Origin of the sequence: Pontibacter fetidus, assembly GCF_010119545.1 — a bacterium.
GTDB lineage: Bacteria > Bacteroidota > Bacteroidia > Cytophagales > Hymenobacteraceae > Pontibacter > Pontibacter fetidus.
Genome location: NZ_JAAEAA010000022.1, coordinates 1 through 57,671, shown reverse-complemented (window position 1 = coordinate 57,671; position 57,671 = coordinate 1). Strand labels below are relative to the sequence as shown.

At 46.2% G+C, this 57,671-nt stretch carries 47 protein-coding genes and 1 tRNA gene (1 of these 48 running past the window's edge); 19 read left to right on the top strand and 29 right to left on the bottom strand.

Annotated features, from left to right (window positions below; genetic code table 11):
* From GWO68_RS15155 to GWO68_RS15130, 6 genes are all read right to left on the bottom strand, one after another.
* Positions 1-733, bottom strand: partial view of a bifunctional riboflavin kinase/FAD synthetase gene (locus tag GWO68_RS15155; RefSeq protein ID WP_162347313.1) — the 5' portion only. Its footprint begins 197 nt before the window's first position; 733 of the gene's 930 nt are visible here — the first part of the coding sequence; the start codon lies at positions 731-733; the stop codon falls past the left edge of the window.
* Positions 717-1,412: a tRNA pseudouridine(55) synthase TruB gene (truB, locus tag GWO68_RS15150; RefSeq protein ID WP_162347312.1), complete on the bottom strand. Its 696-nt coding sequence runs from the start codon at positions 1,410-1,412 to the stop codon at positions 717-719. Before truB ends, GWO68_RS15155 begins: the two co-directional genes overlap by 17 nt.
* 1 nt (position 1,413) lies before the next feature.
* Entirely contained in the window at positions 1,414-2,247 is an 834-nt protein-coding gene (locus GWO68_RS15145) for an undecaprenyl-diphosphate phosphatase (RefSeq protein ID WP_162347311.1), read from the bottom strand.
* Positions 2,248-2,463 (bottom strand): DUF3098 domain-containing protein, encoded by a 216-nt coding sequence (locus GWO68_RS15140; RefSeq protein WP_162347310.1) that lies wholly within the window; start codon positions 2,461-2,463, stop codon positions 2,248-2,250.
* Between the two features lie 2 nt (positions 2,464-2,465).
* Positions 2,466-3,362, bottom strand: a complete 897-nt coding sequence (locus tag GWO68_RS15135) for a cell division protein FtsX (protein ID WP_162347309.1) — start codon at positions 3,360-3,362, stop codon at positions 2,466-2,468.
* Between the two features lie 102 nt (positions 3,363-3,464).
* Positions 3,465-7,910: a translocation/assembly module TamB domain-containing protein gene (locus GWO68_RS15130; protein WP_162347308.1), complete on the bottom strand. Its 4,446-nt coding sequence runs from the start codon at positions 7,908-7,910 to the stop codon at positions 3,465-3,467.
* 87 nt (positions 7,911-7,997) lie between these two features.
* On the opposite strand from GWO68_RS15130, the gene tsaD reads away from it, so the two are divergent.
* The 9 genes from tsaD (at position 7,998) to cphA (ending at position 17,957) form a co-directional block, all read left to right on the top strand.
* Complete coding sequence (gene tsaD / locus GWO68_RS15125) at positions 7,998-9,005, top strand: tRNA (adenosine(37)-N6)-threonylcarbamoyltransferase complex transferase subunit TsaD (RefSeq protein WP_162347307.1); 1,008 nt, start codon at positions 7,998-8,000, stop codon at positions 9,003-9,005.
* A gap of 53 nt (positions 9,006-9,058) precedes the next feature.
* On the top strand, positions 9,059-9,454 hold the full coding sequence (locus GWO68_RS15120; RefSeq protein WP_162347306.1) for a thioesterase family protein: 396 nt from the start codon (positions 9,059-9,061) through the stop codon (positions 9,452-9,454).
* Positions 9,454-9,921 carry an SsrA-binding protein SmpB gene (gene smpB / locus GWO68_RS15115; RefSeq protein ID WP_162347305.1) on the top strand — a complete coding sequence of 156 codons (468 nt, stop codon included), beginning with the start codon at positions 9,454-9,456 and terminating at the stop codon, positions 9,919-9,921. The genes GWO68_RS15120 and smpB overlap by 1 nt, the downstream gene beginning before the upstream one ends.
* A gap of 95 nt (positions 9,922-10,016) precedes the next feature.
* Positions 10,017-10,778: a C40 family peptidase gene (locus GWO68_RS15110; RefSeq protein ID WP_162347318.1), complete on the top strand. Its 762-nt coding sequence runs from the start codon at positions 10,017-10,019 to the stop codon at positions 10,776-10,778.
* A 78-nt stretch (positions 10,779-10,856) separates the two neighbouring features.
* A complete protein-coding gene (locus GWO68_RS15105) occupies positions 10,857-11,357 on the top strand; it encodes an HNH endonuclease (RefSeq protein ID WP_162347304.1) in 501 nt (166 codons plus the stop codon).
* Between the two features lie 837 nt (positions 11,358-12,194).
* On the top strand, positions 12,195-14,078 hold the full coding sequence (gene rpsA, locus GWO68_RS15100; RefSeq protein WP_162347303.1) for a 30S ribosomal protein S1: 1,884 nt from the start codon (positions 12,195-12,197) through the stop codon (positions 14,076-14,078).
* Positions 14,079-14,289: 211 nt separating this feature from the next.
* Positions 14,290-14,823, top strand: a complete 534-nt coding sequence (locus GWO68_RS15095) for a cupin domain-containing protein (RefSeq protein ID WP_162347302.1) — start codon at positions 14,290-14,292, stop codon at positions 14,821-14,823.
* Positions 14,824-14,911: 88 nt separating this feature from the next.
* Positions 14,912-14,982 (top strand) — tRNA-Cys (locus GWO68_RS15090).
* Between the two features lie 347 nt (positions 14,983-15,329).
* Positions 15,330-17,957 (top strand): cyanophycin synthetase, encoded by a 2,628-nt coding sequence (gene cphA / locus GWO68_RS15085; RefSeq protein WP_162347301.1) that lies wholly within the window; start codon positions 15,330-15,332, stop codon positions 17,955-17,957.
* A gap of 1,125 nt (positions 17,958-19,082) precedes the next feature.
* Here the strand turns inward: cphA and GWO68_RS15080 are convergent.
* Positions 19,083-20,024, bottom strand: a complete 942-nt coding sequence (locus GWO68_RS15080; RefSeq protein ID WP_162347300.1) for a hypothetical protein — start codon at positions 20,022-20,024, stop codon at positions 19,083-19,085.
* 96 nt (positions 20,025-20,120) lie between these two features.
* On the opposite strand from GWO68_RS15080, the gene GWO68_RS15075 reads away from it, so the two are divergent.
* Positions 20,121-20,708 (top strand): methyltransferase, encoded by a 588-nt coding sequence (locus GWO68_RS15075; RefSeq protein ID WP_162347299.1) that lies wholly within the window; start codon positions 20,121-20,123, stop codon positions 20,706-20,708.
* A 46-nt stretch (positions 20,709-20,754) separates the two neighbouring features.
* The gene (gene kdsA / locus GWO68_RS15070; RefSeq protein ID WP_162347298.1) at positions 20,755-21,564 is read left to right on the top strand and encodes a 3-deoxy-8-phosphooctulonate synthase; all 810 of its coding nucleotides are present in this window, start codon (positions 20,755-20,757) and stop codon (positions 21,562-21,564) included.
* A 137-nt stretch (positions 21,565-21,701) separates the two neighbouring features.
* Here kdsA and GWO68_RS15065 read toward each other — a convergent pair whose 3' ends face one another.
* Both GWO68_RS15065 and apaG read right to left on the bottom strand, forming a co-directional pair.
* On the bottom strand, positions 21,702-22,487 hold the full coding sequence (locus GWO68_RS15065; protein ID WP_317164532.1) for an O-methyltransferase: 786 nt from the start codon (positions 22,485-22,487) through the stop codon (positions 21,702-21,704).
* A gap of 129 nt (positions 22,488-22,616) precedes the next feature.
* Positions 22,617-23,003, bottom strand: coding sequence for a Co2+/Mg2+ efflux protein ApaG (gene apaG, locus GWO68_RS15060; protein ID WP_162347297.1), 387 nt, complete (start codon positions 23,001-23,003; stop codon positions 22,617-22,619).
* A gap of 100 nt (positions 23,004-23,103) precedes the next feature.
* On the opposite strand from apaG, the gene ung reads away from it, so the two are divergent.
* A complete protein-coding gene (ung, locus tag GWO68_RS15055) occupies positions 23,104-23,766 on the top strand; it encodes a uracil-DNA glycosylase (RefSeq protein WP_162347296.1) in 663 nt (220 codons plus the stop codon).
* A gap of 76 nt (positions 23,767-23,842) precedes the next feature.
* Here ung and GWO68_RS15050 read toward each other — a convergent pair whose 3' ends face one another.
* From GWO68_RS15050 to GWO68_RS15015, 8 genes are all read right to left on the bottom strand, one after another.
* A complete protein-coding gene (locus tag GWO68_RS15050) occupies positions 23,843-24,625 on the bottom strand; it encodes a LolA-like protein (RefSeq protein ID WP_162347295.1) in 783 nt (260 codons plus the stop codon).
* 35 nt (positions 24,626-24,660) lie between these two features.
* Positions 24,661-25,734, bottom strand: coding sequence for a hypothetical protein (locus GWO68_RS15045; protein WP_162347294.1), 1,074 nt, complete (start codon positions 25,732-25,734; stop codon positions 24,661-24,663).
* 147 nt (positions 25,735-25,881) lie between these two features.
* Positions 25,882-26,982 (bottom strand): signal peptidase I, encoded by a 1,101-nt coding sequence (lepB, locus tag GWO68_RS15040; RefSeq protein ID WP_162347293.1) that lies wholly within the window; start codon positions 26,980-26,982, stop codon positions 25,882-25,884.
* An 18-nt stretch (positions 26,983-27,000) separates the two neighbouring features.
* Positions 27,001-27,714, bottom strand: coding sequence for a 4-hydroxy-tetrahydrodipicolinate reductase (gene dapB / locus GWO68_RS15035; protein WP_162347292.1), 714 nt, complete (start codon positions 27,712-27,714; stop codon positions 27,001-27,003).
* A complete protein-coding gene (locus GWO68_RS15030) occupies positions 27,711-28,349 on the bottom strand; it encodes a DUF5683 domain-containing protein (protein WP_162347291.1) in 639 nt (212 codons plus the stop codon). The genes dapB and GWO68_RS15030 overlap by 4 nt, the downstream gene beginning before the upstream one ends.
* A 10-nt stretch (positions 28,350-28,359) precedes the next feature.
* Positions 28,360-29,274 carry a ParB/RepB/Spo0J family partition protein gene (locus GWO68_RS15025; protein ID WP_162347290.1) on the bottom strand — a complete coding sequence of 305 codons (915 nt, stop codon included), beginning with the start codon at positions 29,272-29,274 and terminating at the stop codon, positions 28,360-28,362.
* A 12-nt stretch (positions 29,275-29,286) separates the two neighbouring features.
* Positions 29,287-30,069, bottom strand: a complete 783-nt coding sequence (locus tag GWO68_RS15020; protein ID WP_162347289.1) for a ParA family protein — start codon at positions 30,067-30,069, stop codon at positions 29,287-29,289.
* A 7-nt stretch (positions 30,070-30,076) separates the two neighbouring features.
* Positions 30,077-30,757, bottom strand: a complete 681-nt coding sequence (locus tag GWO68_RS15015) for a metal-dependent hydrolase (protein ID WP_162347288.1) — start codon at positions 30,755-30,757, stop codon at positions 30,077-30,079.
* An 81-nt stretch (positions 30,758-30,838) separates the two neighbouring features.
* Between GWO68_RS15015 and GWO68_RS15010 the strand changes: the two genes are divergently transcribed.
* Positions 30,839-32,515, top strand: coding sequence for an ABC transporter substrate-binding protein (locus tag GWO68_RS15010; protein ID WP_162347287.1), 1,677 nt, complete (start codon positions 30,839-30,841; stop codon positions 32,513-32,515).
* Between the two features lie 297 nt (positions 32,516-32,812).
* Here GWO68_RS15010 and GWO68_RS15005 read toward each other — a convergent pair whose 3' ends face one another.
* From GWO68_RS15005 to dinB, 11 genes are all read right to left on the bottom strand, one after another.
* Positions 32,813-33,538, bottom strand: coding sequence for a VIT1/CCC1 transporter family protein (locus GWO68_RS15005; protein ID WP_162347286.1), 726 nt, complete (start codon positions 33,536-33,538; stop codon positions 32,813-32,815).
* A 125-nt stretch (positions 33,539-33,663) separates the two neighbouring features.
* Positions 33,664-34,005 (bottom strand): zinc ribbon domain-containing protein YjdM, encoded by a 342-nt coding sequence (locus GWO68_RS15000; protein WP_162347285.1) that lies wholly within the window; start codon positions 34,003-34,005, stop codon positions 33,664-33,666.
* Positions 34,006-34,104: 99 nt separating this feature from the next.
* Positions 34,105-34,470, bottom strand: a complete 366-nt coding sequence (locus GWO68_RS14995; protein ID WP_162347284.1) for a DUF2200 domain-containing protein — start codon at positions 34,468-34,470, stop codon at positions 34,105-34,107.
* Between the two features lie 94 nt (positions 34,471-34,564).
* Positions 34,565-35,140, bottom strand: coding sequence for an SUKH-4 family immunity protein (locus tag GWO68_RS14990; RefSeq protein WP_162347283.1), 576 nt, complete (start codon positions 35,138-35,140; stop codon positions 34,565-34,567).
* 126 nt (positions 35,141-35,266) lie between these two features.
* On the bottom strand, positions 35,267-35,764 hold the full coding sequence (locus GWO68_RS14985) for a DUF6438 domain-containing protein (RefSeq protein ID WP_162347282.1): 498 nt from the start codon (positions 35,762-35,764) through the stop codon (positions 35,267-35,269).
* A gap of 121 nt (positions 35,765-35,885) precedes the next feature.
* Positions 35,886-36,470 (bottom strand): hypothetical protein, encoded by a 585-nt coding sequence (locus tag GWO68_RS14980; RefSeq protein ID WP_162347281.1) that lies wholly within the window; start codon positions 36,468-36,470, stop codon positions 35,886-35,888.
* Positions 36,471-36,582: 112 nt separating this feature from the next.
* Positions 36,583-38,421 (bottom strand): membrane protein insertase YidC, encoded by a 1,839-nt coding sequence (gene yidC, locus GWO68_RS14975; RefSeq protein ID WP_162347280.1) that lies wholly within the window; start codon positions 38,419-38,421, stop codon positions 36,583-36,585.
* 28 nt (positions 38,422-38,449) lie between these two features.
* Complete coding sequence (locus GWO68_RS14970; RefSeq protein WP_162347279.1) at positions 38,450-40,063, bottom strand: CTP synthase; 1,614 nt, start codon at positions 40,061-40,063, stop codon at positions 38,450-38,452.
* 775 nt (positions 40,064-40,838) lie between these two features.
* Positions 40,839-41,900 (bottom strand): PA0069 family radical SAM protein, encoded by a 1,062-nt coding sequence (locus GWO68_RS14965; protein WP_162347278.1) that lies wholly within the window; start codon positions 41,898-41,900, stop codon positions 40,839-40,841.
* Positions 41,901-42,107: 207 nt separating this feature from the next.
* Positions 42,108-44,603 carry a zinc-dependent metalloprotease gene (locus GWO68_RS14960; protein WP_162347277.1) on the bottom strand — a complete coding sequence of 832 codons (2,496 nt, stop codon included), beginning with the start codon at positions 44,601-44,603 and terminating at the stop codon, positions 42,108-42,110.
* Between the two features lie 841 nt (positions 44,604-45,444).
* Entirely contained in the window at positions 45,445-46,527 is a 1,083-nt protein-coding gene (dinB, locus tag GWO68_RS14955) for a DNA polymerase IV (protein WP_262887503.1), read from the bottom strand.
* 255 nt (positions 46,528-46,782) lie between these two features.
* On the opposite strand from dinB, the gene GWO68_RS14950 reads away from it, so the two are divergent.
* The 3 genes from GWO68_RS14950 to GWO68_RS14940 all read left to right on the top strand — a co-directional run bounded on the left by GWO68_RS14950 (position 46,783) and on the right by GWO68_RS14940 (position 54,743).
* Complete coding sequence (locus tag GWO68_RS14950; RefSeq protein WP_162347276.1) at positions 46,783-50,658, top strand: Ig-like domain-containing protein; 3,876 nt, start codon at positions 46,783-46,785, stop codon at positions 50,656-50,658.
* 407 nt (positions 50,659-51,065) lie between these two features.
* The gene (locus GWO68_RS14945) at positions 51,066-53,444 is read left to right on the top strand and encodes a TonB-dependent receptor (RefSeq protein WP_317164531.1); all 2,379 of its coding nucleotides are present in this window, start codon (positions 51,066-51,068) and stop codon (positions 53,442-53,444) included.
* A gap of 108 nt (positions 53,445-53,552) precedes the next feature.
* Positions 53,553-54,743 (top strand): PepSY-associated TM helix domain-containing protein, encoded by a 1,191-nt coding sequence (locus GWO68_RS14940; RefSeq protein WP_162347274.1) that lies wholly within the window; start codon positions 53,553-53,555, stop codon positions 54,741-54,743.
* Between the two features lie 6 nt (positions 54,744-54,749).
* Here the strand turns inward: GWO68_RS14940 and GWO68_RS17980 are convergent, their stop codons facing one another.
* Entirely contained in the window at positions 54,750-54,878 is a 129-nt protein-coding gene (locus tag GWO68_RS17980; protein WP_262887502.1) for a hypothetical protein, read from the bottom strand.
* A gap of 24 nt (positions 54,879-54,902) precedes the next feature.
* On the opposite strand from GWO68_RS17980, the gene GWO68_RS14935 reads away from it, so the two are divergent.
* The 3 genes from GWO68_RS14935 to GWO68_RS14925 all read left to right on the top strand — a co-directional run bounded on the left by GWO68_RS14935 (position 54,903) and on the right by GWO68_RS14925 (position 57,630).
* On the top strand, positions 54,903-55,739 hold the full coding sequence (locus GWO68_RS14935) for an oxidoreductase (protein ID WP_162347273.1): 837 nt from the start codon (positions 54,903-54,905) through the stop codon (positions 55,737-55,739).
* 138 nt (positions 55,740-55,877) lie between these two features.
* Positions 55,878-56,576: a type 1 glutamine amidotransferase domain-containing protein gene (locus GWO68_RS14930; RefSeq protein WP_162347272.1), complete on the top strand. Its 699-nt coding sequence runs from the start codon at positions 55,878-55,880 to the stop codon at positions 56,574-56,576.
* A 181-nt stretch (positions 56,577-56,757) separates the two neighbouring features.
* Positions 56,758-57,630, top strand: a complete 873-nt coding sequence (locus GWO68_RS14925; protein ID WP_162347271.1) for a pirin family protein — start codon at positions 56,758-56,760, stop codon at positions 57,628-57,630.
* The last annotated feature ends 41 nt before the right edge of the window (positions 57,631-57,671 follow it).

Here is a 57,671-nt window from a genome sequence, read left to right as displayed (position 1 = left end):
TGCCGATGTTCATCATACCGGGGTAGCGTTCGCCATTTATAGTTGCCCACACCGCGTACACGCCGTTGGCCGGTATCAGTTTGTGTGTATGCGGAATAGCCAGGTTGGCAGTAGGGTAGCCAATTGTTCTGCCTAATTTGTTGCCCTCTACAACTATAGATGTAAGTGTGTAATACCTGCCTAAGTAGCTGGTTGCGGTTTCGAGGTCGCCGCTTTCCAGGGCCTTCCTTATTTTGGTGGAGCTTACGCCAATGTCATCCACGTCTTCACGCGGAATCTCTTCTACTTCAAAACCATACTTGCTGCTGTGGGCTTTCAGGTGCTCAAAACTGCCTTCGCGGTTCTTGCCAAAACGGTGATCGTAGCCAATAACCAGCACTTTGGTATGCAGTGCTTTTACCAGTATGTCGGTTATAAACGTGGGCGAACTGGTGCGTGAAAACTCTTTGGTGAACGGAAGGATCAGCAGGTAATCAATACCGAAGCTGCGGAGCTGTTCGATGCGCTCTTCTATAGTTGATAACAGCTTGAGGTCGTTGTCTTCCGGGAAGAGAACCAGGCGCGGGTGCGGCCAGTAGGTAATAACCACGCTCTGTCCATTGCTTTGGCGGGCACGTTCTATAACGCGCTGTAATATTTTCTGGTGGCCCACGTGCACCCCGTCAAAAGTGCCGCTGGTAACCACCGGGTAACTAAGTTGCGGAAAATCGGCTATATCACGAATTACTTCCATTCGCTTCCAGCTGTGCTTTTTTAATCTCCTGAATAGCTTCTATTGTCAGGGCATCTTCTAGTTTATACTCTCCGATACGCGTACGAACCAAGGAGCCTAAATGCCCGCCGACTCCCAGCTTAACGCCCATGTCATAGGCCAGGCTACGGATGTAGGTACCTTTGGTGCAAACAACTCTAAAGCTAACTACTTCACCTTCAATGTTAGTAATATCAAAGGCTTTTATAGTTATGGTGCGGGGTTTTAGTTCGGCGGCTTTGCCACGACGAGCCAGGTCGTAGGCGCGTTTGCCATCTACCATCACCGCCGAATAAATAGGAGGTACCTGTTCTATAGTTCCTACAAAGCTATCGGCAGCGGCTTTTATAGTTTCCGGGGTCAGGTGGCTGATGTCTTTGGTTTCAGTAACTTCGGTCTCTTTGTCGTAAGACGGGGTGTACTGGCCAAGTATAATCGTGCCGGTGTATTCCTTTTCCTGTGCCTGAATCTGGTCTATACTTTTGGTGAATTTGCCGGTACAAAGTATAAGCAACCCGGAAGCCAAGGGATCTAACGTGCCGGCATGGCCGATCTTTTTGATACGCAACGTATTCCGTACCTTTTTTACAACATCAAACGATGTCCAGGTAAGCGGTTTATCTATAAGCAGCACTTCGCCTGCCTCAAAGTTATAGCTCATGTTATACTTTTAAATCAATGCCCATCGCCAGCAGTGCCAGCAGCAGCACTCCTAAAGCAATACGGTAGTAACCAAACATTTTAAAGCCATACTTTGTCAGGAAGCTGATAAAGAACCGAATGGCCAGCATGGCAACTATAAAGGCTACAAAATTACCAACCAGCAGCAACTTCAGATCATTGGGTGTAATTACTTCAAAACTGTTCGAGATCTTTACCCAGTCCATTTTAACGACATCGGAAATCTCCAGGTGCAGTAGGTCTTTCAGGAGTTTGTACGTAGAGGCGGCCAGCATTGTAGGCACCGCCAAAAAGAATGAGAACTCGGCCGCTGTTTTACGGTCGATGCCCTGCGCCATACCACCTATAATAGAGGCAGCCGAACGCGAAACGCCCGGAATCATGGCTACGCACTGCGCCAAACCGATCAGGAAGGCATTTTTATAGGTAACTGTCGTTTTCTCGGCGTGTGCAAACCACTTATCTACAAACAGTAACACCACACCGCCAACTACCAGCGATATAGCCGTAATCACCACACTCTCCAGCATGGCATCAACCACCTCATTAACCGCAAAACCAATAAAAGCAGTAGGTATAAACGCAGCCAGCAGTTTCAGGTAAAAATTCCAGCTCTGCAGAAAACGGCGCCAGTACAATACCACCACCGAAAGTATAGCCCCGAACTGTATATTTACCGTCAGGATCTTGGTAATTGGTAATTCGTTTATCCCCATCAGGGCCGAGGCAATGATCATATGCCCCGTAGAGGAGATCGGTAAAAACTCGGTAAGTCCTTCTATAATGGCTAAAACTATAGCCTGCCAAACGCTCATTTAGTCGTGGTTTTTGTCTTTGATAAGGATGGCGAAAAACTCTATGATGAACCCTGCAAAAACAACTATAGGTCCCAGGGTGATGCCCATAAAGCCAAGGCCGTATTGTTCGGTATCCAGCGTCATGATAATAAAGCCGATAGCAAGCACCACAATGCCCACCAGCATCAGGATGTAATTTTTTCTGCCGAAGGCAAGTCTGTCTTTATTTTCCATTATTAATATAGTTCGTCAAGTGAAAGGCGCAGGTATTTACGCACCGCGCGGTATGAGCTCAGAAACCCGATAATGCAGCCAATTACGAGCAATGCTCCCATCAGGATGTAGGTTTGTTCGTCGTCGCGGAGCAGTTTCAGTTCTTCGATCTGGGTATAAGCATATTGCATCAGACCAAAAAGCAGGAGCGAAGCAATAATGCCACTCATAACACCCTGCCAGGCAGCACGGTTCAGGAATGGCCGCTGTATAAAGTAACCCGTAGCACCCACCAGCTGCATACTTCTGATAAGAAAGCGCTGCGAGTAAAGAGCCAGTTTTATGGTATTATTGATAAGTATAGTTACCACTACCAGAAGTATAGCCGCAAAGCCTAAAAGTATAATGCTGATCTTTTGGATATTGCTGTTGATGGACTCGATCAGGCTTTCTACATACTGAACTTCATGCACCCCTTCTATACCTTCCAGGTCGTTCTTTATCCCTTTCAGTTGGGCCGAGGTGGCATTGTCGGCATTAATTTTCAGTACATAAGCATCGCGCAGCGGGTTCTCACCTAAAAAAGACATAAAATCTTCGCCGGTATCTTCCAGGAACTGTTTGGCTCCTTCTTCTTTCGATACAAAGCGTACCGCAGCCGTATCGGCAATAATGGCAACATACTCTTTAGCAGCTAATTTTTTCTGCATATTGGCAAGCTGCACACTGGTCAGGTTCTTGTCTAAGTATAGTTGCATTTCTATACTTTCCTTTACTTTTTCGGATAGCTTGCCGGCGTGTATCAGCAGTAACCCAAACATGCCGATAACGAATAGGGCAAGCGTGATACTAAACACCACCATGGTGTGCGGGTAATTTCCGAGCTTCTTCTTTTTAACTGATCTGTGTTGCTTTGCCATAGGTACTCCTTCCATACAAAATTAGGAATATATTTTAAAAATAGGGAAAGGAGTTGGTGCTAAAACAAAAAGCCCTGCACAAGTAAGCGGCAGGGCTTTTATTTATCTTTCTAAGTTAAGTCTTGGGTCGGAGTCGAGGATGATCTGTTGTCGTTCCTCTTCTTCCAGCCTGCGCTGGCGGCGGTTGCTCATAAACAGCTCTTTCAGGTTGTCGAAGCGCTTGGTATGCAGCAAACTGAAACTTTGCCGGTTGGTTCGCCTGTCTATCAAACCACGCGGAATAGTGTTGTACTCCAGACGGCCACGCAACTCGCCACTTTTAGTTATATAGTATTCCAGCGACCAGTCGCCCTGGTAGCCGTTGTCTTTTGTAGTGCCGGCCAGGTTGCTGCTGCCAAGCCCGGCTTCGCTGGTTACGCGCAACCTGCCCTGGAAGAAGGAATAGCTCAACCGCACCTGCAACGACGAAAGCGCATCCTGGTCAATGTTGCCCAGGCCAATATCAATTTCCAGGTTGCTGTCTATACTGTTCAGGAAAGAGCTTAACTGGCCCGACAACAAGCTACCCAAACTTCCACCCACGGCTGTAGTTCCGGCATCTACGGTGCTAAAGGTACCCTGTGGCGACAATCTGCCCAATACCATTAAACTAAACACCTGGCGGTTTAGCTCGGCCTCGTCGCTTTTAATGGCGCTGGTCAGGGCTTCGGTTTCGGCGGTTTGCGGCACCTGGTCAAAATTTAAGCCTAACGCTATTTGTGGGGTAAGCAGCGGGCCATCCAGATCTATAACAGCAGTAATAGGGTAGCGGCCTTGCAGCGTACTGGTTTCGGTTACCGGCAACGAGGCCATCTGCGTATAGTTACCCGTTATGTTCATGATGCCACCCAGCGGGTCGCCGTTCCAGGTAATGGTACTGCCTGGCTGCACATTAAATTCGCGGGTTACCAGTCCTTCCAGCAAGTTCAGGTTATAAGCCCCCTGCGAGATCTCGAATACGCCAAACATGTTAAACTCGCCCCGCGTGTCAATCGTCATGCGTATATCTCCAGAGCCTGAACCCCGAATTACGTCGCCGGTGGTGCGGTCTATAATAATCTCGAAGTAGGCATCGTCGGTCACATCTAGGTTAAAATTCATGTTAATGCCCGACAGGTCTACTTTCTGATCATCTACGGCTACCGCTAAACTATCCGGGGTGCGGGTCACAAATTTGATGAAATCCTTTCGGGCAACACTTTCCTGGTTGTCTAATGGTATAACTAGGCGGGTGTTTTCTTCGCTGCGGGCATCTACGTTTATGCGCAGGTTATCTACAGGGCCTAACACGCTGGCCGTACCCGTACCAAAAGCAGTTCCATAGTATAGTTCGTTCTGCTCGGCGGTAGTATTCAGGATCATGAAATTGCGGTAACGGGCGCTGAGGTCTATCACCATGTTAGAGAAACCGTCGTGGGCAATGCCACCGGTAACAGTTGCCGAGTTGCCAAACAGGTCTTTAATCTGTGCGTTTCGGAAGCTGATGCTGTTTGGGCCAAGGTACACGCGGTCGTTAAAGCGGTAGGTGGTGTTCAGGTAGTCAAACTTAAACTGCCCGTTGGTTACCATCACCGACCCTTTTAGGATTGGAGAGGTGAGTTGCCCCAGTATGCGCACGCGTCCTTCCAGGTCGCCCTGCAGGTCCGAAAGTATAGGTTTGATAAGCGGCTCTACCAGTTTAAGCTGGGCCTGGTCCATTACGGCCAGCAGGTCCAGCTGGTCTTCGGTGGCATTGGGGTTATAGTTACCTGTTACGGTCAATACCTTTTTATTATTACGGTCTATGCCCACATCCACTACCATCTGTTTAATAGCGTTGTTCCAGTCCGCATTACCCGAAATATTCCCGATCAGGAAATCATCCAGTAGGAAAGAGTCTACGCGGGCCGTGATGTTGAGCAAAGCGCGGTTATACACATCCTGTGCTACAATTTCGCCACTTAAGGTACCGGCAATCTTTTCCGTGATCAGGGTATTCAGGTTGCGCAGGTCAAATTGTTCTACATTCAGGGTTAGGGAGCTGTTCGGGTCTTCGGAGATGGTGCCGGCCGCGCGCACTACCTGCTCCCGGTTGGTTACAGCAAAGTTTTCGAAATTTATCGTTTTACCGGCATCGCCTATAACTACTGTGTTGCCCGGTGTAAAAGCCCACGGCATATTCCGAAGTATAATGTTCGATTTATCAAATACCAGCTGTACCTGGTTCTCCAGGAAGTTAAGGTCGCCGGTAATGGTAGCGCGGTTGTTATATTCGGGCTGGCGCACGCTGGTGGCAAAATCTATCTTGCGTTCGCTCCAGATGCCTTCCAGGTAAAAGTCCTGGGTTTTTCCGGCTGTGGGTAGTTGCTGCTCTTCTGAAGTATAGATGATACTTGCCAGTACATCGGGGCTATGCTGTAACTTGGAGGAGGTAATATCAAACGTATTGCGGTACAGGTTATAGTCGGCATACGAAAGGGTATCTATCTTACCGAACATGTTTATGATAACGGTATTGGCATGGGTAAATGAACCCTCGATGTTCGTGTTTTCGGAAACGTATAGTTCGGGCACGAAGAGCTGAAGAAGCGGGTTAGCATCTTTCAGGTAGAGGGTATAGTTTACGGCATATTCGTTTACAGGTCCTTTTGCTTTGCGGCGATAATAGGCTGCGGTGGCGGCATCGTTGCTTTCAAAGTTTAGCTTGTACTCTTCGGCGAGCTGCGTCAGGTCATTTATCAGGGTAGAGTATTTATAGTCGCCATCCATGTTCAGCACCAATGGGTCCGATACCAGGTTAAGCGCCCGCTGTCCTTCAACTATAGCCGAGTTGATATAAAGTGTATCCAGGGCAAGTTCTTTGCCTTTATAGTTTATAGTTGCGTTGGCAAAGCTGGCTACGCCCACAAAGTCGTCCAGGCGCAGGCCTTTAAAATCGAGATTGGCGTTGGCGCTGACAGTAAACGGATCTTTTGATAAACCGAGCGCTCTCAGATCTACCTTCTGCAGGTTGGCCATCACGTTAAAAGCCTGCTCGCCATCGTTCAGGAAAATCTCACCATCTGCAGAAACAACCAGGTTAGGGTCGTTAATGGATACTTTACCCACAAACTTCTGACGGCTAAGGTTGCCATTGGCTATTATATTCTGGTAGTTATAGTTCTTAAAATAGATCTGGTTGATGGTTGCATCCATGTCCACGTTGGCATCCTGCAGTGTAAATCCGGAGCCGGCTAACTTCCCGCTCATCGATATGGTCTGGATAAGATCGGTGCGGTTAATGAGCTTGCCCAGGTTAAAGCCTTTGGTACTCACAAATCCTTTATAAGAAGAGGTGCGCTTGTCATCATCAATTTTCAGGTTAATGTCGGAGCGTACATTGCCTAGTGCGGTGGCAAAACTACCGTTGGCTACAAAGTCGTTGTAAAAACCCAGGAAACGGCCGTCCAGTTTTACAGTGCCCAGGCGGTCTACCACTTCAAAGGCATCGCGGGGCAAAAATTGTTTTATGTCGTCGGCATCTATAGTGGAGGGTTTCAGTTTCAGGTTAGCGAAGGTTTCTCTCACGTTTGGCAAGCCGTCGGCGCTTATACTACCAACTATATGGGTATTTTGCCCATACTTCAGGTCTACGCTGTCGGCTTTAAAATTTGAGACCTTGCCTTTGTAGCTAATTGAGTTAACCTGTATCTCTTCGTTCTCATAACCTTTTAGCAGGGTTGTAAATTTAGAGATGTCTTTGGCGTAGGCATACGAATCATATAACCGGGCCGTCATCGTTACGCTGTCGTTAAAATCCACGAAGTTGCCAAAGCTGTTATAGTCGAAGCGCACATAATCTTTCAGATGACTATCCTGTACTTTCAAATTCAGGTCAGCCCACTCCCAGAAGGTGGCAGCGTAGGTCATGCGGGTATCCAGGTGGCGCAGGTTGGTTTTGCTACGCGTTTCGATGGCACTGAAGTTGGTGATGTTGGCTTTTAAAGTATCGGCTAGTACGAGTTCATCAAAATGTCCGTAAATACTATCTACCGTTAGGTGCGCGTAATCCATGCCATGGTCGGCAAGGGGCTTGTTAAAGTCGTCGTAAGTAAAACGGCCGTTCTTTAGTATCAACTCCTGCAGGTCAAACTTAAAAGGCTTGGAAACTTTGGTGGTGTCTTTTACAAACAGGTCGCTGAGGGCACTAAAGAAAGCTCCGGCATTTAAGGTATCAGACCCTTTATAGTAGACGAGGTTGGCGCGCGGCTCCTCCAACTCCAGGGTGGCTATACTTAGGGTGTTCGGGTTGAGGATAGAAAAAGTGGCAATGTCGGCCTCTACGCGGCCCACATAAAATAGTTCGTTCTTTTTATAGTCGCGTACCTGTACCTGCTCCAGTATTACATTACTGAAAAACTCGATATCGACGCGGCCAACACTTACATCGTGGTTAGTGGCTTCGGAGAGCCAGGCAGCTGCGCGTTGGGCGATGTGGGTCTGCACTGCTGGTATGCGTATGGCAAAGAAAACTACTATAAATAGCAGCAAAAGCAACAGGATAACCTCTACTACTGTGTGAAGTAGCGTTTTTCCTATAACTTTGAAGTAATTTATGGACTGTTCTTTTTCCAAAAGATGACCGAACCTACAATTTTAGCTATTGAATCTTCCTGCGACGAGACCTCGGCAGCCGTTATACGTGGCGGCAAAGTTTTGTCGAATATAATTGCTACTCAGGCCGTTCACGAAAAGTATGGCGGCGTAGTACCAGAACTTGCTTCCAGGGCACACCAGCAAAATATTATACCGGTTGTAACCGAAGCGTTAAACAGAGCAAATGTAACTAAAAATGAGTTAAGTGCAGTAGCTTTTACCCGCGGCCCCGGACTTTTAGGTGCCCTGCTGGTTGGCTGCTCGTTTGCCAAGTCGTTTGCGCTGGGCTTAAACATCCCGCTGATAGACGTGAACCACATGCAGGCACACATCCTGGCTCATTTTATTGAAGACCCGAAACCCAACTTCCCGTTCTTGTGCCTGACCGTTAGCGGCGGCCATACCCAGATCGTTCTCGTTAAAGACCACCTGGACATGGAGATCATCGGACAGACAACCGATGATGCCGTAGGAGAGGCCTTCGATAAAACAGCCAAAATGCTCGGCTTGCCTTACCCTGGCGGCCCCATGCTGGACAAAGCTGCCGCACAAGGCAACCCGAAAGCATTCGAGTTTCCGGTGGGTAACATGCCCGGCTACGACTATTCCTTTAGCGGTATCAAAACCTCGGTACAATACTTCCTTAGAGATAGAACGAAGGAGAACCCGAACTTTGTACAGGAAAACATAAACGATATTTGCGCCAGCGTGCAGTATACGTTGATCAAGACTTTGCTGAAAAAAGTAGTGCAGGCTACTAAAGACCTGGGTATAAAAGAAGTGGCCATTGCAGGTGGTGTTTCTGCCAATTCGGGACTTCGGGCAACGTTGCAGGAGTATGCTAAGAAGTATAACTGGAATGTGTATATCCCAGCTTTCCAGTATTGCACCGATAATGCAGCTATGATAGCCATGGCTGCTCATTTTCAGTATCTTAAGGGTGACTTTGCAACCCAGTACGCCAGCCCTGATCCACGAATGAAACTATAGTGTTAAATAAAATCCTGAAAATCTATTAATCTTATAAATCCTGATTCAGACAAATGCATAACCCTTTCAAGATTGGCGATACCAAAGTATACCAGAAGCTTGTAACTGCTGCTGATTTTGCCCGTTTTGAGGATGGCCTGGTGCATGCGGTTTGCTCTACGTTTTCGCTGGCGCAGGCTGCCGAATGGGCGGGCAGGTTGTTTGTGCTGGAAATGAAAGAAGAAGATGAAGAGGGGATAGGTACCTTTCTGACAATCAATCATAAAAGTCCTGCTTCTGAAAGCGAAACTATAGCTATAGTTGCTACCCTAAAGGAGGTAAATGGCCATGAGGTAATCTGCAGTTATGAAGCCCGCGTAGATGACCGATTGATAGCTGATGGAGAAACCGGGCAGAAAATTTTGAAAAAAGAAAAATTAGCCAAAGTTTTGGCACCTAAGATAGCATAATGGCTAAAGACAAGGATAGAATAAAGAAACACGTAAACATTGTTAACCGCAGGGCTTCCTTCGAGTACCAGTTCCTGGACAAGTATACCGCCGGCGTGATGCTGATGGGTACGGAAATTAAGTCGATACGCGAAGGCAAAGTGAACATGCAGGATGGTTACTGTATTTTCCAGAACGGCGAACTATGGCTGCACAACACGCACATATCAACCTACACCGAGGGTACGCACTATAACCACGAACCGATGCGCGCCCGCAAGCTGCTACTAAACAAGAAGGAGTTGAAAAAGCTGGAAAAAGGAGCAGAGGAGCAAGGTGTAACTATAATCCCGACACGCGTTTTCGTGAACGACCGTGGCTTTGCCAAAGTTGAAATTGCCCTTGCCCGTGGTAAGAAACTATACGACAAGCGCCAGGACATCAAAGAAAAAGACGTGAAGCGAGAAATGGACCGAAGCGGCTATTAAGAATGAATAATCAGTAATGATGAATGATTAATATCCTTAATTATTCATTACGCATTAACCATTAATCATTAAAAGAATTGGACTACGGAATAAGTATGCTGAGCCTAGTGCCGTTGCGCGCCGAACCATCTAACAGAGCCGAGCTGGTTAGCCAGCTGCTTTTTGGGGAGTGCTATGAGATCATCAGTCGCCAGGACAAGTGGTTGCGTGTTCAGTTAGCTACCGATGGGTATCAGGGCTGGATTGACGCTAATCAGCATAATGCCGTTTCAGCAGCATACTACCAGGAATGGAAGCAAGCCCAGCATCCCCGCGCTATGGACCTGGTGCAGGTGATCAGCAATGCCGATGAGCGTATTCCGGTAGGTATAGGTGCCTATTTACCTTTCTTTGACGGTATGAATGTGCGGATTGGAGAACAAACGTATTTGTACAACGGCCGTGCGTCTAACCCGGAATCTGAAGCAACTATAGCGCAACTGGTAAAAGTAGCCTACAACTTCATGAAAGCCCCTTATTTGTGGGGAGGCAAATCGGTATTCGGGATAGATTGCTCGGGTTTTGCGCAGCAGGTGTATGGTATTTGTGGCGTACAACTACCCCGCGATGCGTACCAGCAGGTAACAGCTGGCGAAGAAGTGCATTTTGTGAACCAGACCCAACCTGGCGACCTGGCTTATTTCGATAACGACGAAGGCCGTATCATTCACGTAGGCATCGTTTTAGAAGATCAGAAGATTATTCATGCCAGCGGTGAGGTCCGTATTGATACCCTCGACCACAACGGAATTTACAACGCAGCCCGCAAGCGTTACTCTCACAAACTTCGTATTATCAAGCGTATTTTCCAGGCATAGGCTGCTATTTCCGCTGAACTTTACCGTAAGCTATCGGTTTTTTCCGTAGAAGCTTATTATTCAGTACAGTAGCACCCTATGAAAGATAAAGTTCTCATCCTGAACCAGGACTTCAGCGCCATTGCTGTGTGCTCGGTGCACAAAGCCTTTCTGCTCGTTTACCTCGATAAAGCCGAAATGGTAACAAAGTCCGAAGAACAACTGCGTACCATCACCAAAGTATATCCCGTTCCATCCGTTATCCGGTTGCAGCACTATGTGCATGTGCCCTACTATGGCATTGCACTAAGCCGCCATAACATCATGCGCCGCGATAACTATACCTGCCAATACTGTGGCACTGTAAAGAATCTGACCTTAGATCATCTGCTACCACGCTCGAGGGGAGGAGGGAGTAACTGGCTGAATCTGGTAACGGCCTGCTCGCGCTGCAACACCCGCAAAGGCAACCGCACTCCTGAAGAAGCAGGCCTGAAACTACTTCGAAAACCTATCAAACCATCACTTCAATATTTCCTTAAAATGCACCTCAATTTGTATAACCAGGATTGGGGAATGTACCTGGGAGTAGAGAAATAATAGTATTATGGTTGTGCTAAAATATTTAGTTTTAACTATATAAGTTATGGTTAATCAGAAAGAATGTAGAAGGTATGTAAAGCAAAGATGTAAGTAAAAAGTATAAAAGTTGTTTTCCGGATTAAAGCTGCCATTTCACTTGTAGCTCTAAGTAAAACCGTGCAGAAAGCCACCCAAATTTCTCCTTTCGTCGAAATGACTGTTCAGAAAGTAGTAGCCAAAGTCCCCCTTGGAAGGGGGCAGGGGGATGACAAACACTAGCATCAAACAATAAAGTCAACTATAACAATGGCAAAAAAAACCCTCTTAGTCGGGGAAGGGTGTGTTATTGCAACAGCCTGAGCGCACTTCACACAAGATCCTTTCAGGATGACAAATGAGGTAGATTAAGCTCCCTCTCCTGTTTTTAGGAGAGGGCTGGGGTGAGGTAAAGTTGGGCTGAGGGGTTGGGATTATAGAACTATAGCCACTGCCTTTGCCATACCTGTCCTGCCAGGCCAGTTGCATCTTGAGATGCAACATTCACCCCAAGTCACGGGTCAGGAAACTTGTGCTAGGAGTAATTCCAAAACCAGCAACTACAGGAGGGTGCTCAAGCCCATTCCCCTGTTTTTAGGAGCAGGTTAGGATGGGTAAATACTACTTTACCTATAACCCTAACCCCCTTTGCTACATTACTTTACACTTTCCCTGATTAGCATTGGTTTTTGATCTGAAAAAGCGTTACTTTTGCGGCTCATTCAGGTGAATGGTCCTGTAAATCAGCAGGAAATGTAAAACTAAACCAAATCAGCCAATTGCTCTAGGCTGGTGGCTATTCCAGAGCAACAAAACAATATGAGTAATTCTCCAGAAAATTTCGATTGGGACAAGTTTGAGTCTCAAGGTTTCGGCGGCGGCTACAGCAAAGAAGAAAAAGCCGAAATGGAAAAAATGTATGACGACACCCTGACTACCGTACAGGAGCAGGAGGTTGTTAGCGGAACTGTTGTTGGTATCACTGATCGTGACGTGATCCTGAACATCGGTTTCAAATCTGATGGCTTGGTGCCTCTTTCAGAATTCAGAGACCTTCCGGATCTGAAGCCAGGTGACCAGGTTGAAGTATTTATCGAAGACCAGGAAGATCCAAACGGTCAGCTTATCTTGTCTCGCAAGAAAGCGAAAATCGTTTCTGCCTGGGCTAAAATCTACGATGCACTTGAGAATGATAACATTCTGGAAGGTATCGTTAAGAGAAGAACCAAAGGTGGTCTTATCATGGACCTTTACGGTGTTGAAGCGTTCTTACCAGGTTCTCAGATCGACGTTAAGCCTATCCGCGACTTCGATGTGTTTGTAGGTAAGAAAATGGAAGTGAAAGTTGTGAAAATCAACGCCGCTTTCGACAACGTGGTTGTATCTCACAAAGTACTTATCGAGAAAGACCTGGAGCAACAGCGTGCAGCTATCCTGAACAACTTGGAAAAAGGTCAGGTGCTGGAAGGTGTTATCAAGAACATGACAAACTTCGGTGTGTTCATCGACCTTGGTGGCGTAGACGGTCTGCTTCACATTACAGATATTTCATGGGGACGTATCAACCACCCAGAGGAAGTATTGCAGCTTGACCAGAAAGTACAGATCGTAGTTCTTGACTTTGATGAAGATAAGAAGCGTATCTCTCTTGGTATGAAGCAGTTAACTCCACATCCGTGGGATGCTCTTCCAGCTGAGATCGAAGTTGGTTCACGTGTTAAAGGTAAGATCGTTAACGTTGCTGATTACGGCGCGTTCCTTGAGCTTATGCCAGGTGTAGAAGGCCTTATCCACGTTTCTGAAATGTCATGGTCTCAGCACCTGCGCAACCCACAAGACTTCATTAAGCAAGGCGACGAGGTTGAAGCAGTTGTATTGACTTTAGACAGAGAAGAGCGCAAAATGTCTCTGGGCATTAAGCAGCTTACGGAAGATCCTTGGACAAAAGAAGATGTGTTAACGAAATATGCAGTAGGCACTAAGCACACTGGCGTAGTTCGTAACCTGACTAACTTCGGTCTGTTCTTAGAGCTTGAAGAAGGTGTTGACGGTCTGGTACACGTTTCTGACCTTTCTTGGACTAAGAAGATCAAGCACCCATCTGAGTTTGTTAAAGTTGGTGAAAACCTTGATGTAGTTGTTCTGGAGCTTGATGTTCCTAACAGAAGACTTGCATTAGGCCATAAGCAGCTTGAAGAGAACCCTTGGGATACTTTTGAGTCAGTATTCAATGTAGGTTCAGTTCACAAAGCTTCTGTATTAGAGAAGTCTGAGCGTGGTGCAGTACTTGAGTTACCTTACGGTATCGAAGGTTTTGCTTTCCCTAAAGGCTTAACAAAAGAAGACGGTTCTCAGGTTGAAGCAGGTGAGAGCCTTGACTTCAGAGTAACTGAATTCTCTAAAGAAGATCGTAAGATCATCCTTTCTCACACTTCAACACACACTGAGAGCGCTGATGCTGCCCGTGTAGCTAAGGCTACTAAGAAAGCTCCTGCTGCTGCAGGCGAGAAGAAAGAAAAAGCTCCTAAAGCACCTAAAGAAGTAGAAAACAAGTCTACGCTTGGTGACCTGGATGCACTTTCTGCGCTGAAAGAGCAAATGATGGAGAACGAGAAAGAAGCTGGCGTTAAGAAACTGGAGGCTGCTGCAAAGAAGTCTAAAGGTTCTGACGAGGAAGCAACTGAAGAAGAGAACAACGCTTAGTATTAAGTTTGTTACATAGCAAAAAGCCCCGGAGCAATCCGGGGCTTTTTTATTTTAAAATTTTTAAGAAATAATAACAATTTATATTAAAAATAGTATATTTATAAAGCAGCTTTGCTAAATGGCCTGTACTATAGGTGATTATTGTCCAAACTATAGCTGCACAGTTTATGTCCTGAAGTATAAATTTTGCACACCCTTATTGTATACTATGCTTCACCCTAACCAGATATTAGAAATGACACCTATCGGGATGAACTGCCGGATAGTGAAAACGGCAGAACAAACCAAGGGTGAATCGCTGGAGATGGAGTGGGAGCTAAAGCCGCAAGCTGATGGTACGCCTATGCATGTACATCCCAAGGCTCAGGAAACCTATAAGGTGCTGCAAGGGCAGATCGAAGTAAACGTAGACGGAGAATGGCATTTGCTGCATCAGGGTGAAGAGATAACGGTAAGTGCAGGCATTCCGCATACTTTCCGTAACCCTACCGATTATGTTTCTAAAGTTTACAACATACACACCCCAGCCATGGAGTTTGGCGGCTACTTTGCCGATCTATGCAAGGTAGTAAACAAACTGGCAGGGCACGAAAAGCAAAAACTACAGCTAGACCTGAACACAGCCATGCACCTGTCAGTGTTAATGAAAAAATACCCGAACGAGATCAGGTCTGTCAATCCGCCCAATTTTGTGGTCTCGTTTTTAAATTTTATTGGTAAGGCACGCCGACTGGATGTGTAACTGATTATTTAAATTAATCTGCCTGAAAAAATAACCTTCTATAGTTTGACAAGTATACACACATTCGTATATTTGCACTCCTAATCACGGTAACGTGGCCGAGTGGCTAGGCTCAGCTCTGCAAAAGCTGCTACAGCGGTTCGAATCCGCTCGTTACCTCTTTAAATGCCCCAATAGCTTATTTAAGCAGTTGGGGCATTTTTGCTTGTAACCAATCTTCCCCTTTTTTGTGGCTAACTATAGCCTGCCTGTTTATAACTGACACTCAATGTCGAGCAAAAAATAGCACTTATTTTCTGAGTTCTATTAATCTTTTGTACCATTTCTGCGTACTCATGGTATCGTTTAACAAGCGAACATACCTAAACCATATCAACTTTAAAGTAATGCACGTAAAGCCCAGACCACTCAGCCATAATGAGTTGTTATAATGCCGGCAATAGGTTGTTATGAGCCAAAAAATACCTCTACTCCATTATATGTAATCGTTTACGAATACCTGATACATGAAAATTGTTGATTTACGCGTGATGCGCGGTCCAAACTACTGGTCTGTAAAACATCCGAAGATAATAGTCCTGAAACTGGATTTAGAAGAGCTTAGTGATTCCTTAACCAACCAGATCCCTAATTTTAATAACCGTCTCCGGAAGATGTTCCCTGATATGAAGGCGCATCGGTCTGCAGAAGGCGTAGAAGGTGGTTTTTTTAAAACTGTAGAAGAAGGAACCACCTTTGGGCATGTAGTGCAGCACGTTGCGCTGGAACTGCAGACCATGGCCGGTATGGATAGCGGTTATGGCCGTTGTTACCCAACCCGCGAGCCAAATGAAGTATATGTTATTTTCTCGTACCAGGAAGAACGGGCCGGAGAGTATGCAGCGTATGCCGCAGTACGCATAACAGAGGCCCTGGTAAAAGGCGAAAAGTATAAACTATGGGCTGACCTGGAGAAACTACACGAAATACGGGAGGATGAATACTTTGGGCCAAGTACCTATTCTATAGTTACAGAAGCGGTGAGCCGCGGCATACCCTATATACGCCTTAACCGTAACTCGCTGATACAACTGGGTTATGGCCGGTACCAGAAGCGTATACAAGCCACTATGACAAGCACTACAGCCTGCTTTGCCGTAGAGATTGCCGGTGATAAAAATGCTACCAAAGACCTGCTTAGTGATGCAGGCATACCGGTTCCGAAAGGCACAACGGTATACTCGCAGGAAGAGCTTCGCCGTGCTACTACCTGGCTGGGTTTCCCGATCGTTACAAAACCACTGGATGGCAACCATGGCAAAGGCGCAACCATAAATATTACCAACCTGAACGACGCGAAGAAAGGATTCCTGGAAGCGCGCAAATACTCGCAGGGCGTTATAGTGGAGCAATACATTGTAGGCTTCGATTTTAGAATGCTGGTAATAAACGGGAAGTTTGTGGCCGCCGCCAAACGCACACCTGCCATGGTAATAGGCGATGGCATCTCAACTATAAAACAGCTCATCGACAGAGAAAACAAAGATCCCCGCAGAGGTATAGGCCACGAAAAAGTACTTACCAAGATACAGATAGACAAGCATACCCAGGCCCTGCTGAAAAGTATGGAACTGACCACGCAATCTATAGTTCCGGAAGGTCAGGAAGTATACCTTAAAAGTACGGCTAACATAAGTACCGGAGGTACTGCTACCGACGTTACAGACCTGGTAGACCCGTACAACATACTGATGGCAGAACGCATTGCCGGTATAGTTGGGCTGGACATTTGTGGCATAGATGTAATGACAACCGATATTGCCATACCGCTAAACGAAACACGGGGTGCCGTACTGGAAGTAAATGCCGCACCAGGCTTCCGGATGCATATATCTCCTACGTTTGGCCTGCCTCGTAACGTGGCTGCACCGGTTGTAGATATGCTTTTCCCGCGCGATACACCGTCCAGGATTCCGATTATAGCTGTAACAGGTACAAACGGTAAAACCACCACTACCCGCCTTATAGCGCATATGGTAAAACATAAGGGATATCAGGTTGGTTACACTACCACAGATGGCATTTACATACAGGATAAGTTGCTGGAGAAAGGCGACACGACCGGCTCTTATAGTGCTGAGTTTGTTCTGAAAGACCCTACTGTAAACTTTGCCGTACTGGAATGTGCCCGTGGGGGCTTGCTCAGGGCTGGTCTTGGTTTTCAGCAATGTGACATCGGGATTGTAACCAACGTAAGTTCTGACCACCTGGGGCTCCGCGATATCCATACCCTGGAAGAACTGGCACAGGTGAAGGCTGTAATCCCGAAGAGCGTTAGCCCGGAAGGATATGCGGTTCTTAACGCGGACGATGACCTGGTGTATGCGATGGCAGAAGGGTTGCACTGTAATGTTGCGTTCTTTAGTATGGATGAAGAAAATCCCCGCATACTGAAGCACATTGCAAAAGGCGGGCTCGCAGCTGTGTACGAAAACGGGTATATCTCTATTTTTAAGAACAGCTATAAACTGCGCATTGATAGGGTAGCAGATGTGCCCCTGACGTTTGGCGGCCGTGCAAAGTTTAATATCGAAAATATTCTGGCAGCAACCTTGGCGGGCTATATTTCGCATTTCGAGATAGAAGATATTAAAACCTCACTGCGCACCTTTATACCTTCGCCGGCAAAGACACCGGGCCGTATGAACCTGTTTAAGTTCCCGCAGTTTGAGGTGCTGGTAGATTACGCCCATAACGTAGGCGGCATGAAAGCAATAGGGGAGTTTATGAATTACGTAGATGCACACCACAAAGTAGGCATTATTGCAGGGGTAGGCGACCGGCGCACCGAAGACTTTTATGAACTGGGGCTAGCGGCAGGCAATATATTTGATGAGGTGATCATACGCCTCGATAGCGACCTGCGTGGTAAAACTCCTGAAGAAATAACAGACCCGCTCATAAAAGGAATTGAGGACTCTGGTTCTGAAACCAGGATAGAAGTGATACCGGAAGAAATGAGAGCCATTGCGCATGCTCTGGAGCGCGCCGAGCCAAACTCGTTTGTGGCGATCTTTACCGAAGATATCACAGAAGCTGTAAAAATGGTAGAGCACTTTAAAGTAATACAGGACAGAAAAATGCTGATTGAATAACTATAGATTACGTATAGATAGAATTATTTGTGAACGATGGACTAAGGCTCCCATCTTAAAGATGGGGCTTTTTTTATTTATAGGTTTGGGTTTAACAACAGTTCTATAGTTGATGAAGAGCAAGCCAGTCTCAATTTACCTTACACCAGCTCTCTAATATTAACAGGAGAGGTAGCTGCTGCTATAGTTGTGGTTATAGTTCTATAGTTGCTGTTTTAACACCCCTATGAGCTTCGCTCTCAAGTTTTGAACTCCCGTTCTCTCTTGTCCTCAAGGGAACAGTTCTGCTAAAGCTATTGTTGGTTTGTCCAACCACCCCAACCCCTCAGCGCTACGCTCGCTACCTTTTAAATCGCTGCTCGGTAGTCTAAGTCGGGGAGTTTTTTTACCTTTTCTTTTGTCATCCTGGAAGGATCTTGTGGGAAAAGAGTAAAGGCCTATGCTATAACACACCCTTGCCCCTCCCGAGAGAGGAATTTCTGCCTTTGCTATAGTTTCAGACCATGATCGGACAGGTCGCGACCTGTCCCTACGGAACTATAACCACGATCAATATCGAAGCAAGCAGGTTCAAACTATAAGCAGGCAGTTGCTATGCGAAACGTATCAGTCATTGGGTTGAGCGCCTTTGACTTGTTGCGGTGGCGCAGCCAACACGATGAACGAGGGTAGCAAGAAGGCAGCAGCGCGATGCCCGAAGGCGGTGCCCCCCTTAAAGAGGCAGGGCCGTTAAGTTCTGCCGAGAACTATCCCCTTGAGGGGATTATAGGGGTGTTATTCAGGACCAAAAAGCCTATTGTTAGCCAATTTTAAATTCACCCGCTAATACAAACACCCCTCTGCGCTCCCCTCAAGGGGAGAATTTGCTAGAACTTAACGGCCCTGCCCTTAAAGAGGGCCCCTACCCCCGCCGTGAGAGAGTCAAAGTGAACTTGAAACGATAGGTAAGTAGAGCCCAGGATTGGGAGAAGTTTGAAAGGATAGCTTAGCTTAATCTAGTATAGGTAGTAACTATAGTAGACCAATAAGAAAAGAACCAACTACTAAATAAACAATGTAGAAGCCAACTAAAAGCAAAAAGCCCCTGCTAAGGCAGAGGCTTTCAAACTATAAGTATCTAATTTTCTATTTCAGAACGAAAGAAGACCTGCCAATCAGGAAACCATCTGCGTAAAGCTCAATGGTATGCTGGCCTTTTTTGTAAGCGGCATTTTTATCATACACAAAACTTACCTGCTGCTGGGTGTTATCAAAAACGATGTCGCGTTTGGCTGTATAGTACATATCTTCTCCGTCAATCTGGAAAGTACCTGAACCTGTAGACAAGTTATATAAAGCTGCGCCATCCGGCTCTATCAAACGCATGTAAATGGTTTTCGGCTCTTTTGGGGCAACATCATTCTGGCCCAGTTTAAACGCCACTTTAATTTTATCTACTGTTTTGGCTCTGAACTCATTGTCGTTATCGTCCTTCTCTTTACCGCGCTGGTTCACAACATTCACAGTTATGCTATTAGCCTCTAACCGCGACGCCAGTTTTACCTTTTCGGTCAGGTCCTGGTTCGTAGACTTCATAGTGGTCAGGCTGTCGGCCATTTTGTTCTGGGTAGTTTTTAACGTTGTATTTTCTGTAAATAACACTTCGTTATCTTCCTTCAGCTTGGCTATTTCCTTATCCTTTTCTACTAGTTGCTTTTCAAAAACCTGCGCTCTTTCGCGGAATTTACGCTGGTCGGCAATGCTGAAGCTGCTGTTACGGAAGCCGCGCAGCTTATCCAGGTCGGCGTTTATGGCAGCAATTTTAGATTCAAGCGAGTCGTTTTCTATGCCCATAGCCTGTAGTTCCTGGCTCTGGCGCTCAAAATCTGCTTTAAGGGCTTCGTATACTTTAATCTGATTCTCCAGTTCCGTGTTCTTTACCCGGATCACTTCTTCCTGCTCTTCCGCTTTTTCCTTTTTCTGGTAGTTCATATAAAGCAGAATACCGTTTATACTGGTCAGGATTACGATAAAACCAACAATCAGGAGTTTTTTGTTACCTCTGCTCTCGGGTGTGTTCGTCGACATAAGTATAGAATGTTTTTTGTTTTAAAGCCGATGTATCTACTTTAGGCCTTCTATAGAAATCAAATATAAGACTTTTGCACTATATATCTCAACCTCATGAAACAAGATTTTAATGCAGACTACTGGCAGCAACGCTACCTCAGCAACCAGACCGGCTGGGATACACAGGGGATAACAACGCCCCTGAAGGCATATTTCGACCAGTTGACAAACAAAGACTTACGGATACTGATTCCGGGGTGTGGCAATGCGTATGAAGCCGAATATCTGTTTAACCAGGGATTTAAACATGTGTATGTAGCCGACGTAGCTCCGGCACCTCTGGAGAACTTTGCGAAACGCGTCACAGATTTTCCGAAAGACCATTTGCTGTTACAAAATTTCTTCGACCTGCAGGGGGGATATGACCTGATTGTAGAGCAAACATTTTTCTGTGCCCTGAACCCGGACCTGAGAGCTGCCTATGCCCGCAAATGTGCCGAGTTGCTGGTTCCGGGTGGCAGGCTGGTAGGCTTATTGTTTGATACCGAATTTGCTAAAGAAGGCCCACCTTTCGGAGGATCAGCTGCTGAGTACAAGCAATACTTTGAGCCATACTTCAAGTTTATGCATTTTGAGAGGGCTTATAATTCCATTGCACCTCGGCAGGGAAGCGAGCTTTTTATTAACCTGCAGAAGAAATAGGTACTAATTGCGTACTTTTGTACTATAGTTACCAACCCATCATGCTATGTTCGAGATTCCGAAATTACACCATACACAAAGCGGCAACTTCTTTTTAATGGCTGGCCCATGCGCTATAGAAGGCGAGGAAATGGCCCTGCAGATTGCCGAAAGACTTAAAACTATAACCGACAAACTTCAGATCCCGCTTATTTTTAAAGGCTCTTACCGCAAAGCAAATCGTTCCCGCCTGGACTCTTTTACCGGCATCGGCGACGAAAAAGCACTGCGTATACTTCAGAAAGTAAGCCAGACATTTGATGTACCAACCGTAACGGATATACACGAAAGCCACGAAGCAGCAATGGCCGCCGAGTATGTAGATGTACTGCAGATCCCGGCATTCCTGTGCCGCCAGACCGACCTTTTAGTTGCTGCTGCCAACACTGGTAAAGTGGTAAACATTAAGAAAGGCCAGTTCTTGTCTGGTGAGGCCATGCGCTTTGCCGTGGATAAAGTGCGCGAATCAGGGAACGAGAAAGTTATACTTACTGACCGTGGCAACAGCTTCGGCTATTCGGATATGGTCGTAGACTTCAGAAACTTACCTGAAATGCAATCAACAGGGGCGCCTGTTGTAATGGATGTAACGCATTCGTTGCAGCAGCCAAACCAAAGCTCCGGTGTTACAGGAGGCAAGCCAGCTTTGATTGAAACTATAGCTAAAGCAGCTATAGCCGTAGGCGCAGACGGGTTGTTCATCGAAACCCACCCACAGCCAAGTATAGCCAAATCGGATGGAGCCAACATGCTGCCATTAGACCAACTGGAGGGATTAATGCAGAAACTGATCCGGATACGTCAGGCGATCAGCTAAACTGTTAGACAATAGACTGATTGACAAAGGACAAAGGACTTCGGTTTTTTGTCCTTTTGTTTTATAGTTGGTGAGACGCTCACATGTCTTTAAGACGCTGTGAGGTCAATGGTTACGATAGTGAGTAAGTCTTTTGCCTAATAATAAAGCGTAAAATGTTCCTTCGGCTGCGTTTTCCGGAAGAAAACTAACCCTACAAAGTATAAATCTATCGTTTGGCCTACCTGCGGGTGGTTTTTAATTTCCTGCCAGGCGCGTTTCATCTCCGACGACCAGTAAATATCATCTATCACAAAAACGCTGCCCTCGTGTGCCTTTGCAAGGCACTGCTCAAAATAGCGCATGGTTGGCCCGTACCGGTGGTTGCCGTCAAAAAAAGCAAAATCCAGTTGCGGAATTTGAGATAGTTGTTGCTGTAATGTTTCGTCGAGGTTACCAGTTACCTGGGTGATGTTGCGAAGCTGTAGATAGTCGAAGTTGGCTTTAGCTATACTGGCTATAGTTGGGCAACCTTCAAACGTATAAATCTGCGCTTTACGGGCAGCCTCAGCGAGGTAAGCAGTTGTAATGCCCAGCGAAGTGCCCAGTTCAAACACATACTTCGGCTGAAAATGATTGACCAACCTGAAAAGCAATTGGCTATACTTGGCAGGTTTAAGCGATGTACGGGCAATGTCGGATACTTTTCGGGATTTATAGTTTATAGTTTTAGAACCAGCGCCAAAGTCAGTTACCTCTATTGTTTTACCATTAGCTAACAGGTCTTCCCGAACAGCCTCAACACGTGGGTATGCATAAAAAGCCCCGTCATGAAGTATAACCTGGTGATAAAGATTAAAAACGAAAGGGGAGTGTACGCCATGCAGTTTAAAGGACTTGGCCCGGTAAATCAGGTAATCTGCTGCTTGGCTTATTAAGGACACTGGCTAAAAGTTAAAGGCTTTATTGTTAATTGTCAGAATCAGGATTTTAGGATGAACAGGATTATTTAAAAATTCAGCATGTGTAATCCATTCAACTGTTTAACAACTCGTCAATCAACAATTTAACAATTAATTAAGCTTATAAGGCACAATAAGGGTAAACTCAGGTATAGTTGCATAAAACTGTTTACCGTCTACGAGGCGCTCCATTAAATACGTGCCCAGCATTTTCCCGACACCTGTTTTAAGGTTGCACCCCGACACATACTCATGCGATTCGCCAGGCTCTAGGGTTGGTTGCTGCCCTACCACGCCTTCGCCTTCCACTTCACGCACCGTGCCTGTAGCATCGTGTATGTACCAGTGCCGACGCAGTAATTTTACGGTAAACTCACTGTTGTTTTCTATCGTTATCTTGTAAGCAAATACATAGTGCTGCTGTACCGGACTGGAATAATCTGGAAGGTAATTGGTTGTAACGGTCACTTTCACCCCTTCTGTCGTTTTTGTATCCATGTTACAGAGTTTATTGTATATTTAGAAACTGCTCAGGAGCAAAAGTGTTACTGCCTTTGGCTAAGTTTCTGGTAAATTTCACACTCCTTCATCCAACAATATGAATGTAAAGATAGAAGAAAGCTGGCAAAATGTGCTGCAAGATGAATTTGAAAAACCATATTTCAAAAACCTTGTGGCTTTTGTTAAAGACGAATACAATTCCCAAAAAGTTTATCCGCCGGGCAGCCAGATTTTTAATGCATTTAAGATGTGTCCTTTTGTTGAAGTAAAGGTGGTTATACTTGGGCAAGACCCTTACCATGGCCCCAACCAGGCAAACGGACTGGCTTTTTCGGTTAGCGACGAAGTGCGTACGCCTCCTTCGCTGATCAATATTTTTAAGGAAATTAAAAGCGACCTGGGCAAAGACCTGCCACCAACCGGAAACCTGGAGCGCTGGGCTCAACAAGGTGTACTGTTACTAAATGCAACGTTAACTGTAAGGGCAGGAAATGCGGGCTCGCATCAGAAAAAGGGCTGGGAACAGTTTACCGATGCCGTTGTGCAAAAGGTGAACGACCTGAAAGAGAACGTGGTGTTTATGCTTTGGGGAGCGTATGCTCAGAAAAAAGGCGCCTTTATTGATACCCGTAAGCACCTGGTATTGCAATCTGCCCACCCATCGCCGTTTGCCGCCGACCGTGGCTTTTTCGGCAACCGCCATTTCAGTAAAGCAAACGAATACCTGAAAGCACACGGAAAAGAACCGATAGACTGGTAGTTTAACCCCATCTACAAAGCAAAACAGCCTGTGCAATTTATAGTTTACACAGGCTGTTTTGCTATAGTTTAGGTACTTACCAACGGGCAGTGGCAAATTTTTCGGGGTTGTAAATGCTCATATCCACCGATTTGGGGAAAGAAATGTTATAGTACTCTTCTTTTAAGGTAAGTTTACCATCTGTTTTAAATAAGATCTCAGTAGCTACCCAGTAGTTTTCCATCTCTTTGTAGTTATTGATCTCCACATCGCGGGCCACCCCTTTGTTATTAGTCAGTACCCGAACTACATAGAGGCGTTCTTTATCAACCCAGAACTGGCTAGTAGTGCTATCATTTGGGTTTGTTGTGCCGATGACATAGGCATCGCGGCCCTGCCATTTTGCTTCGGTTATCTTGCTCAGGTCAAAATTCAGTTCTTTCAGTTTAGCTATAGTTGTGGCGGGGGTATAGAAGTATACATCAAAGCTCAGTAAAACCAACGGATGAATAGTATGTTGCTTCGCTTTTAGCTGGTTTCCCTGGAAGTTATAAACCGAATCAGCTTTAAAAATAACACCATTGCCACTCTCAAAACCATTAAAACGGATATGCAGGTTGCCCGGTTGGCTGTAAATTTCCTGCCATACTTCTTCTTTGGTTATCGCATCGTCTTTATAGAAAATGGCTTTCTGCTCAAAGGCAAAGTTCGGATACCATTTGTTTTGCCAGCGGTCGTACATCTGTTGTATAACTGCGGTACCATCGGTAGGGGTGGATGCTTGTGATGGCTTACTTCCGGAACAGGACAACACAAGGCCAGAAATCAACAGCAGCAGTACAACATAAACGCTTGTAGTTGTAAAATTTCTTTTTCTCATAGTGTAAGGGGTTGGGTTAGTAATTGATTGATAATCTATGGTTTAACTACTTTGTTTTGGATAAACGATACGTATTTCTGCTGCTGGTAAGCGAACTTCCATTTGGGGTGAAGGTATAGTTGCGGCGCTATAGTTGGCAGCAGTTCGGGTAAGTTTTGCAGCGTTTCGCCCAGGGTGTCTGAACTATAAAACAGGGAGTTTTCCTTAAAATCCGGAATGGTGTTGAATTGGGCTATACTTAGCAAAGGCTTTTTATATGCAAAAGCAAGGTTTATAGCACCCGTAATTTTATAATTCAGGTACTGGTCAAACTTGGGCAGGCCAGGATGTACCAACGGCAGGATCACATCGCTTTGCGCCAGGTAACTATGGAAAACGTTATTTGGGATAAACTCATCAAAAAGGATAAAGTGCTCCTCCAGTCCTGCTTCACTAACCAGTTCCCGTAATTTCTTGCCCGGATTTTTATCTCTCCCCAATACTATAAACTTCGTGCCCGTGGCTGGCTTATGTTGCTGTAGTGCCTGTAACAAACCACCGTAATCGCGTCGGTTATGGTCTACCTGGCCGGGTATGCACACCCATAGTTCGCCTGGGGGCTTAGGTAAAACTACCCTATCAAAATCGGGAAAGAAGATGGGGTAAAACGATTCTATAGTTGTCGTTTTATTTCCGGACACATGCGGCAAAATATAATCATTGAGGACAAAATACTTCTTTATCCTGCGACTTATAAGGCTTTGGCTACTGCTTTTGATGAGTTTACGGCCATTATGCACAGTACCTGAAAACGTAACCTGCGACGGGAAGGGTAGGAGTGTAAGGTTACGTACCAGGTTACCCTCAGCTGTATTAAAGATGACCTGACGGATGTTATGTCTGATGATATGTTTCCTGATCCGGAACAGGTTTAGCATTGATTGCAACGAAGAGGCTCCTTCAAAATCAACATATAGGAACTGGTCTACACCGTCGAACCCCGAAACCTGCTTTTCTAAATTGGCAGTGCAGATAAGGTGCACCTGGTAGCCACTCGTTTTCAGGAAACGGACCTGAGAATAAAGGCACTCGTCATGCGAGCCTCCAAGCTCAATAAGGGCAGCGATCATATGTAGTACAGGTATATAACAGGGGCACTATAATTGAAGGTTTGAATTTAAACAATTTGCCGCAGTTTTCAGGAACTATAGTTTAGCGACAAAGGCATAAAAAAAGCCGGATGGTTCGTCCGGCTTTTAATCTATAGTTGCTTTTGCTTAGTCAATAATATTGAAGATGCGGCTCCAGCGGATCTTATTCAGGAAAGTGCCATTCGGGTCAGTCGACATCCAGATCATCACAGCTTTACCTACCACGTGGTCAGCTGGTACAAAACCCCAGTAGCGCGAGTCCATCGAGTTATGGCGGTTATCACCCATCATAAAGTAATAATCCTGCTTAAACGTGTACTGGTTTGCTTCTTTGCCATCCAGGTATAGTTTGCCGTCGCGTACTTCGGCATTTTCGTTATGTTCATAGTTCAGAATCACGGTTTCGTAAAGTGGCAGCGTTTCTGGTGTTATGGCCACAGTTGCTCCTTCTTTTGGTACGTATAATGGTCCGAAGAAATCCTGGTTCCACTTATACTTGCTAGGCACATGCGGGAATATCCCCGTATCTTCTTCGCCTTTAGCCTTTTTCTGCAGTGTTACATTTTTTACGAAGTCCAGTTTAGCCAATTCTGCTGCTTTTTCAGGAGTGGTGTTCAAATAAAAACCACCTTCCCAAGGCTGTACATCCGTTATGTCTCTCTCCAGGAAAAAGTCTGCATTAAGCACGTTCGTAGTTTCCATAAAGTAGCCATACTGTAGCTTCTCCGGGTTATTCATAGGCTTACTGTTCACAATAACCTGCATGTTACGCACTTCAATAGAGTCACCGGCTACGGCTACACAACGCTTGATATAGTTGGTGCGCAGGTCGGCAGGGTGTTGCTCTTCCGGTGGATAGTTAAATACTACCACATCGCCTTGCTTTACCTCCGAGAAGCCCGGCAAACGGTACGATTTCAGCTGGATAGCATCCGAATAAGACGGAATGTTGGTTCCCCAGATGGTTTGGTGGGTGAGTGGTACCTGCAATGGCGTTATCGGGGTACGGGGGCCATAGTGTAGCTTGCTCACAAACAGGAAATCGCCTACTAAAAGCGACTTCTCCATAGATGGCGTAGGAATGGTATAGGCCTCGAACGTAGCCCAGCGAATTAAACTGGCAGCCACAACGGCAAACAGAATGGCATCGCCCCACTCACGGGCAAAGCTTTTCTTCTTTTTGGGCTCCTTGGTAACTGGTTTTTTCTCCCAGAACTTAACTTTCATGCAGGTTAGCTATGATTTTTAGAGATTCAGCATGTCTTTCATGCCGTAAACGCCTTTTTTGCCTTTCAGCCATTCGGCGGCCATAAGCGCACCTTCTGCAAAACCAGCGCGACTATGAGCAACGTGAGACAGCTCAATTTTATCAACGTCGGAACTATAGGTTACAATATGTGTACCTACTACATCCGGCTCACGTTCCGATATAATGTTCAGTTTACCTTCCGTTTCCTGGTCAGCTACCCAGCCGCTAAGGGCCGGAAAATGAGGCAATATACCTTCGGCAGTGGTTATACCTGTACCGCTTGGCTTATCTACTTTCTGCAGGTGATGTATCTCGCGTATACCTACGCTATACTCTTTGTAAGCCTGCATTTTAGCTGCAATATACTCGTTAAAATGAAAAAACAAATTAACGCCCACGCTAAAGTTAGAAGCATAAAAGAACGCGCCATTCTGCTCGTTACAAAGCTGTTTTGCAACTTCCAACTTATCGAGCCAGCCCGTAGAGCCAACCACTACCGGTATGTTATTGTTGAGGCAGTAGGTAATGTTACCAAAAGCGGCCTCAGGGTGTGTGAACTCAATAGCAACATCCACATTATCAGAGGTATAGTTGCTTAGTGTTTCTGAATTGGTATGATCTATAGTTCCGGCAATCTGGTGCCCTTTCGTTAAAGCCATCTGCTCTATGGTTTTACCCATTTTGCCATAGCCTATCAACAGTATTCTCATTTTTGTTTGGTGTATAAGGTTAAGCTTAAACCCGGGGTATAGGCCAGCTGCGTAGGTACCTGCATAATATTAGGCTGTACTTTCAGGGCAAGGGTTTCGCTTATATCAAATTCTTTCATGTGGGCATGCACGTAAGCTTCTGCCACCTGTAACCCATAAGCTCCAATTGATAAAAGGATGGTTAGGTCACGGTTGCGACGGTAAAAATCGCGGGCACGTTTCAGGTTGTCAGCTCCATTAGGCCGTTGTTCGCCGTAAATATTGCTGTTGGCAAACTGGTCTACTGTGTTCGGGTCGCCATCCAGCCTGATGATCAGGGCTTCGCGGTAATCCTGGTAGTTATTATGATGACTGACAAGGAAATAGCCCAGTGCGAAACCCGTACCATAGACGATGGGCAGCTTCCAATAGGCTTTGTTATAGGCCTGGCCTAAACCGGGAACTATAGCCGAAAGCAGAGCTGCCTTAGCCGGCCTGTTCCATTTGCTCAGGAAAAAGCTGTTATCGTCGGCATTTACGGTGTCGGGTACCGGAACTACAACAGAATCGGGGCCAGCCGTTATGATCTGCGCCCGGGCAGGCACAGCCAAAGTAAGTATACTTAAAAAGAAAGCAATACCAACGGTTAGCCTCATTCGTGTTTTATTAGTAGTTAAGTAGTTCTAATATACGGTTCAGCTCCTCTACCGATATAAAAGGTATCTTGATCTCGCCTTTACCGTCGTTGTTAGCTTTTACCTGTATTTTAGTTCCAAACTGAGAAGACAAACGTGTCTCTACTTGCCTGATCTCGTCTTCGTACTTGTTGAACTGTAGTTTCTGCTGCGGGTCCGGCTTTTTATTTGCATTCTGTAGGTTACGTACCAGCTCTTCCACTTTGCGCACCGACAGCTCCTCAGCAACCACCTTTTTAAAGACTTCCAGCTGGTTCTCAATAGTATCGATGTTGATAAGCGCACGCGCGTGGCCCATCGAGATCACGTTGTCGCGCAGGGCAATCTGGATATCTGGTGGCAACTTTAGCAGGCGCAGGTAGTTGGTAACAGTTGTACGCTTTTTACCAACGCGGTCACCTAGTTCTTCCTGCTTCAGGCTACATTCTGAAAGTAAGCGCTGGTAGGAGAGGGCAATCTCGATGGCGTTCAGGTTTTCACGCTGAATGTTCTCGATCAGGGCCATTTCCAGCATCTGCTGGTCGTCGGCCTTGCGGATGTATGCCGGTATAGTTGTCAGGCCGGCCATTTTAGCCGCCTGGTAACGGCGCTCACCCGATATTAGCTGGTAGCTTTTCTGATCGAGCTGACGAACAGTAATAGGCTGAATGATGCCCTGTATTCTGATAGACTCCGCCAATTCTTCCAGTGCGCCCTGATCAAAGTGGGTACGCGGCTGGTATGGGTTCGTCTGGATCTGGTCTATGGCTATATCTGCGATAGTATTGACTTCATTAATGGTGTTCGAATCAATTTTACCTGTGTACTTGTTACCCTCCAGAAGAGAGCCAAGGCCTCTGCCGAGGCCGCCTGTGCGTTTAGGTACTTTATTGTTGTTATCAGACATGTAAGGGTAGGGTTATTTCTCCAGTGCCACGCTGTTTTTTTCAGCAATTTCACGGGCCAGGTTCAGGTAGCTCAGCGCACCCTTACTTTCAGCGTCATGAAGTATAGCTGGTAAACCAAAGCTTGGCGACTCACTCAACTTCACGTTTCTTGGGATGATGGTATCGAAAACCATTTGCTGGAAGTGTGTTTTTACTTCTTCCACCACCTGGTTGCTCAGGCGCAGGCGCACATCGTACATGGTTAAAAGGATACCTTCTATAGCCAGTTCAGTGTTCAGGCGCGACTGTATGATCTTGATTGTGTTCAGCAACTTACCCAAACCTTCCAAAGCAAAATACTCGCACTGAACCGGAATCACTACTGAATCAGCAGCAGTAAGGGAGTTTACCGTGATCAGACCTAGGGAAGGAGAGCAGTCAATGATGATGAAATCATACTTCTGGCGCAGCGGCTTCAGCGCCTCACGCATCTTCTCCTCACGGTTATCCAAGTTGATCATCTCTACTTCAGCACCAACCAGGTCGATGTGTGACGGGATCAGATCCAGGAATTCGATGTTAGGAGACTGCAGAATGATATCTTCCGGGTTCACGTCTTCTACCATGCACTCGTAAATGCTGGACGTGATACTGGCCGGGTCGAAGCCAAGGCCGGATGTGGCGTTAGCCTGTGGGTCAGCGTCAACCAACAGTGTTTTATATTCTAAGGCTGCCAGGCTTGCCGCCAGGTTTATGGCTGTGGTAGTTTTGCCCACACCGCCTTTTTGATTGGCAACCGCTATTATTTTTCCCATGCTATACTTATAGGTTTATAGTTTGACCTATCTCCATCAAAATTAACTCTTTACCAGCCATCTGCGCTACTTCCTTCACCTCTTCGTGGTCTATGGCAATGTATGGAAACGTGTCGTAATGCATTCCGACAAACTTATCAACCTGCACAAAATCAGCGGCGATAAGAGCATCGTGAATATCCATTGTAAAATTATCACCGATCGGTAACAGTGCAAAATCAAGGTCGAACTGCTCCGGTATCAGCTTCATATCATAAGTCAAGGCCGTGTCGCCGGCAAAGTAGAAGGCTTTATCTTCTGTTTCCACCACAAAGCCCGATGCAACACCAGCATAGGTGCCATCCGGCAAAGAGCTTGAATGCACGGCTGTTACCATCTTCACCGTTCCGAAAGGCAGAGTTACTTTACCGCCAATGTTCATGGGGTGCGTTTTCTCAATACCTTTTTCGCCGTACCAGGTCGCGATCTCGAATGTAGAAACTATAGTTGAGCCGTTGTTTTTAGCAATGCGCTCAGCATCGTGCACGTGGTCCTGGTGGCCATGCGACAACAGAATGTAATCTGCCTTAATGCTATCTACATCAATATCCTTTGCCAGTTCGTTAGGCGAAATGAACGGATCGAACAAAATGCTGTGTCCGCCGATCTTAATTAAAAAGCAAGACTGTCCGTAGTATGTTATTTCCATGATTTACTGATTAGTGCTTACTTATCTACGTTAGTTATTTTTATCTTGCACAAAGATACATTTTTTTGACCACTTTAGCGGATGCAAATCACAACAAAACGCCATTATTTATCCACCGTTTTTGCCCTGTTATCCACCGTTTTGCTCTTGTGCCAGTCTTGCACTGAAGCCGGAAAAAATGGAACGAACAAAACTGTTTTCAGGTATAATCAGCCCGAAGCTTTGTCGTCTTTAGACCCGGCATTTGCCCGTAACCAGGCCAACATCTGGGCCACCACACAATTGTACAACGGGCTGGTAGAACTGGACCAGGAACTGAAAATAGGCCCAAGTATAGCCAAAAGCTGGGAAGTGTCGGAAGATGGCAAAACCTATACTTTTATACTTCGGGATGATGTGTATTTCCACGATCACGAGGTTTTTAAAGGTGGCAAAGGCCGCAAAGTAACGGCACAGGATGTGGCTTATAGTTTCAAACGCATTATAGACCCGGCTACGGCCAGCACCGGCGCCTGGATATTCAACGACAAGGTACTTACTGATAAAACCGGTGCCATTTCCGACACGGCTTTCCTGGCGGTAAACGATTCTACTTTCAAGATCTACCTGAACGAGCCTTTCATCGCTTTCCTGGAAATTCTGACGATGCCTTATGCATTTATAGTACCGCAGGAGGCTGTAGCAAAGTATGGTAAAGACTTCCGGGCAAATCCGGTAGGTACAGGGCCTTTTGTGTTTAAACAGTGGGACGAGGGCAACGCGATTATCATGCACAAAAACCCGAAATACTGGAAGAAGGATGAAAAAGGAGTGCAATTGCCCTACTTAGATGCCGTGCAGATCTCTTTCATCACCGACCGGAAATCTGAGTTCCTGACCTTTATGCAGGGTAAACTGGATTTCCTTTCGGGTGTTAGAGAAGGCTCAAGAGATTTGATCCTGAACAACGACGGTACGGTGCAGGATGATTTTAAAGGCAAGTTTACTGTCCGCAAAGAACCATATCTTAACACAGAATACATTGGCTTCCAGCTTGACCCTAAAAACCTGAAAGACCCGAACCTGGCAGTACAGGACAAACGTGTGCGACAGGCCCTGAACTACGCCATTAACAAAAAGGAAATGATCGCTTATTTCCGCAATAACATTGGCATCCCGGGCCACTCGGGAATGGTGCCGCCATCGCTGCCATCGTTCAGCGAAGACAAAGTGCCAGGCTATAGTTATAACCCTAAAAAAGCAAAAGAACTGTTGACTGCCGCTGGCTATGGTTTGCAGAAGCCTTTGAAAATACTCCTGGGCACCGTAGCCGAGCACAAAGAGCTGGCCGAATACATGCAGAAAAAATGGGCTGAAATAGGGGTGCAGGTAGAGATAGATATAAACCAGGGACCGGCGCACCAGGAAATGGTAGACAATGGTCGATCAGAATTCTGGATGAAATCGTGGCTGGGCGATTACCCGGATGCTGAAAACTACCTGGCGCTGTTTTATAGCAAGAATTTCTCACCTGCCGGGCCAAACAAAACGCATTTTGTAAACAAGGAATTCGATAAACTATACGAGCAGGCCAAACTGGAACGCGACGTTAAAAAGCGCTGGGAACTATACCAGGCCATGGACAGGATAGTGGTAGAAGAATGCCCGGTTATCGTTTTATACTATGACGAAGTGTTGCGCCTGACCCAGAACAATATCAAAGGCCTGGAACCAAACCCCATGAACATGCTGAAACTGGAGCGGGTAAGGAAAGATTAATGGTTGATTGTTAATTGTTGATTGTGTGCCTTGCCCTCGCTCGCGTCCCGCGAGTGTGTGGAATCCACGGCCTCTGGCCACTTAAACTATAGTTTATAGTTAAGACATTACTGTTATCATAGAGTGACTATAGTTGCTCGGCAACGTGGCGGGACGCCACATGTAGCGCACACTCGCAGGATGCGAGCGAGGGCAGTAAGTATTAACCCTAACTCTTTAACTATAACCTCTTTAATTCCTTAACTCTATAACTGTATCAACTTTCTAACCTTCTAACTTCCAAACTTTCTAACTTACTTAACTCCCAGTTATCCAACTTTCCAGCACGTCGCCCACAAGGTAGGAGACACCGGCGGCCAAGGCACCAAGCGCCAGGGTTTCCAGAACGCCACGCCAGCGGTTTACGCCGGTTACATAGCTTTTCATGAAGCCAATGATAGAGAAGCCGGAGAAGGTAAGGATGCAGGCCCATAGAAAAACGTCGCCCGGAAAGCCGACCAGGTAATCCCAGACATATACGGTAAGGGGAATAATGCCAATGAGCAGGAACGAGGTATAGGTGACAACCCCAATAGCGATAGGTGATTTGGAATCCTGTATAAGTTGCAGTTCATTGGCCATCATGTCGTCGGCCCAGCGGTCTTTGTCTTTAGTGATAACGGCTACAATCTGTTCCAGCAAGGGGCCTTCAAAGCCTTTTGCCCGGTATGCTTCACGAACTTCCTGCCGCTCAACTTCCGGAAAATGCTCTATTTCGTAGTATTCGGTGCGCTTGTGCTTATCGTAACTATCGCGCTCTGATTTTGCTGAAAGATAAGCCCCCACCGACATGGAAAAGCCATCGGCAAGCAGGTTCGCAAAACCAAGTATAATGATGACTGAGCTATCTAAATTGGCCCCAACGGCACCGGCCACCACTGCAAACGTAGTAACGCAGCCATCAATACCGCCATATACAAACTGGGCCAGGTACTCCTGAAACTTAAAGAACAGGTTATGAGCGGTATCTTCGTTGTGGGCCATAGTTTGAAGGTACGTAAATAACCTATAGTTTGCTATAAAACAGAAACGCTGAACAAACTATAGTTCAGCGTTAGGTTTCTGTAAAAACAGATGCGTTTGTTGCGAATATTTAATTGTTAAATGGCTTAAGCTTTGCGCACAAATTCAGACTTCAGACCCATCGAGCCAAAGCCATCAATTTTACAGTCGATGTTATGGTCTCCGTCTGTCAGGCGTATATTTTTTACTTTCGTACCGGCTTTTATAGGTTTTGGAGCGCCTTTTACGGGCAGGTCTTTAATAACCACAACCGTATCACCATCCTGAAGCTCGTTACCGTTCGCATCTATCACTTTCAAGCCGGTTTCTTCTACTGCTTCATTCGGGTTCCACTCATTTCCGCATTCCGGGCAAGTATAGGTTTCGTCGCCTGAAGCGTAACCGTAAGGCGAGTTACACTGCGGGCATTGTTTCATTTCATCTGACATGGTATTGTTTATGTTGTTGGTTTGTGTTGTTCAAGGTAATTCGTAAAGAAAACTGCTTACTTTTACCAGGGATGATATATTCTCTAATTGCCAGAAAGCCTACGAACTCCGCAGGATCTTTTCCATTTTTCTACCCTTCGCTAACTCGTCCACCAGTTTGTCCAGGTACCTGACCTGCTGCGTTAAGGTGTCTTCAATTTCCTCTACGCGGTACCCACAAATTACTCCGGTAATAAGGTGCGCATTGGGATTTAGGGTAGCCTGTTGAAAGAACGCCTCAAAGGTCGCATTTTCCTTGATCAATTGCTGTATTTTGTCTTTACTGAAGCCGGTTAACCACGTTATAACCTGATCTAGTTCTTCTTCAGTTCTGCCTTTCTTCTCTACTTTAGCAAGATACAAAGGATAAACCGAAGCCAAGGTCATTCTGGCAATTCGCTGGTTGTGGGTGGTGGAGGTTTTCATGCTAGTATTTTGGTGGTTATTTAACGGATTAGGACAGGCTGCGAACGAGGCGTAGCCGAGTGTGGAGCCTGTGCCTTGTTAGCACCTGTAATACTTATTTTTGATTCTGGTAGTATTCTCTATTCCCTAATAATTGAGCAAGCTCCTGCGCCCAAAAAGTATTAGTTTTAAGCGCTTTATTGTCTACTGATTCCATAGCCTTCTTCAATTCTTCGTACTGGCTATCTGTGAAGTCTGCGTCAAGATAGGCGTCCTCGCCATTTTCTCTAATGACTTCTTCGACAAATCTTTTGTATATAGTTAGAAACTGAAATAACTCACTAACTGAAGAGTTCATGAATGTTGGTTCAAAGTCTTCTTCATGATTCAAAGTAACCACTTGGCATTCGTTCATAAGGTCTAAACAAATAGGGTCACCAGCACCATCAGAACCTATACTTAAAAAGTACCTATGTCTATCTTCTCGGGTCTCGAAGATGTTGGAGATGCTACCTAATTCCCTTTCTGAGTCATCAGCAAATGATAAGAATGGAGCGGCTGATGTCGGTAGTCCGACAATTGCTAGAAAGTCTGCTGTTTCTTCATTCAACCCTTTGCTGGAGATATCATGCACATCAAACTTGTACAGTTCTTCAGACTTCCAGTTTTTTATCAACTCTTTATAATCCATTACTTATATGTGCCAACTATAGTATAAACGAGAACTTACGCTTATCTGCAATATAACTATAGTTGTAACTTAACCTTTATTCCTGTTGCGGGCAAGTTAAAGAAATTATAGGATAGAAAACTATAGTTACCGGGCCGGCGTGGCCACATACTTCCAGATCAGCTGATGCAACTTGTCGTTAAAGTTAACCAGCTTTTCCGGGCCGCCTTCTTCGTGTTTGATGTGCTTTACTTCTTTGCCGGCTTCATAAAAGTATAAATGCGTGGCAGGCATGTCGCTCCAGTTGGTTTTATAGAGATCATCCAGGGTTCTATAGTTCAGGTTGGCAATATCTTTGGTCAGGTCTGTCAGCTCTTTTTCTGATAATCGGAAGGTAAGGGTGTCGGTAACGGGTACATGCTCCCAGGGGATAAACCGTAAGTTACCGTCGGTGTAAATCAACGCTTCGTAGGAGGGGCAGATACCAAAGCAGGGCGTTTTCTGGAATAGCAGGAGAGGAGCGGGGTTGCTTTGGCTATCTATAGTTTGTGATGCCGCATTTTTACAACCTACCATACTTATACCTGCCATAACTATAGTTACGGTAATTAGTTGTTTTGTTATGTTAAGTATGCGTTGCTTCATTAGTAAAAATGTTTTCCATCTACTGTAGGTAGTTTCATATTAGAGACGCAACTTACTGTGTCTGTACAAACTGTTGCATCAGGAAAGTAAGAAAGTTTTCCACTCCTCAGATTTTAAAATATTAGTCCAGCTTTTTAAGTTTGCCATTTACCAGTTCGTAGGTCTGGGGTTTGCAATTCTGGCATTCTTTATAGTTTATAGTTGAGTCGGGAGGGTTAAGTGTAAAGATGCGGCTATTCGGGCTATACTTTGCGCCGGCGCTGCCTTGTATCTTCTCTACAATCTTTCCACTTTCGCGGTCAACTATAAAATGCTGCTGGCAGGCCGTACCGCACCCAACGGTAACTACGGTATACTTCCCCGCAAAATTCACACCTTTGGCTAAACCTTCGCGCAGGGCAGTTCTAAACGTGCGGGCATCGGTATGGCTGGTTTCATCTAAAGGGGCCAGGCGGCCACGAAACATGCTACCAATGGCATAGTCACCGCTTTTCTCATACTCTTCGGTGGTAATGCGGTAGCGCTCGTACAGGGCCTCATTTTCTTCGTTGCGCATGGCCAGGTTTGCTGTGTCGCGGGCCAGCTGTTTTTCTAGTTTAGGGTGTGTGCTGCCTAAGTCTTTATCCTCGTTGGTGTTGGAGTTACAGGCAAAAACTATAGTTGCAAATAGCAGCAAAAGCAGGTAGTTCAGGTTCGGTTTCATCATGGTTTTTTGTTACACTCCTACATACGAAGCCGCCACAACTATAGCCAACAAAAAAGCCTGTCTATAGAAACAGACAGGCTTTTAAAGTATAATTTATCGTTGTAACGCAGGCTTATTTCTTCAGGCCTTTGTTCTTTTTCTGTTGCTCTTTTTCAGCGGCGGCACGCATGGCTTCCTGCATACGCTCGGTAAACGATGGGCCAGCTGTTTTCTTTTTGTCTTTGCGCTTCTCTTTGTTCTCTTCCAGTTTAGCACGCACTTTGCCTTCATCCACAAATCGGCGGATAATAGCCTGCTGGCCAAATGTTACCATGTTAGATACAAAGTAGTAGAACGACAGACCTGCCGGGAACGAGTTAAGCACAAACATGAAAATAAGCGGCATCAGGTAACTATAGAACTTCATGGCACCCTGCATCTGGGCGTTCATCTGGTTGTTAGACCAGGTATAAAGTATAGTTGAGGCCGTCATCAGCAATGTAAACATACTTACGTGGTCGCCATAGAACGGAATTGTAAACGGCAGTTTTGCAAACACATCGTACGTCGAAAGGTCGGTAGCCCACAGGAATGGCTCCTGGCGCAGTTCTATCGAGTTCGGGAAGAAGTTGAACATCGCAAACAGGATCGGGATCTGCAACAGCATTGGTATACAGCCACTCAGCGGGTTTACGCCCATCTCGTTATAGAGCTTCATGGTCTCCATCTGCGTTTTCTGCATGTCGCCACCGTTCTGCTCTTTTATGGCATCAATTTCCGGCTTCAACACCTTCATCTTAGCCATAGAGTAAAACGACTTGTAAGTAAGCGGGAACAGGATGGTTTTAATATACAGCACCAGCAAAATAATGATGATACCATAGCTGCCGATGTAGTTCTCCAGGAAGTCGAATGCCGGGATGATGATCCACTTGTTTACATAAGAGAAAATACCCCAACCCAGGTCCAGGTTCTTATCGAAGTCGTAGCCAACTTTGTTCAGGATCTTATAGTCGTTCGGGCCGAAATAGTAAGTAAAACTAGCTTTGCCGTTCAGTACATCCTGTGTCGGGATAAGTGCCTGCGTAGCCAGCGTTTTCACTACTGACGAATCTGCCAGATTGGTATCTGCCTCCAGTTTAGCGCTGGCAAAGCTGTTATCCGCTATGATACCGGCCGTAAAGAAGTTCTGCTTGTTCGCGATCCATTTTACTGGTTCCTCCAGGGCCAGTTCTTCTTTCTCTTCTGAGATAGACATTTTATCAAAACCATCTTCTACGGTAGCGTAGTTTATAGTTGTTTTGGCACGGTTCTGCTTAATGTCGCGCTCTAGCTGCTTAATGTGGTCAGTCCAGGTAAAAGTAAGGTTGTTACCGCTTAGCTGGCCCTGCAAGCCTTTCACATCCAGTTTATACCCTAGCTCAAATTTCTCATCATACAACGTATAGATCTGGTCAATGTACTGGCCGTTTCCTACGTTGGCACGAAACGTAATAACCTGCGTGCTTACCTCTTTATCCGTTCCTTTTGTGATTGCCGAAGGAGTGAAGTATAGATCAGAAAACTTAATGGTTTTGCCATCGTTCGTCGTGAAAGCTACATCCGTCTGGCTGCTTCCCTTATCGAAAAGTATAAGCGGCTCGCCCTGGTAGGTTTTATAGTTCTTCAGCAATACTTCCTCAACCTGTCCGCCTTTGGTGTTAAATGTAATGCGGATGTTGGCATTTTCTAAGGTTGTTGTGCTGGCTGTGCCGGTTGCTGCCGTGGCAAAAGAGCCCATGTTAGCAGCCTTTTGTGCCTGTGCCAGCGAATCGTCTGCAACTGCAGGGGTGTTTTGCAGTTGCTCTACTTTGGCTACCTGCTCTGTTGCCTGTTTGGTAGCCGCTTTTTCATCCGTTCCTGCAAAAAAGAACGAGTATGCCAGCAGCAGGAGGGCAATCAGTCCGAAGCCAATAGCTTGATTTCTATCCATTTAAAAAGTGTGTAAAGTGTTATTGGTGTTATTTGGTTTGTGTATAGTTCATGGCCGCTTTCACAAATTTAGTAAATAACGGGTGTGGATTAAGCACAGTGCTCTTTAATTCCGGGTGATATTGCGCTGCTACAAACCATGGGTGGTTTTGCAGTTCAATTATTTCCACTAGTCCAGTCTCCGGATTTTTACCGGTTGCCATCATGCCGGCCTCTTCAAAGGCCTGCAGGTAGTCGTTGTTAAACTCATAACGGTGGCGATGGCGCTCTGTAATTTTTGACTTACCGTATATGGAATACGCTTTTGAGCCTTTCTTAAGTTCACAGGCGTAAGAGCCAAGACGCATCGTGCCGCCTTTTTGTGTAATTTCTTTCTGGCCTTCCATCAAATCGATGATCGGGTGCGGCGTTTCGGGGTTCATTTCGGTGGAGTTAGCTTCAGCAAGGCCCAGCACGTTACGGGCAAACTCTACCGTAGCACACTGCATGCCCAGGCAAATCCCGAAGAATGGTATCTTATTTTCGCGGGCAAAACGGATGGCTTCCAGTTTACCTTTAAAACCACGCTCACCAAACCCAGGCGCAACCAGTATACCATCCAGGCCTCCAAGGCTAGCTGCCACGTTCTCATCATTCAAGGTTTCAGACTGGAACCACTTCAGGTTTACTTTGCACTCGTTAGCAGCGCCGGCATGTATAAACGACTCAACTATAGATTTATAAGCATCCGGGAGCTCAACGTACTTACCCACTAGGCCTATTTTAACCTCAGAAGTCGGGTTTTTCAGTCGGCCCAAAAACTCTTTCCAGGTTTCCAGTTCCGGTTCGCCTTTCTGTGCAAGCTTCAGTTTGCTGATCACGCGCTCGTCCAGCTTCTCCTTACGCATCAGCAATGGCACATCGTAGATCGTTTCCGCATCAATCGATTCAATAACCGAATTCTGCTTTACGTTACAGAATAATGCTATTTTTTTGCGAAGATCAGCTGGAATAGGGTATTCTGAGCGGCAAACCAATATATCAGGCTGCACACCAGCTTCCGAAAGGTCGCGTACCGAGTGCTGGGTTGGTTTGGTTTTAAGTTCGCCGGCAGCTTTCAGATAAGGTACCAGGGTCAGGTGAATAACGCAGGTTTCGTTCACGCCCAGTTCCCAGCGCAGCTGGCGAACGGCTTCAATAAACGGCAACGACTCAATATCGCCCACACATCCACCAATCTCCGTAATCACGATATCGTATTCGCCAGACTGGCCCAACAGCAACATGCGGCGCTTAATTTCGTCGGTAATGTGTGGTACTACCTGCACTGTTTTACCCAGATACGCCCCTTCCCGCTCCTGCATGATCACATTATAGTAGATGCGGCCGGTAGTTACGTTATTTGCCTGCGAGGTAGGTACATTCAGGAAACGCTCATAATGACCCAGGTCCAGGTCGGTTTCAGCGCCATCTTCAGTTACATAGCATTCGCCGTGCTCGTACGGGTTCAGGGTACCCGGATCGATGTTAATATAAGGGTCGAATTTTTGGATGGTTACAGAGAACCCTCTTGCCTGCAGCAACTTAGCGAGTGAAGCGGAAATGATGCCTTTACCAAGCGAGGATGTTACACCACCGGTAACGAAGATATATTTAGTAGCCATAAGTTAGGTTAAGTCTTATGGACTGCAAAGGTACAGGTTTTATTTGATTATCCGGTAACCGGCAAAGTATAGTTATGAATTTTGATTGTTTGTTGGCTGTATCAGGATTTGTAGGATTATTTCGGATTAAAGACCTAGCAGTGTGCTCAGCTCCTGCTAGTGTCTGACTTCTATAATTAAAGCCTATACATCCTCGAACTAAGCTATCCTTTCAAATTTCTTTTAATCCTGGGAGCTTTACTAGCCTATCGTTTTATAGCTGGCTTTGGTGCCCTCACGGCCGGGAGGCCCCGTCTTCGGGTTGAGCGCTGCGCGAATCTCTTTTGCTCCTAACGTCGCAATGGCTGCGCCACCAGATATTCACAAGGCGCTCAACCCGAAGACTGATACGGTTCGATAGCTATGCTATAGTTTTTTGAGAAGCTATAGTTGTATAGCTTGATAGTGGTTGTAATTCCGTAGGGACAGGTCGCGACCTGTCCGATCTTGGGCTGTAACTATAGGACTATAACTCCAACTATAGCCATAACGCAACTGTCCCCTTGAGGGGACTATAGGGGTATTAAACAGTAGCTATAGAACTATAGTTGAAGGTATAGCAACAGCAGAAAAACTCCCCTCCTTAGACAAGGAGGGGTTGGGGTGGTTGGATTTCGGCCACTATGAAACTATAAACATCCTCATGAGAGCTGCTCACGCTACGAAGTCTAAGAAATCCTGCTAATCTAACTTAATCCTGAAAATCCTGATTCAGACAGAATTCACTCAATCAAAATTAAAACAACCCTAACTGCTTGCCTTTACTTGTACAGAAATGACTATAGTTGTAAGGTTTTATACTTCGGCCTGCCATGTATTTTTGTTTACTCATCTTAAAAAGCTTGGCTATCGTTTCAGCAAATTTGCCTTCGCCGCTCATACGGGTACCAAAACGGCTGTCATTTACCTGGCCACCATGGCAGTCTGCAATCTGGCTTAGTACTTTTTGGGCGCGGTCAGGAAAGGTCTGCGTGATCCAGTCTTCGAAAATTGGTCCTATTTCCCCGTTCAGGCGAACAATAGTGTAAGCCGCATTTTTAGCGCCGGCTTCAGCAGCCTGTTTAATGATCTGCGGAATCTCAGAATCGTTCAGGCCCGGAATGACTGGTGCTACCATAACATTTACGGGTAAACCTGCTGCGCTCAATTGCCTCACCACATCCAGGCGTTTGGAACCAGTGGCTGTGCGAGGCTCAAATTTCTGGCGCAGTTTTTCATCCAGTGTCGTAATGCTGATATTCACGTGTACCAGGTCCAGTTTGTTAAGTTCAGTAAGTAAATCCAGGTCACGGAGGATCAAGGCATTCTTGGTAATGATACTGACCGGGTGTTTATACTTCAGTAAAATTTCAAGTATCCGGCGTGTGATCTTCTTTTTAGCTTCGATGGGTTGGTAACAGTCGGTGTTGCCGGCCAGCATAATGGGCATTACCTGCCAGTTTTTACTTTCGAGTTGCTTGATCAACAGCTCAGGTGCATTTTCTTTAACGATGATCTTGCGTTCAAAATCCAGGCCTGCACCATAGCCCCAATACTGGTGCGAGTTACGGGCATAGCAATACACGCAACCATGCTCACAGCCCTGGTACGGATTAAGCGAGTAGCCCATTCCCAGGTCCGGGCTGTCTATTTTGTTAACTATAGTTTTGGGGTGCGTAGGCAGGAACTCGGTTTTGGAATCTGAAAGCATCGGCTCGTCTAACCCTTCAATATGCTCGGCAACATACGCCTGTTTCAGGTATTTATTGGCAGGATTGTACTGCGCTCCACGTCCTCTCAGAAAATCTTCTGCTTTCATTTTGCTAATATAAATAGAAAAACTAAATAAATTAGTAATTGGTTGTAAGGGATGTCTACTAAATAGTGATCTGGATGACTATGTGTTGAATATCAATATTTTATAAATGCTGGGGGAAGGAATTTACACGATTTGTTATAGGATAAGAAACAAAAAAGCACCGGCTCAGATGAGCCGGTGCTTTGTAACTATAGCTAAAATATAAAATTAGCTTTTCGGATTCAGGATGTTGTCGATGCGAACCAAGGCATCCTGCAGGTGGTATTTCGTCATGGTATCGCTGGTCTTGGCAAGCGAGGCCTTGATCTGGCCACGCAATGTGCTCAGTTCACCACGCACCATCGGACGAATATCAGACTGCGCAACGTTTACAGGCGTGCCGCCTCTGCCAAAGCGGGCAGCTGCAGTTTGTTCCTGGTCTTTCATCAGCAACTCCATACGCTCTAAATAGCCGCGCTGCAGGTTACGACGGTAAATATCGATAGACTTACCAGTCGAAACTTCTGACCATAAACCTTTGCGCAAGTCAGCCATCATTTCAGGTAAAGTATAGGCTTTGCTACCCAATGTGGCCTGTGCCTCTAACAGGCGAGCCATACGGCCCGGCTCCAGCAGGTTGTTTACAATGCTCACCTGTGCGTTACGAATGCGGTCTACGGTACCAGCCGACTCAAATTTACGGATGATCGTTTCGTCCAGCATCCAGGTTGGTGTAGAAAGACCCTGCTCGTTCAGGAACTGCATGGCGCGCTTTTGCTTCTCTTTCGCTACCGGCTCATACACGTTTCCTTTCTGACCATAGGTTTTATAGTTCTCATACACACCACCTACGTTAGCTGTAACATGGCCCATGTAGCGGTTCCACTGGCCTAATACCTGGCCATACATTTCCTGCAGGTCAGCATAGTCCTTGTTTTCCTGTGCTGTCCATGTAATCAGGTTTGGCATAATACGCTTCAGGTTGGCTATACCATAGGTACTTGCAAGCATGGCATCGTCACCTAAGTCTTCTGTCTGCGAAGATGGGTCGATGGTGTTGCCTTGCTGACGACCGAAACGGTAATTCGGATCATTTTCATGCTGTCTGATCCAGGCATTCAGTTTTTCGGAGTTGTCTCTGCCGTTAGTTTCCGGGAAGTACGTATAACCCCACTTTACCGAATACTTGTCATAGGTACCGATGCCTGGCATCAGGGCAACGCCTTTATCTTCGGGCTGCGCGATGTAGTTGAAACGGGCATAATCCATGATAGACGGAGCAGTGCCGTACTTTTTAGTAAACTCAGCATCACGCAGTTTCTCTACCGGGTAAGCAGCGCTTGATCCCATGTTGTGCGGCAAGCCAAGTGTGTGGCCAACTTCGTGAGATGATACGAAACGGATCAGTTCGCCCATTACTTCGTCGCTGAACTGTACTTTGCGGGCTTCCGGGTTAATGGCAGCTGTTTGTATAAAGTACCAGTTACGCAATAGGTTCATCACGTTATGGTACCAGCCAATGTGACTTTCCAGGATCTCGCCGGAACGTGGGTCGTGTACGTTCGGGCCGTACGCATTCTGTACATCCGAAGAGAAATAACGGATTACAGAGTAACGCGCATCCTCAGTGCTGAATTCCGGATCTTCTTCCGGGGTTGGAGCATCTTTAGCGATGATCGCATTTTTGAAACCGGCAGCCTCAAATGCTTTCTGCCAGTCTTCCACACCCAGTTTCAGGTATTTTCTCCATTTCATCGGAGTGGCTGGGTCTATGTAATACACGATCGGCTTTACAGGCTCTACCAGTTCGCCGCGGGCATAAGCTTCTTTGTCTTTCGGCTCCAGCCTCCAGCGCACAATGTAACGGCGGGCGGCAGCACGCTGCTCGTCAGTACCATAGTCTGTCTGCGAAATAGTGAAGAAACCTACACGCTGATCGAATTTACGGGCTGCCATCGGCTTTTTAGGCAACAATACCATCGAGTGGTTCAGCTCTAACGAGATCGTTCCGGTGCTTGAGTTTGATGGCGCATTGGTTGCCTCATACGTCATTAAAGAGCGTGCCTCAATGTTGGTCGGGAAGCTTTTGATGCTCTCTACAAACGAACGTTTATCATCCAGGCGTCTTACTTTATAGGTATCGCGGTTACGTTGGTCCAGGCCCAGTGCAGGTACATCTTTCGAGAAGAAATCGGTTACCTCTACAACAGACGCAGCACCATTAAATGCTTTGATATCAAACGCCTGGATAACAGGAGCCAGGTTAGAGTTCTGTACCGAATGGTAGATCTCCAGGGTATCGGCAGCTACGTTCTCGTAAGAAATAACGCGCAGCAAAATGCGGTTGCCTTTCTTTTCCCAGCGCAGCATCTGTGTGTTCAGCTCCTCGCCACCGTAACCAATGTTGGTTGCAGTTTTGGCAATACGGCTTACCATCAGCATGTCGCGGCCTAAAAGCGTATCCGGAATCTCGTAATAATACTTGTCATCCTGGCGATGCACTTTAAAAAGGCCTTCGTCGGTAACAGCTTTGTCGGTAATTACCTGGCTGTATGGCTTTGGCAGACCATCGTCTTTTTTAGGAGCCTGTGCAGGGGTAGCTGCCGGAACTTCCTGTTTTTCTTTTTTCTTTTTCTTACTCTTCTGGGCAAAAGCCGGCGGTGCTATAGTTGCACCAGCTAACAATAATGCCACTAAAGGAGCAAAACGTAAATTTTTACTCATAAAATTTGAAATAGGTTGGTTAGATTAGTTTGTAGCTCAGGGGCTGTGTTTCTTAAAGGTCGGAATACACTCAAAGAAGGGCAGAAGTCCTGTGGCTGTTGTTAAGACTGATGGCAGGCCTGATGGTTTAATTGCTCAAATTTTATAGTTGGTTTGAACTATAATTTTTGTGATGGATAGTTTGAAGAGAGTAACATCGCCATAGTTACAGTTTTGCTAATCCGGTACAGACCTGGTAGTGCGCGCAGCTCCTGCTAGTGCCTGATACCCAATAGTATCTTTCTTGTCATTTCGACGTCAGGAGAAATCTGTATCAGCTTTTAGTTAACTATAGGTACATCTTGAGACAAGCTATACTTTCAAACTTCCTATGATCCTGGAAGCTTTACTTACCTATAGTTTCAATTGAGCTTTGGTGCCCTCACGGCCGGGAGGCCCCGTCTTTGGGCATCGCGCTGCTTTCGCTTCCTTTGCTCGTTCCTCGCAATGCCTGACGGCACCGGAACCTCTCGAGGCGCTCAACCCAAAGACTGCGATCTTTCTGCTATTGACCGTACATCTATAGTTTAAACTTGCTTGCTTCGACATTGATCATGGTTATAGTTCTGTAGGGACAGGTCGCGACCTGTCCGTGGATAGGCTTTAACTATAGAACTATTGTTTAAAAATTGGTAAGGCAGAAATTTCCCTCTCGTCAGGAGTAGGGGTGGGTTAAAACGCTTTCAGATTTCTCCTTACGTCGAAATGACAACAGAGAGCTTAAACTATAGTCTTTCAAATATACCTCCGAGCGCCTTGTGTCAATAAATGCAAACCTGAATTTCAAGCCTAATTAAAGCAGCTAAAACTCCAATGTAAACTGGTAGCCTTCCTGCAGGCGGTCGTGTTGGTAAAGGAGCGAACTGACGGAGATGCCCAGCAGCCGTACCGGGTATAATGGCAACTGCGGTGTGCGTAACAGGTCGCGGGCAACCGTAAAAATAGCGTCTTCGGAGCTAAATTCGCTCAGGAAAGTTTTGCTGCGGGTATTCAGGGTAAAATCGAAATATTTGATCTTGAGCGTAACGGTGCGGGCAGTGGCTTTCAGGCGTTCCATGTCATGGGCTACTTCTTTGGCTAAATGCTCCAGTTGCTCCAGCATGGCTTCTTCTTCAGACAGGTCAGTTTCAAATGTGCGTTCAGAACCTATGGATTTCCGGATGCGGTGTGGCTGTACGTCGCGGTCGTCCTGAGCGCGGGCAATGCGGTAGTAGTAATGCCCTGTTTTTCCAAAATTCCGAACCAGTTCTTCCTCAGAGCGCTCCCGCAGATCGGCCCCGGTCAGGATGCCCATTCGTTGCATTTTGGCTGCCGTTACTTTTCCGATGCCATGAAATTTACCAATATCCAGGCTGGCAACCAGTTCTTCGGCTTTATCCGGGGTGATGAGTGTATAACCGTTCGGCTTGTTCATGTCCGAAGCGATCTTGGCCAGGAATTTATTGTACGATATGCCCGCCGACGCCGTAAGCCCGGTTTCCTCAAAAATGCGCTGCCGTATCTGGTTGGCAATAATGGTGGCAGAGGGCATCCCGATCTTATTTTCAGTCACGTCCAGGTACGCCTCATCCAGCGAAAGCGGCTCTACCAGGTCTGTATAGGCAAAAAAGATTTCTCTTATCTGCCTGCTAACGGCACTATAAACATCAAACCGGGCTTTTACAAAAATGAGGTGCGGGCAACGCTGGGCTGCAATTTTAGAAGCCAGCGCCGAGTGTACGCCATACTTCCGGGCCTCATAACTTGCTGCAGCTACCACGCCTCTTGCCCTGGAGCCACCAACAGCCACGGGTTTACCACGCAGTTCCGGGTTATCACGCTGCTCCACCGACGCAAAAAAAGCGTCCATATCAATGTGAATGATCTTGCGGATGGGCTGGCTCAAAGTATTACAGATAGGCTACAAATTTAACAATAACCGGAGTATAATCCTGCAACTATAGCAGGGTTTTGCAGCCACTGAAACAATACTCAATACTAGGTAAATATTGATTTTATATAACTAATATAATAAAAAAAAGTATTATATAAAGTATAGTTGAATTAGTACTATATATGTCCGTCCACGATGCTAAATCTTCGTAAGCAGGCTGCAGATACCTGATTATCTTGAATTTATACTTGTCACAAATCCAAAGCTATGAAACAACCTCTACCAAAAGCTTATCCCACCATTTACAACTCCCTATTTTCGCAAACGGCCAGGCCTGTTTTGTTGCTATTGCTATGCTTTGCCATAAGTTTAGGTACTGCCCGGGCACAGCTAACCAAAGTATGGGAAGTACCGGATATTGCCTATAGCGCAGCCGAAAATACTGGTTTTGTGCAGCAGAAGGTAGATCCAGCGGGAAACCTGGTATTGCTCGGGAGCAATCTGGCGCTCTTTAAATATGATGCAACCGGCAAGCAACTCTGGAGTGCCCAGCATAAAAGCAGTCCGGATATCAATTACCTGTATTCTGATGGTTTGTGGTTAGATAAATCAGGCAATATTTTCGTGTTGGGGCGTTCGGGTACAGCACCGGATGTGTATGAGGATATTTTGCTGAAGTACGGCCCGGCAGGTAATTTACTATGGAGTAAGGCGTTTACCAACACCCCCGGAAATATGGTGAATGTAGAAACCCTGGCCCTGGATGCTGAAGGCAATGTGTACCTGACCGGTAATATGAACGATGCCGGCATTACAGTAATGGCTACCCAAAAGCTTTCGGGTGCGGGAACCGTGCTATGGACCACGCAAGAGCCTGGTTTAAGAAACGGAGAAGTAATTGAAGTTGATAACAAAGGAGGCGTATTTGTACTTACCTCGTCTTTAGAAGTTGTACTTGGTAGCGCCACCATCCTGTTTTATAAATACGATGCAACCACTGGTGCAAAACAACTGCAAAAATCTTTCAGTACACCCCGTGTGCCAGGCTATAACGAAACTCCTGAAAAGTTGCTGATCACGAAAGCCGGGGAGATATATGCTATAGTTGGTACCTCCAGTGGATCGAGTGGGGTGCTGAAGGTTTTCCTGCACAAATTAGCTGCCGATGGCACCCTGCTTTATAAAAACCAGATAGGGCAAACAGATGCAGCAGTTTTTTACGATGCGGTTTTTACAGCGAACGAGGAACTGCTTTTTTTGTGCCGGGAACAGAAATACCGTACCACCTGGGACCACTTTATGACAAAAGTGGATGCGAACGGGCAGCACCTGTGGCTCCATAAATTTAACGTGTACGAAGCCGACAACATGGTCCGGTATTTTGCACCTGCACCTATGGGTATGGCTATGAATGCGGACGGAACTATAGCTATAGCGGGTAGCTATTCATATTTTAAAATTCCGCCTTTTTCTGCATCTACTGTCTATACTGAGTATCCTAAATATATAGTGGCCACTTTTACGAAAGATGGTACCGAAACCTGGCGACAACTACAGAACCAATTCTCGCTTCGGGATGGCCGGGCAGGTATAAGCTATATCGATAATAAGAGCCTTTACGTGGTCGTTAACCCTGCCGAAAGTGCCGGTGCCTTCTCAACCAGAAACCTGACTGTCATGAAATTTCAGGATTGCGCTGGCTTTACAGCAAATGCCGGCACTGACAAAACAATATGTGCCGGTGGCAACGCGCAACTGCAGGCAACAGGTGGCACAAACTATAGTTGGTCACCTTCCGCGGGGTTATCGGCTACAAACATTGCCAACCCGGTAGCTTCTCCAAGCCAAACTACCACCTATACTGTAACCGTTACCAATGCCGAGGGCTGCACCGCTACCGACCAGGTAGTGGTAACCGTTAACCCAATGCCTGCTGTAACTATAGCCGCTGGCAGCGCAACCACTTTCTGCGCTGGGGGCTCTGTTATTCTGACGGCCACTTCGGGTACAAACTATAGTTACCAATGGCTTAAAAACGGTGCACCAATTGCACAGGCAACTACTAAAACCTATACCGCTACCACTTCCGGAGACTTTACTGTTATAGTTAAGGCCGCAGGAGGTTGCGAAGTAACAGCTTCCCCGGTAAAAGTTGTTGTTACACCGGGCGTTACGGCATCTGCGGGCACCGATAAGGAGATTTGCGCAGGAAGTAATGTGCAATTAGGGGCAAGCGGGGGCACAACGTATGCCTGGTCTCCGGCTACTGGTTTATCTGCTACCAACATTGCTAACCCGGTTGCAAGTCCTGCAAGCACTACCACCTATACTGTTACGGTAAGCAACGCCAGCGGCTGTTCCTCTACCGACCAGGTTACCGTTAAAGTTACGGCAAGCCCTGCGGTAACTATAACTCCGGCCGGACCAACTACATTCTGCGAAGGCGGTTCGCTGGTTTTAAATGCTTCACAAGGCACAGGCTATACATACCAGTGGTATAACAACGGCAACCCGATAAACCAGGCAACCGGCAGTAGTTTTACCACCTTTGCAGGAGGCGAATTTTCTGTAAAAGTTACCATGGGAAGCGGCTGTACGGCTACTTCATCACCGGTAAAAGTAACTGAAAACAAAGCGGCTACGGTGGTGGCAGGTACCGCGCAACAGGTTTGTGTGAATGCAGCCGCCTTTACGCTATCAGGTTTCAGCCCGGCGGGAGGCACCTGGTCGGGACCGGGTGTGAGTGCCAATGGCAAGTTTAACCCAGCCACAGCCGGAACCGGAACACATACTTTAACTTACAAAGTAACACAGAACTCCTGCGAAGCCAGCGCCACCAAAACTATAACCGTTACTTCAGGCGTAGCCGCACCAGGCACCATCACCGGAAACGCTACTACCTGCGCGGGCACCACTAACCTGACCTATAGTATAAACGCCGTGACTAATGCGCAGAACTATACCTGGACTGTGCCGGCAGGCTATACCATTACAGACGGGCAGGGCACAACCAGCATAAAAGTAACAACTGGCAGTACCTCCGGTACTATAACAGTTAAAGCTGCCAACGATTGTGGCGAATCTGCTGCAGCAACTATAGCTGTTAATATTACAGCCCAGCCGGTTGCAACTATAACTTTACAGGGGGCTTCGGCATTTTGTGAGGGAGAGGCTGCGCTGTTAAAAGCACCTGCGGGCGCAAACTATAGTTACCAGTGGCTCCGCAACGGAACTACCATTTCGGGGGCTACCGCAGCAGACTATAGCGCAACCACTTCTGGTAACTATACAGTTCAGGTAAGTAATGGTAATTGCTCCAGAACGTCATCTCAGGTAAGTATATCAGTAACGCCAACTATCCGGAATAATGCGATTGCATCAGGTAACCTGTCTGTATGTAGCGGCAAGGCAGGGGTTGAGTTGCAGGCAGGCGTGCCAACTGGCGGGGCTGGTACTTATACTTACCAATGGGAGCAAAGCACCGATGGCACAAGCTATACGAACATACCGGGCGCTACTTCTCAGAACTATACGCCTGCCGGCCTTACAGCTACAACCTGGTTCCGGAGAAAAGTAACTTCCGGGGGATGCAGCCACACCAGCGCTTCAGTAAAACTAACCTTAGCAGAGGCACCAGTTGTTAGCCTTTCGGCCTTTACTAAAATGTGTACCGGCGATGCTGCTATGACCTTAAGCGGCGGACTACCTGCCGGCGGTACCTATGCCGGGCCAGGCGTTACAAACGGTATATTTAATGCTGCAACTGCCGGAGCAGGCACGCATATCATAACCTATACTTACACCGATGCAAGTGGCTGTGCTGCAACTGCCTCGCAAACTATAGTAGTAGAAACTGAGTGTGCCGTAACAGGCGTAGAAGATGATGAGCCGCCACACAAATTCGAGTATTTCCCGAACCCGGCCAAAGACAAACTGAACATAGCAGTAACCTTACCGGAATGGACTGACTTGACCATACAACTGATAGATGCCCGCGGCCGCATTGTACTTCAGAAAAACTATACCATGCAGGTAGGTACATTTGCTGCAACTATACTGTTAGAACAAAAAGCACGTGGCCTGTACTTCCTGAGAGTTACGACAAAAGAGGGCAGCTACCATCGTAAAGTTCTGCTATGGTAACTATAGGTTTTGATCTTAATGAACAGTAATAGGTAAATCATTATCTGAAAATCTGAGAATACAGTTTACTGCAAAAGCCAGCCTTAATTATAAGGCTGGCTTTTGTTTTAACTTTCGTTCTCAGACTTAGAGCTATAGTTTTTAGGCACATATTTCTTATCTGATGTTGCTTTCCACCTGTGTCTGGTATGTTACCGTTCTTGGTGAATTAATTTAAATACAAATAAGATGTTGATAATCAACGGTATAAACATTTGATGTTATTTTTATTTGGAATAAATCTAAATAGTTAGTTGTTTTGCCTCACTATTTAAAATTAGTCTAAATAAACTAAAGCATTATATATGAACCGGAGCTATATTTACCTAGTACTATTAAGTTGTGTCTTGCTGTTGTTAGCTGTACCAGTGCTTGCTGATACAGTCGGGAAAACTGGAAACATAAAAGGAACAGTTAAGACCAACGACGGCCAACCGGCCTCATTTGTAACTATAGCTTTACCTGAAATTAACAGGGGCACCATAACCGCAGAAGACGGTAGTTTTACGATCAGCGGCATTAAACCAGGTACATATACCTTGCGTTGCTCAGCAGTTGGCCTGGAAGCACGCGAAACGCCCGTAACGGTAGAAATTGACAAAACCACCCGCATCGATTTTACCCTGAACGAAAGTGCTGCCCAACTATCCGAAGTAGTGGTAACTGGCGACAGAAGTATAAACCGTAAGCCTGTAACAGCCGGTAAAATCAACATTAACCCTATTGATCTGCCGCAAAGTATAGCTATAGTTGGCAGCGAGGTGATTGCCAGCCAGCAGGCATCCAAACTAAGCGATGTGATCAAGAACGTGAACGGCGTATCGATGGGAACCACGCGAGGAACTACTTCAGAAACATTTTTTGCCCGTGGCTATAACCTGGGAGCCAACAACATCATGAAAAATGGGGCACGCGCTAACTCAGCAGTAATTCCGGAAGCCAGCACCCTGGAAAAAGTAGAAGTTTTAAAAGGAAGCGCAGCCTTACTATATGGCAACGTAAGCAGCGGCGCTGTAATAAACATGGTAACCAAGCAGCCTAAGTTCGAATATGGTGGCGAAGTATCGATGCGCGTGGGCAGCTATAGTTTATACAAACCAACTGCCGATTTCTATGGCCCGCTAACGAAAAACCTTGCTTTCAGGGTAATCGGGACGGCTGAAACTGCCGAGAGTTACCGCAACAGTGTAGAGTCGAAGCGCTTTTATGTAAACCCGTCGCTACTTTATAAACTGGGAGCCAAAACCGAGATCTTAGTACAGGGCGATTACCTGATGCACGACTTTACACCTGACTTTGGTATTGGTACGCTGGGTGGCAAAACGATTTCAAAAGACATATCACGGTCAGCTTTCTTTAACACGCCATGGGCTTATAACGAGGTAGAACAGACCACCACATCGGCAACTATAAACCATACTTTTAACGACGCCTGGAAACTGAATGCAGTTGGTTCGTACCAGGCCTTCGATCGCGACTATTTCTCTACTGAGCGTATACAGGCACTGGAAAACGGCGACTGGTACCGCAAACTAACCCGCTCTAAAATTGGCGAAGACTATTATACCGGCCAGGTAAACCTGAACGGCGATTTTAAGACCGGAACTATACGGCACCAGCTGTTGGTAGGCGTTGATGCGGAGCAGTATATGAACACCAGCCATACATTTAAAATAGCGTTAGATAAAAGTGGCGTTTATGATACTATTAACATCCTGAACCCAGCAAAGTATACGCCCCGCACCGACGAGCCGGCAACCACGTTACTTACCCGCACCGAAGCGCCTACTTACCGTGTCGGATTTTATGCCCAGAATTTGGTAAGCCTTTCTGAGAAATTAAAAGTGCTGGCTGGTTTGCGCTGGTCGGTGCAGAAAGTGCCGGTAGCCGATGTGTATGACTTTACAACGGATGTTAAGGCCCCTGCTGCCAATACAAAAACCAAGTACGACAGAGCATTTTCGCCACGTGTAGGCCTTGTTTACCAGCCGGTTGCCTATATTTCCCTGTTCACCAGTTACTCTAATAACTTTGCCCCAAACACGGGTAAAGATATCAGCGGCGAAAACCTGGCACCTTCCATTATCGATCAGTATGAAGCGGGTATAAAAACAGACCTGTTCCAGGACAAGGTATCGGCAAACGTTACGCTTTACAGAATTAAGAACAACAACCTGGCGCAGATGGCCCAGTTCCTGGCAGATGGTTCGGCAAACAGCGATGCAACTATAAAAGAACTGACCGGCGAAACAACCAGCGACGGCGTAGAAGTAGACCTGAACGGAACCCTGGAAAATGGCTTTAGTTTCTGGGGTGGCTATAGTTACAACTTTATGCGCTATACCAAAACGTCTGGTAAAAACGGCAGCTACATTGAAGGCGAACGACTTGTAAGCAACCCGGCCCATACCGCCAACGGCTCGGTTTTTTATACCTTTCAGAACACCGCGCTTAAAGGTTTAAAACTAGGCATATCCGGTTTCTATACCGGCAAGCGCAACGCAGGCTGGAACAAAAACTATGTGGTTGATAAAGATACCGGTGCCAGAACTATAAACGATCGCTTATTCTCGGTTAGCGGTTTCACTACGTTTGATGTATCAGCGGGCTATACCTACAAAAAACTGTCGCTGCTGGGTAAACTGTCGAACATCACAAACGAGCTGAATTATTATGTGCACGAGAACTATAGTGTTAACCCGATTCCGCCACGCCAGTTTGTAACTACTGTCGCTTATAAATTCTAGTTTATAGTTACTTTTGTTTGTATATATACCAACAGGTGCGGCACGTAAATATGCAGCACCTGTTCATTTAAAAAGCCTATACCTACACTAAAACACAATACCTGCCACATGAAGAATTTTTTCCGAAACATACACCTGTATTTAAGCCTTGCCTGTGGTTTGGTGATAGCTGTGGTGTGTTTTACAGGAGCCGCACTTGTTTTTGAAAAAGAGCTGCAGCAAACTATATACCCGGAGCGCTACAAAGTAGAAGCCGGGCAAAACAGAGTGCCGCTGGAGCAACTGGTAGCCGAACTGAAACGCAACGTACCCGGAGCAAAAGTAAATTCCGTAAAAGTATACGCCGACCCAACCCGCAGTGTAGAGCTTAGCTATAGTTTAGGCGAGGATAAACCAAAAACGGAAGCCAAGAAAGAGGAAGGCGGCAAAGGAAAAGGGGAAAAAGGTAAAGGGGGCGGCAGCCAGGCATTTATGAACCCCTACACTGGCAAGCTGATCAGTTTGTACACGCACCGCAACTCTTTTTTCTTTACTATGTTTGCGTTGCACCGCTGGTTATTAGTTGATGATCCGGGTAAGCTGATCGTGGGCATATCAACCAGTATGTTCCTGTTCATCATCCTGACAGGGATTGTACTTTGGTGGCCTAAAAAAATGAAAGCCCTGAAGCAACGCCTTACCTTAAAACTGAACGGCGGCTGGAAACGCATTAACCACGACCTGCACATTGTGGTCGGTTTTTACACGGCTATTTTCCTGTTCGTGTTCGCTTTTACGGGCCTGGCCTGGTCTTTTGAGTGGTTTAACGATGCCATTTATACCGTAACCGGTACCGAAAACAAGCGCCCGGAGCCTCCACTTTCTACCGTACAACCAAATGCTGACCCTATAACTTTTGATAAAGCCTACGCTGTGGCGCAGGCCGAACTGCCAAACGGGGAGTTTTATACTTTGGGCACAGCCAAAGATTCAGCCGAGGCTATAACGATAACTGCCATGCCAAAAGATGCTGCTCACGAGCGGGCGTCTAACCAGATCTACCTGGACCAGTACAGCGGCGTAAAAATAGGGCAGAACTTTTTTGCAGAGCGTAACTTAGGTCAGCGGGTACGGGCTACTTTTTACCCGGTCCATGTGGGGTCTATTGCAGGTTTACCCGGCCGTATTATTGCATTTATATCGTGCCTGGCAGGTTTTACATTCCCCATAACAGGCATTATTCTCTGGATAAACCGCCTGAATAAGAACAAAAAGAAGAACCGGAAACTGAAGCGAAACACATCTGCAGAACTTGTGTAAGTATAGTTAAACCAACTGCAGCAGCGCCCCTGCCGGATTTGTCTGGCAGGGGCGCTGCTTTTTACTGGTAAATACAGAAAGCGGTAGTAAAAATATACCGGTTACACCTATAGTTGCCGTATACCTATACTTCACGAATTTTATTGTAAAACAATAGCTATGGCAGAACGGGTTTGGTTTATAACTGGTGTATCAGTTGGGTTTGGCAGAACACTGGCCGAAGAAGTTGCCCGAAACGGCGATAAAGTAATTGGCACGGTGCGGCAACATGGGCAGTTAGCGGAGTTTAATGCTATTTCGCCGGGCAATACTTTTGCTTATTTAATGGATGTAACTAACCCTGACGGGGTAAAATCAACTATAGAAGCGGCGTACAACCATTTCGGACGGCTGGATGTGCTGGTAAACAATGCAGGATTCGGGTTTCTGGGTGCTGTGGAGGAAGCTACTATAAAAGATTTCAGGGAGGTAATGGAAACCAACTTTTTTGGTGCATTGCAGGTTACGCAGGCGGTGCTGCCATACATGCGCAAGCAGGGGAGTGGCCGTATCATCCAGATGTCGTCGGTGGCTGGTTTCCGGAGTACACAGGGTTTTGGCGTGTATAATGCCAGCAAGTTTGCCCTGGAGGGTGTAAGCGAAGCACTAGCGCAGGAAGTGGCACCGCTGGGTATTAAAGTTACCATTGTAGAGCCTGGGCCGTTCCGTACAAATTTTGCCGGCTCCAGTATAAAAAGTGCTAAACTGGAGCTCCCGGAATATGATTCAACGGCTCGTGCCTTCAAAAATAATATACTGGGTTATGCCGGACAGCAGGAAGGCGATCCTCAAAAAGCAGCCCAGGTTATTTGGCAGGTAGTTAATACAGATAACCCGCCGTTGCGGTTGCCATTGGGCACCACTGCTTTTACAGCCGTAAAAAACAAACTACAGCAGGTAGCGCAGGATCTGGAAAACTGGGAAACTATAGCTGCAAACACCTCTTACGTAAGCTGACCTACACCTGAAAGCACAACTACAATACAAGCAAAAACTATAGTTGTGATCACTTTTCGCTGATCAGATACATACATAACTATAAAACCGAGGGTAAGTAAAAAATATCCGTGTAAACTATAACCTTAATTATAAGCTATGAAAGTATTATTTGTGCTCACATCACATGACAAACTGGGCGACACCGGCAAAAAGACTGGTTTCTGGGTAGAAGAATTTGCTGCCCCATACTATACATTGGCCGACGAGGGCGTAAAGATAGACCTGGCATCGCCAAAAGGTGGGCAGCCACCGATAGACCCCAAAAGCACCGAACCAGATGCACAGACTCCCGCTACCCGGCGTTTTTATGAAGACGAAGACCTGCAGCACAAACTATCGCGCACCAAAAAGCTAAGCGATGTGCGCGCCGAAGACTACGATGCCGTTTTTTATCCGGGAGGGCACGGCCCGCTCTGGGACCTTGCCACCGACAAAGAATCTATAAAGCTGATTGAGGATTTTGTAAAATTGCAGAAACCTGTTGCAGCTGTTTGCCATGCGCCGGCTGTGCTAACCGGTGTAAAAACAGCTTCCGGGGAACCGCTTGTGAAAGGCAAAAAAGTAGCAGGGTTTACCAACTCCGAAGAAGATGCTGTGCAGCTGACGGATATTGTTCCGTTTCTGGTAGAAGATAAGCTGAAGGAACTGGGCGGTAACTATAGCAAAGGAGGCGACTGGCAGCCACACGTAGTTACCGACGGACTTTTAATTACAGGTCAGAACCCGGCCTCGTCAGAGCCTGCCGCCGAAGAATTGCTCAAAATCCTTAAAAAGCAAAATGTCAGCGCTTCTTAAAACCAGTTCGTATACTATAGCATCAGTGTAGCGAAAACCCCGCCAGGCTTACCTATAGCCTGGCGGGGTTTTGCTTTTAAGATAACTGTAAAACTGTTGGCATGTAAGGTAAAACCATCGAAACTATAAACAAATTGCGTAGTTTTATGTACCTACATTAGTTAAGCTTTAACCTGATTTTATGAGAACGATCAAAAAGATACACAAAGCCGTTTATGCCCCGATGGATGACCTGGTTACTTACCGTGCCTTGCCAACCCGCGAAGTAGAATATATAGATCCGTTTCTATTTCTGAACCACCATGGGCCGCAGGTGTACAAACCAGGTAACCGCGGTTTACCTTTTGGCCCGCACCCGCACCGGGGTTTCGAGACGCTTACGTTTATACTGGATGGCGATATTATGCACCAGGATACAGGCGGCGGAAAAGATGTGATTGAAGCAGGTGGGGTGCAATGGATGACGGCAGGTTCCGGGCTGATACATGCCGAAGTATCTTCTGATAAGTTTAAAAAAGAAGGAGGCCCGCTGGAGATTCTGCAACTATGGTTTAACCTGCCCTCCAAACTTAAAATGGCTAAACCAACCTACATAGGCCTGCAGAAAGAAGCCATTCCGGTTGTTACAGAAGACGATGGCAAGGTAAAAGTAAACGTGATATCAGGCAATTGGGGAGCTACAAAAGGCCCGATTCCGTCGTTGAGCGATATACACATGGCAAGTATAGAAATACAGGCTGGCGGCAGTTTTGCTACAACTATAGCCTCAGACCGGAATATCTTTTTTTATGTGGTGCGCGGCGCGGTAATCGTAAATGGGCAAAAAGTAGATAAACTTAATTTGGTAGAATTTACAAATGATGGAGAGGAACTGAAAGTAGAAGCACTGGAAAACAGTTATATATTGCTAGGCCACGCACTGCCGTTTAACGAACCTGTAGTATCGCATGGCCCGTTTGTGATGAACACCGAAGAAATGGTAAGGGTTTTCCTGAGTACAGCATTTGAAGGTGGCCGACACCAGAACAGAGTAAACAAGATTGCCGACTGCTAAGCAGCGGCAATTATTGTTTTAGCTCATAAATGTTAGGCTGT

What these genes read in the sequence shown, in the direction of transcription:
- kdsA (WP_162347298.1), top strand. Translation starts at nt 20,755, where the DNA reads ATGTTCGAGATTCCGAAATTACACCATACACAAAGCGGCAACTTCTTT.
- tsaD (WP_162347307.1), top strand. Translation starts at nt 7,998, where the DNA reads ATGACCGAACCTACAATTTTAGCTATTGAATCTTCCTGCGACGAGACC.
- GWO68_RS15000 (WP_162347285.1), bottom strand. Translation starts at nt 34,005, where the DNA reads ATGTCAGATGAAATGAAACAATGCCCGCAGTGTAACTCGCCTTACGGT.
- GWO68_RS15030 (WP_162347291.1), bottom strand. Translation starts at nt 28,349, where the DNA reads ATGAGGCTAACCGTTGGTATTGCTTTCTTTTTAAGTATACTTACTTTG.
- GWO68_RS15135 (WP_162347309.1), bottom strand. Translation starts at nt 3,362, where the DNA reads ATGGCAAAGCAACACAGATCAGTTAAAAAGAAGAAGCTCGGAAATTAC.
- GWO68_RS14925 (WP_162347271.1), top strand. Translation starts at nt 56,758, where the DNA reads ATGAGAACGATCAAAAAGATACACAAAGCCGTTTATGCCCCGATGGAT.
- GWO68_RS14995 (WP_162347284.1), bottom strand. Translation starts at nt 34,470, where the DNA reads ATGAAAACCTCCACCACCCACAACCAGCGAATTGCCAGAATGACCTTG.
- GWO68_RS15095 (WP_162347302.1), top strand. Translation starts at nt 14,290, where the DNA reads ATGCTTCACCCTAACCAGATATTAGAAATGACACCTATCGGGATGAAC.
- GWO68_RS15025 (WP_162347290.1), bottom strand. Translation starts at nt 29,274, where the DNA reads ATGTCTGATAACAACAATAAAGTACCTAAACGCACAGGCGGCCTCGGC.
- GWO68_RS15110 (WP_162347318.1), top strand. Translation starts at nt 10,017, where the DNA reads ATGCTGAGCCTAGTGCCGTTGCGCGCCGAACCATCTAACAGAGCCGAG.
- GWO68_RS14930 (WP_162347272.1), top strand. Translation starts at nt 55,878, where the DNA reads ATGAAAGTATTATTTGTGCTCACATCACATGACAAACTGGGCGACACC.
- lepB (WP_162347293.1), bottom strand. Translation starts at nt 26,982, where the DNA reads ATGAAAGTTAAGTTCTGGGAGAAAAAACCAGTTACCAAGGAGCCCAAA.
- GWO68_RS15045 (WP_162347294.1), bottom strand. Translation starts at nt 25,734, where the DNA reads ATGATCGCTGCCCTTATTGAGCTTGGAGGCTCGCATGACGAGTGCCTT.
- GWO68_RS14985 (WP_162347282.1), bottom strand. Translation starts at nt 35,764, where the DNA reads ATGAAGCAACGCATACTTAACATAACAAAACAACTAATTACCGTAACT.
- ung (WP_162347296.1), top strand. Translation starts at nt 23,104, where the DNA reads ATGAATGTAAAGATAGAAGAAAGCTGGCAAAATGTGCTGCAAGATGAA.
- GWO68_RS14970 (WP_162347279.1), bottom strand. Translation starts at nt 40,063, where the DNA reads ATGGCTACTAAATATATCTTCGTTACCGGTGGTGTAACATCCTCGCTT.
- dapB (WP_162347292.1), bottom strand. Translation starts at nt 27,714, where the DNA reads ATGAGAATACTGTTGATAGGCTATGGCAAAATGGGTAAAACCATAGAG.
- GWO68_RS15105 (WP_162347304.1), top strand. Translation starts at nt 10,857, where the DNA reads ATGAAAGATAAAGTTCTCATCCTGAACCAGGACTTCAGCGCCATTGCT.
- GWO68_RS15140 (WP_162347310.1), bottom strand. Translation starts at nt 2,463, where the DNA reads ATGGAAAATAAAGACAGACTTGCCTTCGGCAGAAAAAATTACATCCTG.
- GWO68_RS14940 (WP_162347274.1), top strand. Translation starts at nt 53,553, where the DNA reads ATGAAGAATTTTTTCCGAAACATACACCTGTATTTAAGCCTTGCCTGT.
- GWO68_RS15120 (WP_162347306.1), top strand. Translation starts at nt 9,059, where the DNA reads ATGCATAACCCTTTCAAGATTGGCGATACCAAAGTATACCAGAAGCTT.
- GWO68_RS15080 (WP_162347300.1), bottom strand. Translation starts at nt 20,024, where the DNA reads ATGTCGACGAACACACCCGAGAGCAGAGGTAACAAAAAACTCCTGATT.
- smpB (WP_162347305.1), top strand. Translation starts at nt 9,454, where the DNA reads ATGGCTAAAGACAAGGATAGAATAAAGAAACACGTAAACATTGTTAAC.
- GWO68_RS15015 (WP_162347288.1), bottom strand. Translation starts at nt 30,757, where the DNA reads ATGGAAATAACATACTACGGACAGTCTTGCTTTTTAATTAAGATCGGC.
- GWO68_RS15075 (WP_162347299.1), top strand. Translation starts at nt 20,121, where the DNA reads ATGAAACAAGATTTTAATGCAGACTACTGGCAGCAACGCTACCTCAGC.
- GWO68_RS14960 (WP_162347277.1), bottom strand. Translation starts at nt 44,603, where the DNA reads ATGAGTAAAAATTTACGTTTTGCTCCTTTAGTGGCATTATTGTTAGCT.
- apaG (WP_162347297.1), bottom strand. Translation starts at nt 23,003, where the DNA reads ATGGATACAAAAACGACAGAAGGGGTGAAAGTGACCGTTACAACCAAT.
- truB (WP_162347312.1), bottom strand. Translation starts at nt 1,412, where the DNA reads ATGAGCTATAACTTTGAGGCAGGCGAAGTGCTGCTTATAGATAAACCG.
- GWO68_RS15020 (WP_162347289.1), bottom strand. Translation starts at nt 30,069, where the DNA reads ATGGGAAAAATAATAGCGGTTGCCAATCAAAAAGGCGGTGTGGGCAAA.
- GWO68_RS15005 (WP_162347286.1), bottom strand. Translation starts at nt 33,538, where the DNA reads ATGGCCCACAACGAAGATACCGCTCATAACCTGTTCTTTAAGTTTCAG.
- GWO68_RS14935 (WP_162347273.1), top strand. Translation starts at nt 54,903, where the DNA reads ATGGCAGAACGGGTTTGGTTTATAACTGGTGTATCAGTTGGGTTTGGC.
- GWO68_RS14965 (WP_162347278.1), bottom strand. Translation starts at nt 41,900, where the DNA reads ATGAAAGCAGAAGATTTTCTGAGAGGACGTGGAGCGCAGTACAATCCT.
- cphA (WP_162347301.1), top strand. Translation starts at nt 15,330, where the DNA reads ATGAAAATTGTTGATTTACGCGTGATGCGCGGTCCAAACTACTGGTCT.
- GWO68_RS15145 (WP_162347311.1), bottom strand. Translation starts at nt 2,247, where the DNA reads ATGAGCGTTTGGCAGGCTATAGTTTTAGCCATTATAGAAGGACTTACC.
- GWO68_RS15010 (WP_162347287.1), top strand. Translation starts at nt 30,839, where the DNA reads ATGCAAATCACAACAAAACGCCATTATTTATCCACCGTTTTTGCCCTG.
- GWO68_RS14950 (WP_162347276.1), top strand. Translation starts at nt 46,783, where the DNA reads ATGAAACAACCTCTACCAAAAGCTTATCCCACCATTTACAACTCCCTA.
- rpsA (WP_162347303.1), top strand. Translation starts at nt 12,195, where the DNA reads ATGAGTAATTCTCCAGAAAATTTCGATTGGGACAAGTTTGAGTCTCAA.
- GWO68_RS14980 (WP_162347281.1), bottom strand. Translation starts at nt 36,470, where the DNA reads ATGATGAAACCGAACCTGAACTACCTGCTTTTGCTGCTATTTGCAACT.
- yidC (WP_162347280.1), bottom strand. Translation starts at nt 38,421, where the DNA reads ATGGATAGAAATCAAGCTATTGGCTTCGGACTGATTGCCCTCCTGCTG.
- GWO68_RS15050 (WP_162347295.1), bottom strand. Translation starts at nt 24,625, where the DNA reads ATGAGAAAAAGAAATTTTACAACTACAAGCGTTTATGTTGTACTGCTG.
- GWO68_RS14990 (WP_162347283.1), bottom strand. Translation starts at nt 35,140, where the DNA reads ATGGATTATAAAGAGTTGATAAAAAACTGGAAGTCTGAAGAACTGTAC.